45 protein-coding genes and 2 pseudogenes (2 of these 47 only partly in view) are annotated in these 57,671 nt (G+C 31.1%); 26 read left to right on the forward strand and 21 right to left on the reverse strand.

Annotated features, from left to right (window positions below; all coding sequences use genetic code 11):
* The 8 genes from ACZ49Z_RS07660 to ACZ49Z_RS07695 all read left to right on the forward strand — a co-directional run.
* Nucleotides 1-2,548, forward strand: the end of a protein-coding gene (locus tag ACZ49Z_RS07660; RefSeq protein WP_464307591.1) for a T9SS type A sorting domain-containing protein. The gene continues 2,618 nt to the left of window position 1, outside the view; the window shows 2,548 of its 5,166 coding nt (coding positions 2,619-5,166); its start codon lies beyond the left edge, outside the window; the stop codon is at nt 2,546-2,548.
* A 5-nt stretch (nt 2,549-2,553) separates the two neighbouring features.
* On the forward strand, nt 2,554-4,617 hold the full coding sequence (locus tag ACZ49Z_RS07665; RefSeq protein ID WP_464307592.1) for a fibronectin type III domain-containing protein: 2,064 nt from the start codon (nt 2,554-2,556) through the stop codon (nt 4,615-4,617).
* A gap of 11 nt (nt 4,618-4,628) precedes the next feature.
* Nucleotides 4,629-5,966, forward strand: coding sequence for a PKD domain-containing protein (locus ACZ49Z_RS07670; RefSeq protein ID WP_464307593.1), 1,338 nt, complete (start codon nt 4,629-4,631; stop codon nt 5,964-5,966).
* 157 nt (nt 5,967-6,123) lie between these two features.
* Entirely contained in the window at nt 6,124-8,553 is a 2,430-nt protein-coding gene (locus ACZ49Z_RS07675) for a hypothetical protein (protein WP_464307594.1), read from the forward strand.
* The gene (locus tag ACZ49Z_RS07680) at nt 8,550-13,565 is read left to right on the forward strand and encodes a fibronectin type III domain-containing protein (RefSeq protein ID WP_464307595.1); all 5,016 of its coding nucleotides are present in this window, start codon (nt 8,550-8,552) and stop codon (nt 13,563-13,565) included. Before ACZ49Z_RS07675 ends, ACZ49Z_RS07680 begins: the two co-directional genes overlap by 4 nt.
* A 19-nt stretch (nt 13,566-13,584) precedes the next feature.
* Nucleotides 13,585-14,700, forward strand: coding sequence for a hypothetical protein (locus ACZ49Z_RS07685; protein WP_464307596.1), 1,116 nt, complete (start codon nt 13,585-13,587; stop codon nt 14,698-14,700).
* Nucleotides 14,690-15,106, forward strand: a complete 417-nt coding sequence (locus ACZ49Z_RS07690) for a hypothetical protein (protein ID WP_464307597.1) — start codon at nt 14,690-14,692, stop codon at nt 15,104-15,106. Before ACZ49Z_RS07685 ends, ACZ49Z_RS07690 begins: the two co-directional genes overlap by 11 nt.
* A 251-nt stretch (nt 15,107-15,357) precedes the next feature.
* The gene (locus ACZ49Z_RS07695) at nt 15,358-17,028 is read left to right on the forward strand and encodes an IS1182 family transposase (RefSeq protein ID WP_464307178.1); all 1,671 of its coding nucleotides are present in this window, start codon (nt 15,358-15,360) and stop codon (nt 17,026-17,028) included.
* Here the strand turns inward: ACZ49Z_RS07695 and ACZ49Z_RS07700 are convergent.
* Together ACZ49Z_RS07700 and ACZ49Z_RS07705 are read right to left on the reverse strand one after the other, a co-directional pair.
* Nucleotides 17,021-17,323, reverse strand: a complete 303-nt coding sequence (locus ACZ49Z_RS07700; RefSeq protein ID WP_464308055.1) for a transposase — start codon at nt 17,321-17,323, stop codon at nt 17,021-17,023. The genes ACZ49Z_RS07695 and ACZ49Z_RS07700 overlap by 8 nt on opposite strands.
* Nucleotides 17,324-17,513: 190 nt before the next feature.
* Complete coding sequence (locus ACZ49Z_RS07705; protein WP_464304430.1) at nt 17,514-18,875, reverse strand: transposase family protein; 1,362 nt, start codon at nt 18,873-18,875, stop codon at nt 17,514-17,516.
* Nucleotides 18,876-19,235: 360 nt separating this feature from the next.
* Here ACZ49Z_RS07705 and ACZ49Z_RS07710 point away from each other — a divergent pair, with 360 nt between their 5' ends.
* A complete protein-coding gene (locus ACZ49Z_RS07710) occupies nt 19,236-20,597 on the forward strand; it encodes a transposase family protein (protein WP_464304430.1) in 1,362 nt (453 codons plus the stop codon).
* Nucleotides 20,598-20,742: 145 nt separating this feature from the next.
* Here ACZ49Z_RS07710 and ACZ49Z_RS07715 read toward each other — a convergent pair whose 3' ends face one another.
* On the reverse strand, nt 20,743-21,465 hold the full coding sequence (locus tag ACZ49Z_RS07715; RefSeq protein WP_464307598.1) for a transposase: 723 nt from the start codon (nt 21,463-21,465) through the stop codon (nt 20,743-20,745).
* A 218-nt stretch (nt 21,466-21,683) separates the two neighbouring features.
* Here ACZ49Z_RS07715 and ACZ49Z_RS07720 point away from each other — a divergent pair, with 218 nt between their 5' ends.
* The 11 genes and pseudogenes from ACZ49Z_RS07720 to ACZ49Z_RS07770 all read left to right on the forward strand — a co-directional run bounded on the left by ACZ49Z_RS07720 (nt 21,684) and on the right by ACZ49Z_RS07770 (nt 30,959).
* Nucleotides 21,684-22,280 (forward strand): REP-associated tyrosine transposase, encoded by a 597-nt coding sequence (locus ACZ49Z_RS07720; protein WP_464307599.1) that lies wholly within the window; start codon nt 21,684-21,686, stop codon nt 22,278-22,280.
* A gap of 84 nt (nt 22,281-22,364) precedes the next feature.
* On the forward strand, nt 22,365-22,493 hold the full coding sequence (locus ACZ49Z_RS07725; RefSeq protein WP_464307600.1) for a hypothetical protein: 129 nt from the start codon (nt 22,365-22,367) through the stop codon (nt 22,491-22,493).
* A gap of 8 nt (nt 22,494-22,501) precedes the next feature.
* Nucleotides 22,502-23,323, forward strand: a complete 822-nt coding sequence (locus tag ACZ49Z_RS07730) for a hypothetical protein (protein WP_464307601.1) — start codon at nt 22,502-22,504, stop codon at nt 23,321-23,323.
* A gap of 215 nt (nt 23,324-23,538) precedes the next feature.
* Entirely contained in the window at nt 23,539-24,723 is a 1,185-nt protein-coding gene (locus tag ACZ49Z_RS07735) for an IS4 family transposase (RefSeq protein WP_464307358.1), read from the forward strand.
* 124 nt (nt 24,724-24,847) lie between these two features.
* A complete protein-coding gene (locus ACZ49Z_RS07740) occupies nt 24,848-24,997 on the forward strand; it encodes a hypothetical protein (RefSeq protein ID WP_464307602.1) in 150 nt (49 codons plus the stop codon).
* Between the two features lie 420 nt (nt 24,998-25,417).
* Nucleotides 25,418-25,609 carry a hypothetical protein gene (locus tag ACZ49Z_RS07745; protein WP_464307603.1) on the forward strand — a complete coding sequence of 64 codons (192 nt, stop codon included), beginning with the start codon at nt 25,418-25,420 and terminating at the stop codon, nt 25,607-25,609.
* Nucleotide 25,610: 1 nt separating this feature from the next.
* Complete coding sequence (locus tag ACZ49Z_RS07750) at nt 25,611-26,099, forward strand: hypothetical protein (RefSeq protein WP_464307604.1); 489 nt, start codon at nt 25,611-25,613, stop codon at nt 26,097-26,099.
* An 868-nt stretch (nt 26,100-26,967) separates the two neighbouring features.
* A pseudogene (locus ACZ49Z_RS07755) lies at nt 26,968-27,099 on the forward strand (hypothetical protein); the annotation flags it as partial.
* A gap of 166 nt (nt 27,100-27,265) precedes the next feature.
* A complete protein-coding gene (locus ACZ49Z_RS07760; RefSeq protein WP_464307605.1) occupies nt 27,266-29,905 on the forward strand; it encodes a TonB-dependent receptor in 2,640 nt (879 codons plus the stop codon).
* A gap of 97 nt (nt 29,906-30,002) precedes the next feature.
* On the forward strand, nt 30,003-30,428 hold the full coding sequence (locus tag ACZ49Z_RS07765; RefSeq protein WP_464307606.1) for a hypothetical protein: 426 nt from the start codon (nt 30,003-30,005) through the stop codon (nt 30,426-30,428).
* A gap of 42 nt (nt 30,429-30,470) precedes the next feature.
* Nucleotides 30,471-30,959, forward strand: a complete 489-nt coding sequence (locus ACZ49Z_RS07770; RefSeq protein WP_464307607.1) for a septal ring lytic transglycosylase RlpA family protein — start codon at nt 30,471-30,473, stop codon at nt 30,957-30,959.
* A 53-nt stretch (nt 30,960-31,012) separates the two neighbouring features.
* Here the strand turns inward: ACZ49Z_RS07770 and ACZ49Z_RS07775 are convergent, their stop codons facing one another.
* Nucleotides 31,013-31,489 (reverse strand): CYTH domain-containing protein, encoded by a 477-nt coding sequence (locus tag ACZ49Z_RS07775; protein ID WP_464307608.1) that lies wholly within the window; start codon nt 31,487-31,489, stop codon nt 31,013-31,015.
* Nucleotides 31,490-31,561: 72 nt separating this feature from the next.
* Here ACZ49Z_RS07775 and ACZ49Z_RS07780 point away from each other — a divergent pair, with 72 nt between their 5' ends.
* The 4 genes and pseudogenes from ACZ49Z_RS07780 (at nt 31,562) to ACZ49Z_RS07795 (ending at nt 36,361) form a co-directional block, all read left to right on the forward strand.
* Complete coding sequence (locus ACZ49Z_RS07780) at nt 31,562-33,589, forward strand: site-specific recombinase (RefSeq protein WP_464307609.1); 2,028 nt, start codon at nt 31,562-31,564, stop codon at nt 33,587-33,589.
* Nucleotides 33,590-33,623: 34 nt separating this feature from the next.
* Nucleotides 33,624-34,739, forward strand: coding sequence for a DNA polymerase IV (dinB, locus tag ACZ49Z_RS07785; RefSeq protein ID WP_464307610.1), 1,116 nt, complete (start codon nt 33,624-33,626; stop codon nt 34,737-34,739).
* 186 nt (nt 34,740-34,925) lie between these two features.
* Nucleotides 34,926-35,888, forward strand: a pseudogene (locus ACZ49Z_RS07790) (RHS repeat domain-containing protein); the annotation flags it as partial.
* 113 nt (nt 35,889-36,001) lie between these two features.
* Entirely contained in the window at nt 36,002-36,361 is a 360-nt protein-coding gene (locus ACZ49Z_RS07795) for a hypothetical protein (protein WP_464307611.1), read from the forward strand.
* Between the two features lie 91 nt (nt 36,362-36,452).
* Here ACZ49Z_RS07795 and ACZ49Z_RS07800 read toward each other — a convergent pair whose 3' ends face one another.
* Together ACZ49Z_RS07800 and ACZ49Z_RS07805 are read right to left on the reverse strand one after the other, a co-directional pair.
* Nucleotides 36,453-36,773 (reverse strand): helix-turn-helix domain-containing protein, encoded by a 321-nt coding sequence (locus ACZ49Z_RS07800; RefSeq protein ID WP_464307612.1) that lies wholly within the window; start codon nt 36,771-36,773, stop codon nt 36,453-36,455.
* A gap of 455 nt (nt 36,774-37,228) precedes the next feature.
* Nucleotides 37,229-38,227: an IS110 family RNA-guided transposase gene (locus ACZ49Z_RS07805; protein ID WP_464307613.1), complete on the reverse strand. Its 999-nt coding sequence runs from the start codon at nt 38,225-38,227 to the stop codon at nt 37,229-37,231.
* Nucleotides 38,228-38,512: 285 nt separating this feature from the next.
* Between ACZ49Z_RS07805 and ACZ49Z_RS07810 the strand changes: the two genes are divergently transcribed.
* Nucleotides 38,513-38,782 (forward strand): hypothetical protein, encoded by a 270-nt coding sequence (locus ACZ49Z_RS07810; RefSeq protein WP_464307614.1) that lies wholly within the window; start codon nt 38,513-38,515, stop codon nt 38,780-38,782.
* Nucleotides 38,783-39,544: 762 nt separating this feature from the next.
* On the opposite strand, the gene ACZ49Z_RS07815 is transcribed toward ACZ49Z_RS07810, so the two are convergent.
* The 15 genes from ACZ49Z_RS07815 to ACZ49Z_RS07885 form a co-directional block, all read right to left on the reverse strand.
* Entirely contained in the window at nt 39,545-40,600 is a 1,056-nt protein-coding gene (locus tag ACZ49Z_RS07815; RefSeq protein WP_464307615.1) for a tetratricopeptide repeat protein, read from the reverse strand.
* The gene (locus tag ACZ49Z_RS07820; RefSeq protein WP_464307616.1) at nt 40,558-40,806 is read right to left on the reverse strand and encodes a hypothetical protein; all 249 of its coding nucleotides are present in this window, start codon (nt 40,804-40,806) and stop codon (nt 40,558-40,560) included. The genes ACZ49Z_RS07815 and ACZ49Z_RS07820 overlap by 43 nt, the downstream gene beginning before the upstream one ends.
* A gap of 87 nt (nt 40,807-40,893) precedes the next feature.
* Nucleotides 40,894-41,037, reverse strand: coding sequence for a hypothetical protein (locus ACZ49Z_RS07825; protein ID WP_464307617.1), 144 nt, complete (start codon nt 41,035-41,037; stop codon nt 40,894-40,896).
* Nucleotides 41,038-41,131: 94 nt separating this feature from the next.
* Nucleotides 41,132-41,821 carry a hypothetical protein gene (locus tag ACZ49Z_RS07830; protein ID WP_464307618.1) on the reverse strand — a complete coding sequence of 230 codons (690 nt, stop codon included), beginning with the start codon at nt 41,819-41,821 and terminating at the stop codon, nt 41,132-41,134.
* 511 nt (nt 41,822-42,332) lie between these two features.
* On the reverse strand, nt 42,333-46,283 hold the full coding sequence (locus ACZ49Z_RS07835) for a GEVED domain-containing protein (RefSeq protein ID WP_464307619.1): 3,951 nt from the start codon (nt 46,281-46,283) through the stop codon (nt 42,333-42,335).
* A 210-nt stretch (nt 46,284-46,493) separates the two neighbouring features.
* Entirely contained in the window at nt 46,494-47,375 is an 882-nt protein-coding gene (locus tag ACZ49Z_RS07840) for a M28 family peptidase (protein ID WP_464307620.1), read from the reverse strand.
* 85 nt (nt 47,376-47,460) lie between these two features.
* Nucleotides 47,461-49,464: a DUF7151 family protein gene (locus ACZ49Z_RS07845; RefSeq protein WP_464307621.1), complete on the reverse strand. Its 2,004-nt coding sequence runs from the start codon at nt 49,462-49,464 to the stop codon at nt 47,461-47,463.
* Nucleotides 49,465-49,475: 11 nt separating this feature from the next.
* Nucleotides 49,476-49,949, reverse strand: coding sequence for a T9SS type A sorting domain-containing protein (locus ACZ49Z_RS07850; protein WP_464307622.1), 474 nt, complete (start codon nt 49,947-49,949; stop codon nt 49,476-49,478).
* Nucleotides 49,950-50,062: 113 nt separating this feature from the next.
* Nucleotides 50,063-51,103, reverse strand: a complete 1,041-nt coding sequence (locus ACZ49Z_RS07855) for an aldo/keto reductase (protein ID WP_464307623.1) — start codon at nt 51,101-51,103, stop codon at nt 50,063-50,065.
* A gap of 590 nt (nt 51,104-51,693) precedes the next feature.
* Nucleotides 51,694-52,452, reverse strand: a complete 759-nt coding sequence (locus ACZ49Z_RS07860; protein WP_464307624.1) for a Bax inhibitor-1/YccA family protein — start codon at nt 52,450-52,452, stop codon at nt 51,694-51,696.
* A gap of 28 nt (nt 52,453-52,480) precedes the next feature.
* The gene (gene pyk, locus ACZ49Z_RS07865) at nt 52,481-53,911 is read right to left on the reverse strand and encodes a pyruvate kinase (RefSeq protein WP_464307625.1); all 1,431 of its coding nucleotides are present in this window, start codon (nt 53,909-53,911) and stop codon (nt 52,481-52,483) included.
* Nucleotides 53,912-53,916: 5 nt separating this feature from the next.
* Nucleotides 53,917-54,390, reverse strand: coding sequence for an IPExxxVDY family protein (locus tag ACZ49Z_RS07870; protein ID WP_464307626.1), 474 nt, complete (start codon nt 54,388-54,390; stop codon nt 53,917-53,919).
* Nucleotides 54,391-54,505: 115 nt separating this feature from the next.
* A complete protein-coding gene (gene rnc, locus ACZ49Z_RS07875; protein WP_464307627.1) occupies nt 54,506-55,249 on the reverse strand; it encodes a ribonuclease III in 744 nt (247 codons plus the stop codon).
* Between the two features lie 6 nt (nt 55,250-55,255).
* Nucleotides 55,256-56,509 (reverse strand): beta-ketoacyl-ACP synthase II, encoded by a 1,254-nt coding sequence (fabF, locus tag ACZ49Z_RS07880; protein ID WP_464307628.1) that lies wholly within the window; start codon nt 56,507-56,509, stop codon nt 55,256-55,258.
* Nucleotides 56,510-56,805: 296 nt separating this feature from the next.
* Complete coding sequence (locus ACZ49Z_RS07885; protein WP_007137004.1) at nt 56,806-57,042, reverse strand: acyl carrier protein; 237 nt, start codon at nt 57,040-57,042, stop codon at nt 56,806-56,808.
* A 173-nt stretch (nt 57,043-57,215) separates the two neighbouring features.
* On the opposite strand from ACZ49Z_RS07885, the gene purN reads away from it, so the two are divergent.
* A protein-coding gene (gene purN, locus ACZ49Z_RS07890) for a phosphoribosylglycinamide formyltransferase (RefSeq protein ID WP_464307629.1) crosses the window boundary here: on the forward strand, nt 57,216-57,671 show its 5' portion. 108 nt of this gene lie beyond the right edge of the window; 456 of the gene's 564 nt are visible here — the first part of the coding sequence; its start codon is at nt 57,216-57,218; the stop codon falls past the right edge of the window.

The following is a 57,671-nucleotide window of genomic DNA, read 5'->3' on the forward strand; positions in this document are numbered from 1 at the left end:
TCAAATAATAGCCACAACAGAAGATGTTAGCAATTTAGCATCTGGTATATATACCTGTTCAATTACCGATTCAAAAGGATGTACTATTACAATAAATAATATTCAAATAATTGAACCATCACAATTGGCTTTCATTTCAGAAACAGTAGTCCCAGTTTCAACAGCTATAGGAACAGATGGGAGTATTACTATTGTAGTTGCAGGTGGAACATTGCCCTATAGTTACTCTTGGTCTATGAATGCTAGTCCAATAGGATCAAATAATGCAACATTGAGCAATATTGGAGTAGGAACATATACTGTAATAATTACAGATAGTAAAGGTTGTAGCATTACAAATACCTACACAGTTGGAGTTATTCAGCCATTAGAAGCCGCAATAAGTGTACTAACACCTATAAACTGTAATGGAGATCTAGTAGGAAGTTTAAAAGTTAGCCCTACAGGAGGTTTGCCGCCCTATACAATAAACTGGAGTAATGGAGGAAATACACCTATAGTCTCAGGATTAGGAGCTGGAACATATTCCGTTATTATTACAGATTCAAATATCCCTCAAGGGACATTTTCTATAAGTTATAATTTAACAGAACCGACACCTTTAATCATTGATATGGTTAACACTACTAATATAATTTGTTTCGGAACCAATTCTGGAAGTATAAGCATAGATGTTTCAGGTGGAACAACACCATATACTTATGAATGGAGAAATGCAGCCAATACAGTTATTTCTAATAGTCAAAATATAAGTGCATTAGGAGTAGGTAATTATAGTTGTACAATAAGAGATGTAAATAATTGTACAATAACAACAGCAAGTATTCCAATCACAACCAGTCCAGAATTAATTGCAACACTTGTTAGCACAACAAATGTTTTAATTAATGGGCAAGCAACAGGAAATATAGATATAAATGTTACAGGAGGAAATGGTTCCTATACTTATCTTTGGAACAATGGAAATACAAGCCAAGATCTTTCTAATATACCAGCGGGTACTTATAGTGTGATAGTTACAGATGGGCTAGGGTGTCAAAAAACAATCAATAATATTGTTATAACCGAACCAAGTCCATTAGTAGTAACTACAAGTACACTTCAAAATATAAGTTGCTATGGAGGAAATAACGGTCAAATCACAGCAAATGTTTCTGGAGCGGTTCCTCCCTATTTTTATACATGGAACTATCCAAACGGAACAATAAGTAATCAAGCAACAATCTCTAATTTGTCAGAAGGAAATTACACCCTAACGGTTAGTGATCAAAATAATGCAACAGTTACACTGTCAATAGCTCTTGTCGCGCCAAATTCTTTAGCAGGAAGTTTTGTAAGCACACCCGTTTCATGTGGTGGTGCCACTGATGGAACCATAACAATCCAGCCTATAGGAGGTACAGGTAGTTATACCTATTTATGGAATAATGGAGAAACAACACAAACTATCACAAACGTTTCTGTTGGAAACTATGTAGTATTGGTAACCGATTCAAATGGATGTGAAAAATTATTCACAGGTGGGGAAGTGCAAGCATCTGGAGGAATTGTAATTCAAGAAACAATTCAAGATGTAGATTGTGTTGCGCTCAATTCAGGAAGTATTGATTTGCAAGTCACAGGAGGTAGTGGTTCTTTTGCAATTCAATGGGATAATACAACACTAAGTGGGTTTTCAGTTACTGGTTTAAGTGGAGGGCTATATACGGGAACAATTACAGATCTAGTAAGTAATTGTATCATTCCATTTAGTTATACAGTTGCTCAACAAACACCTGTTTTCTTTGATTTAGAGGATACAATAACGCTGTGTCAAAACCAATCAGCTACAATAGACGGAAGTGCTACTGGAGTAAATTTAACCTATTCTTGGACAAGTACAAATGGTTTCACGTCCTCAAGCCCTATTATAACTATAAATCAATCGGGAGATTATACTTTAGTGGTAACATCTTCAAACGGTTGCAGTTATACAGATACAGTGACAATAGATATACTTTCAGAATCAATTGAGTCCGAATATTTGGTTGCTTCACAGACCTATAAAGATCAAGAAATAATACTAATTAATGTAAGTGAAAGTACAAATGAAAATTATGAATGGATTTTTCCTTCACAAGCTGAGATTCTTTCGCAAAATTCACAAACCGCTATCGTTAAATTTTCTGATGTTGGCGTATATGAAATAGGATTGAAAGCAACCAATAGCTCTGGTTGTGTGTTGTATGATTATAATCAATTAATTGTGGAAGAAAATCCTGGATTACCAGCGGATGATTCAAACTCGATACTCATTAAAGAATTTAAAGTTTTTCCAAATCCAATTAATCAAAATGACAGTTTTAATGTGCTAGTAGATTTGGCACATTCCTTACCCATTTCAATAGCTATTTATGAAGTTTCATTAGGGACATTAGTAAACATTACGAACTTCCCTGCGAGTAAAATTCATACCAAACAATATAATTTAAATGTGAGTAGTGGAGTATATTATATTGTATTAAGGACACCAGGAAATGTTCAAACAAAAAAAATAATTATTAATTAATCCGAATGAAATTTTTAAAAATATATACAATCATTTTCCTCTTTTTAGGGGTATATAGTTACTCACAAGTAGATACTATTTATCGTGCTCCAAACGTATATGCTAAAGGAAAAGTGAGCAATAATAAAATTTTATTGAAATGGTCTGTAGATGATCCAGTTTTGTGGAAAAAATCGTTAAAGACAGGATATAGGGTACAGCGCACAACGGTTTTAAGAGATGGCAATCCAATAATGAAAGATGAAACAGTTATACTTCATGAAAAATTATTGCCTTTGCCTTTAGCACAATGGGAAAAAATTGCAGAAAAAGACAGTACTGTGTTAATTGTTGCTCAAGCGATTTATGGAGAAGATTTCGAGGTGGAAAGAAAAGGGACTAACCTTGAAACAATGATGTTGTTAAATGATGAGAATAATCAACGTTTTGCTTTTGCAATAATGGGTACTGAACAATCTTTTCTAGCGGCGAAAACTGCGGGTTGGGGTTTAGAAGATACCACTGCAAAACCCAATGAAAAATATGTTTATACTATAACCTTGCTTGGAGTAGTTGGAGATTTACACGCATCTGTATATATTGGATTACAAGATAAAACAGATACGACACCTCCGTTGAAACCCGAAGCTATTTTTGGAAACAATACAGTGATGATTATTTGGGATTTTGAAGCACAACAAAATTTATATTCTTCTTATCATTTGGAAAGAGCAACAGATGGGAAAAATTTCAAAAGATTAAATAAAGCACCCATTTTTTCTTGGGAAAGTAAAAGTAAACTCATTTCCTATACTGATAATTTAGAAGAAAACGGAAAACTGTATTATTATCGTATTTTAGGTATAGATACCTTTGGAGAGGTAAGTGCACCTTCTGAGGTTATTTCTGGAAAAGGAATTAATATTTTAGAATTTTCTCCTCAAATTACTGCTAAAGGAGTTATTGCAGAAGAGGAAGTTAATATTGAATGGAATTTTTTAGAAGAAGGAGAATCTAAAATTTCTGGTTTTAATGTTTTGCAAGGAGATACTGAAGACGGACAATTTCAAGTGGTAAAACAAAATATATTACCACAATCTAGAAAAGATATTGTAAAGACTAAATTAAAACCGTCAAATTATTTTAAAATTCAAGCAGTTGCAAAAGAAGGAGGATACAGAGATTCTTTTCCAGTATTAGTGCAACCGGTTGACTCAATACCTCCGCTTCCTCCAATTCAATTAGAAGGAAAAATAGATTCATTAGGAGTAGTCTCATTAAAATGGAAACAAAATAGCGAAATTGATCTACAAGGTTATAAAGTATTTAGAGGTTATACTCCAACAGAAGAGTTCTCACAAGTAACAAGAGCAGTTTGGATGAATAACTCTTATAGAGATTCTATTAATGCGAAAGCGTTAAACAAAAAAGTATACTATAAAGTTATTGCAATAGATAATAGATACAATGAATCAGGATTTTCGGAAATAGTAGAAATAAAGAAAATAGATTTAATTCCACCATCTTCACCAGTTATTAAAGATTATTTATTTGAAGAGAAGAGTATAAAAATAACGTTCATTCAAAGTAGTTCCGATGATGTAGTAAAACATAAAATCTACAGAAGATCAGAAAAAGAACAAGACTGGATGGTTATAAAAGAGATAGATTCTAGAAAGATTACCGATTTTACAGATACAGATTTGGAAACCAAAGTAGAGTATTATTATACTATAGTTGCCATTGACGATGCTGGAAATGAAAGTGACCCTTCAGAACCTTTAATCGCATCGCCAATGATGCCTTTAGTAAAACCAGCAATAAGATCATTTGATTTTCATGTAGACAGAAATAATAAAAGGATCGAGCTGTTTTGGTCAACCAAAGAAAAAGAACTCTACGAATATCAGCTCTATAAAAGGAAAAAAGACGGTGAATATATTCTATTCAAAATTATTCAGCCTAAAAAAGATAAAATGAGCTATATAGATACAAATATCAACCCAGGGAATGTTTACGAATATGCCATTAGAGCAGTGTTCAAAGATGGAGCATTCAGTAATTTTAAGGAAATAATTGTAACGTATTAACGAAATTCATAATGTTAAAAAATAAAATAAGACATATTTCTTTCTTCATTCTAATTCTTCTTTGTAGTTGCTTAAAAGAAGAAATGCTAGTTGCAAAGGCAGATTTTGTTATAGAGGAAACAATAACGCCAAACGGTAAAATAGCAAAGTTCATCAACCTATCAACAGGAGGAGAGGCCTTTGAATGGACATTTGAAAATGGTTCGCCAGCAACATCGAACGATTTTAATCCAGGAGAAGTGAGCTTTATGCAATCAGGAACACATACAATACAATTAAAAGTATCAAACAAAGATGGTTCGGTTTCAACAATTGAAAAGCAAATTGTTATAGAAACAAGCCCTACTACCGATTTTAATTATGAAATCTTAATCAATAATTATGCACCAGCAGAAATACAATTAACAAATTTATCGCAAAATATAGCGTCCTATAATTGGTCGTTCACATCAGGTGTGCCTGCAAATAGTACCGATGCACAACCTGACAATGTAATTTTTAGTACGCCAGGTCAACATACAATAACTTTAAACACTGTTGGCACAAACAATGAAGTGGGGCAAAAAACAATAACATTTGATGTATTACCAGAATTGAATGCCGATTTTGATTATACTGTCCTTCCAATAGACAATGATTATAATGCACCCGTTAAAGTTTTTATTCAAAACAATTCGATAAGTGCAACTTCCTACTCATGGGAAGTAATTGGAGCCAATCCTTCAAATACAACAGCAGAAAATCCTAGCTTTGTTTTCAATAGTCAAGGAAACTACCAAATCAAATTAACAGCTACAAATGGCAAACAAACGCAAACAGTTATAAAGAACATTCAAGTTTTAGCATATACGAACCTAAGTATTCAAAATGATGTAAAATTCGGAATCAATACTGCTCAAAACACGCTTGGATGTTATTATTCTACTGTAGAAAAAACAATGTATAAGAGCAATCAAATAGATTCTAATAACGGACCTTTAATAGATATTGTCTTCTTTGGTTTAGGAAGCACTTTTTCTTCAAACGTGTTTGTATCTCCAACCAATACAAATGCTTTTGGTTTAGCAACAATTCCTAATGCTACAGCAACTACCTATACAAATAAACAAGAAAATTGTAGTTGTACAGTGGTCACAGAAAATCAATTTAATACCATGACAAGTGATGCTTTTCTACAAACATTATCAATTACAAATGAAACAACTTCTTTTAATAATGGAGTATTACCTAGAATTATTCCCTTTGCAACAGCCGATGGAAGAAAAGGACTACTCAAAGTGAAATCATTTGTGAATGACGGAGCCAATTCCTATGTGTTGGTCGATATTAAAGTTCAAAAAAGCCTATAATTTTTAAAATTTCCCTGTGAACCCTAATATAATTACTTATATAATTTTGTTTGCCAATTTTTTTAAACAACTCTTTTCAAATAGCAGTTCAAATGCTTTTTGTGAACTCAAAAGATACAAAAAAAGTATCCAAAATCTACTAAAACCCTCTTTGTTAATGCTATTTTTGGCATTAATCAGTCAACCATCCCAATCCCAATCTATCGATTTAGGATCATTTTCAGGGCAAGCTTTTAAAATTGGAGGAGGAATCTCAGCAGGAGCAACCTATTTTAATTCTAATAGAAATGCAAGAGAACCTTTCGTATATAATTTTACAGGAAACGTTAACCTTTCGTTCTATTCCTTTTCAATGCCTATTTCTTATAATTTCACCAACCTAGGAGGGCAATTAGACTATAAGATACCATTCAATTTTAACAGATTAAGCATTAGTCCAAAATACAAATGGATTACGGCACATATTGGAGATGTAAGTATGACATTTTCTCCCTATTCATTAGCGGGGCATCAGTTTAGTGGAGCAGGAGTAGAACTAACACCAGATGGACCACTCAAATTCTCTGCCATGTACGGTCGATTTCTAAAGGCTGTAGAAGATGATGATAATCCAAATACCTTACCAGCTTTTAAAAGGATAGGATATGGTAGCAAAGTTGAATATGTAAAAGATAAATTTAAAGTAGGGGTAATTGGTTTTTATGCTAAAGATATAATCAATTCATTACAAATCATTCCAGATGCTAAAGACATCACCCCAAAAGAAAATTTAGTAGTAAGTATTTCTGCAGAGGCAAAAATAAATGAAGACCTAAAATTATACACAGATATTTCTAACTCTTCTTTAACACAAGATACAAGAGCAGAAGATACCAATGAAAAAAAAGGAATAGCAAGCCTTTTCTTTAACAATAGAACCTCTACTCAAAATTTCAATGCCTACAAGGTAGGATTGGATTATAAAATACAAAAAACAACATTAGGAACTAGTTTTGAAAGAGTAGATCCAAACTATCAAACTTTGGGAGCCTATTTTTTTGCTAACGATTTGCAAAACATAATGGTTAATCTTTCTCGACCTTTTTTTAGCGACAAAGTGATGTTGCAATTAAATGTAGGAGTGCAAGAAGATAATTTAGACAATAAAAAAGTTACCACTACTAATAGATTAGTTGGAACATTAAATGCATCTGCGCGTTTTTCCGAAAAATTAATATCTAATATCACAATAACCAATCAAACAACGACCACAAATGCGAATCCAGATCAGTTTGCGCAGATCAATCAAGTAAACCCAGAGTTGAACAATGTAGATCAGATTAATTATAGACAATTATCAAGAAGTGCTAATATCAATACCAATTACAATTTTGAAGCTACAAAAAAGAATAAAAAAAATATTGTTTTCAATTATTCTTTTAATCAAGTAGCAAACGAACAAGGAGGCATTATTCGTGTAGGACAACTGTCATCTTTTCATAATTTTAGCACCAATTATTCACATGCTTTATTGAAGTCGAAATGGGCATTTTCATCTTCATTAAATTTTACCTATAGTACTATAGGAATTATGGAAACTTCAACCTACGGAACTGTTTTAGGTGTCAATAAGAAATTTTTAAAAGACAAATTAACAACACAGTTCAGTACAGCTATTAATCAAAGCAATAGTGAAACATCTGCTGTTCGAAATCTCAACTTTAGACTCACATCGAGTTACAAATTGTTTGAGCAACACAATTTTAATCTTTCCGCATCACAAGTTTTTAGTAACGCTTCAGGAACAAATCCAAGACCAAGTATCAATGAAGTGACTGTAACTTTTGGTTATAATTATAATTTTGGTGGAGGAAAGAAAAAAGACAAAGAAACAGAAACCGTTCAAAAAGTTGAAAAAAACAGTTTAAAAGTAAAAATAGACGATGCCTATATAGAAAGCGATGCTTTAAAAATAAAAAAAGCTATCGAAAAACAAATTACAACGTTAGATTTTAAAAAATTAGATTCATTAAAGCAAAGTATAAATAATAGAAAAGCAGCAGTTTTTCAACAACTAGAAGCGTTTGATACTATTACCGATAAGAAGACATTGAAAGAAAAAGAAAAAGACTTAAAAAATAGTATAGCAATATTGAATGAACAAATCCAAGAGATAAAACAATTTAATATAGAATATAATAAAATAGCAGAAAATGCAATCAAGCAACTTCTTTTCAACACACGCGACACGAATTTGTTTAATAAGAATTATTTCGTAAAAAAGTACAATTTAAGTAATACAGAAGTAACAAGAAACAGGAAAGAACAACTCGAACAAATAGAACAAGCCATCCTAAAAGAGAATATTCCACTCGATAAAAAAGATGCTTTCGCAATCTCTCATCTCAAATTAGTATTGTTTTTAGAAGAAAATGAATCTGTCGATGAGGTAAAAGAGAAATACCAAAGCAGCATAGACAATGAAAAGCAAAATTGCTATATTCAATGGATAAATAAAGAAAAAGAAAATAAAATTATTGATAATTTAGAATTAAAATTAGCACAAAGCTTTATTCAAAAGTACCAAACAAAATTCCAGATCAAATGATAAATAGTACATACAAAAAAGCAAATCGACTATTCTATACTTTAGTGTTAGTATGTTTAGTGCAATTAGGTTGGGCACAAATTTATCCTGTTCAGGTTAACAGTAATGTAATTCCTCCCTATTTATCATCTGTAGCAAAATACAGCACAACAACCGATCAAAAATATTTAGTCAATATTTTCACAAGCGATTTGAATGTCGTAAACAGGCAAGTCCGATTGAAACTATACATTCAAGGAAACGGCATCCAAGCGCAATCCACACCTGTTGTTGTTGGTGCTGCACCTTTATTCATAAACGGAGGAGAATCGTTACAATTAAATAATTTAGACTTAGCGCCCTATTTTGAATTGCAAAACCTGCAAGGCATCAATCCATTGCAATATAGTGGCGTTCTACCGCAAGGCAATTATAGTTTCTGTATAGAAGTCTATGATTTTATAACCAATCAACCTATTTCTCAAAAATCATGTACGTTTTTCTATTTCATTTATAATGATCCACCCTTCTTAAACCTTCCTTTCAATCATGAAGTTATACATTTTCAAGACCCGCAAAACATCATTTTCACTTGGACACCAAGACACATCAATGCCACAAATATAGAGTATGAGTTCGTTTTAATTGAACTATTAGACAACCAAGCCCCGTCAAACTATGCTTTTATGGTGGGTGCTCCTATTTGGCAGACAATTACGAATAACACTATTCTTCATTATGATTTCACCTTACCGCAATTAACCTTAGGTAAAAAATATGCTTGGCGAGTAAAAGCACTAAGCCAACCGGGTTTTGGAGAAGACGCTGTTTTCAATAACAATGGCTATAGCGAAATATTCGATTTTGTATATGCAGGAAATTGTAATGCACCAGAATTTGTAATAGCACAGTCTGTTTCTGCCAGACAAGCCAAAATTATGTGGCAGAACAATCCAAATCATCTGTCCTATATCGTGCAATATAGAAAACTTGGAACAGAAATTTGGTTCAATGCACCAGTAGCCAATAATGAAGCGCAACTATTCGATTTAGAGCCGAGTACTACCTATGAATTTCAAGTAGGAGGTACTTGCTTAGGCGATGTAACTACTTTTTCTGCCATTAATCAATTTACACAACCAGAAACGAATGTGGCTGTAATTGATTGTGGTATAGCACCCACAATCGATTTAGCGAATGTTACACTCTATTCTGAAGCATTAGCAGAAGACATGGTTTTCATGGCAGCCGATTTTGCAGTACATATTAATGAAATTGAAGGAGTAGGAACCTATACAGGGAAAGGATGGACACGATTGCCCTATTTGAGCAATATTAAAATAGCGGTGGAGTTTGAAAACATCAAACTAAATTCCGAATTGCAATTAGTCGATGGAGAAGTAAGAGCACAGTATGACCCTGAGTGGAGTAATATTTTAGATGTTAACGAAGTAATCGATGTGGTTGAAAACGTTTTAGATAACTTTCAAGAGTCGAATGATACACACAACCATACCGTAAATTATGTAATTGGAGATGTAAGCAATATTGTAGTAGAAGATGGAAAAATAATGGTTACCAATCCAGACACAGGATTGGTGTCTAATATTTTCGATTTCGATCAAGGAGAAACAACGACTATTACAGATAGCGAAGGAAGCGTGTACACTGTAGATCCAAATGGGAATGTATCGTTTCAAGGACAAGGTGTAGGAATTGCAAATGCTTCTAATACAGAAAACCTAAATAGTAAAGGAGAAGTTATAGCACTATCAAACGTAGGAGCAAAAGTGGTTTTTAGTCGCAACGATCAAAGTGTTGCTTTTGACGATTCGAGTGCTAACTATTCGGGTGCTCCAAACAAATTGGCAGCAGAATACAAAACAATTAAAGACGGTTCAGGAAACGATTATCCTTTCTACTACAAAGGAATCATTAACAAAGAAGACGGAAAAGTAAGCTATGATTATGTAACTGCACAAATCACCATTACTGATACTTTAATAAAGGCAAAAAACATTGTTTTTAATGTTAAAGGGATAAAAGTAAATGCAATAGACAGTACTACAGTTGGTAATGTAGTCACTAAAACTTTAAAAGTACCTGCGTTTACAACAGAGGGAGAAAATGAATTGTTAGCCTTAGTAAAAACCGATTCCTTAAAACAAAAAGTAGTGGGTGCCATGATGGTAGTACCTATAAAAGACATCGGTACGGTAAACGTAAACCTAGTACCTGTAAATGGAGCAACCATTACACAAGCAGACATCCAAGAGATAAAGAATATATATGGCGGAGCAGGAGTTACTTTAAATATAACCACACTTCCAGCCCATACCGATGGGATTACAACTCTAGAATGTGGCACCAGTGGTTGGATTGCCAATTACACCAACGAACAAAATGCTTTTATAGATAGGTTTAAAGCAACAACAACAATAAATAATAATGCCTATTATCTTTTTGTCACCAAAAATATTACCCCTTCAAGACCATTATCAGGGTTCATGCCATTGCACCGTCAATTTGGTTTTGTCTTCACAGGGCAAACAGGAACTGGAGAAATCAAACAAACTAACGGTTCAGGTTTAGCAACAGTAATTGCACACGAACTAGGACACGGTGCTTTCGAACTAGAACACCCATGGGAAAAATACGATTACGATAAAAATGCTTATGCAACCAATTGGTTAATGGACTATGCAAACGGTACAAAATTACCCTATAGGCACTGGCAACAAATCAGCCACCCAAAAACGAAGTTGTATTTGTTTCAGAGTGATGAGAGTGGGCAAGGAACTTCTATTTCAGGTATTCCTTATGGTTTTGAAAATAGCAATGGGACATTTACCTTTTTAACAGTTGATGGAAACTACTTGACCCTTCCTTCCAATATTAAAAATATTGATTTTATAACTGGTTTAGCTAATTTTGAAAACCAAATAAAGTATCCAACAGGAGCAATTTTTGGCTTTGAACTAAATAATAAAAAGTATAAAGCAAAAATTGAGCATAATCAGATTAATAATACAATTACAACTAATGATTTTTCTTTTTCTTATTTTGGTTTTGAAACAGACACAGGAGAAAAATTTATTTTAGAGAACACTAATAAAGAATATTTTGGAAGAGTAATTTTAATGATGCCTACATCTACTTCTAGAAGATTGGTAGCATTTAAAATTGAAAATTTATCTTGGGATGAGCAAATATCAGTAAATATTTTATCTAATTATAATAGATATGGAAAATTTTATAATGGAGAAATTTTGAAAAAAGTGGATTATGCTTACAATGCCATATCACCATTCCCTGAAACTTTTCAACTGAATCAAGATAGAATTGCTGATATTTTGGGGCAAAATATTAATTGGAATTCATCATATCTTATTAGTTCTAAAATAGCTGTTTTAAATAGTGCATATCCAGAATTAATGAAAATAATAGTTCCTCAAAATTTATCTTCTGTACCGTCTGATGTCGCTTCAGGTGCTCTAAAAACATTAACGAGTCAAGAATTGATTTTAAAATATTTGGCTTTTTTAAATGGAGTTAAACAAATTAAAGATAATTGTGCTTCAATTATGGATAATCTAACTGAAAATAGTATAGATACACAAATTGAAACATGTGTAACTTTATTATCGGATTTAGAAATCAAAAACATTCCCATAGAAAAGAAATTATTAGCAATTAGTATAATGCTAGAAAACTGGACTGTAACAGATAAACAAGAAACTCAATTAATTAGATTAATTAAGTTTACCAAAGATAATGAAGTTGATGATTTATTAATAGGACTAAATAGTAAATCAAAAATTTCTTCAGTAGATTATAATCTTCTAAGAAGACTTGTTTATAAAACGGACAATGATCATACTTATTTTCATGAAGACAACTATAAACATTTAATTAATGTGTTAGCAGAATTAAATGTTAATAAATCCAATACTTTCAAATCCAAATTAAACAATCTTTCTGTTGATGAATTAATTGAAAGAAATATAAAATATTACTATAAGTCTTTTTGGAACTTAGTCGGAGGAGATTTAACTTTACTTTTGAGTTTTATGAATGGCGAAAGTCTATATTCTTATGATACAAAAGCAGAATGGTATTCAAATAGTGATGATAATTCTGACATATCTATTTATACAAATACTTATTTAGGCAATGATATTATAGACTCTTCAACTCCATTAAGATTGGATGCATTCTCACCAATTTATTTTACTAATAAATCTGGATTAAGTATGTTGAGTGAATATAATACTGACAAGCCTTTGCTTAGTCCAGCTATAGTAGCTTTTTATGCTAGTGATATTGGTAACACAAAACTCGTTGTTGATGGTATTCAAGCTACTGTTGATGTGGCAAGTCTAGCTTCAGGTTATGGCGCATTAGTTAAAGGTCCTAGTCTAGCTAGAAAAGCTTTTATTATAGCTGACATGGTCGGTTCTGGAGTTAGTTTAACTACTAATATTGTAGGTTATGAAAATTTAAGTCCTTCAGCTAAAGCTTTTGTTGACGCTTTGAATATTTTAACTGCGGGTATTGCAATTACTGATTTGGCATCAGCTGTAAACCTTAGGACTATTTTTTCAAGAGCAAAGACATTAAACAAGCCTTTGCCATCAAAAAACCAAGTTAAATTATTTTTACAGAAATTAAAAAATGCTGAAAATGATTTAGGGAGTATTCCTGCGGATAAAATTAAAGAAGCAAAAGTGTGGATTGCTCATTTAGAAGCTGAGGTTAAATTAGGTAATATTGATGATATAGCAAATGATATAGCAGATGCCAAAAGAATATTGAAAAATTTAGAAAGTGTAAGTATAACTACTTTATTAGCAAAACCTAGATTTGCAACATTAAGGACTAAATTACAAAATAGTGGATTAGAAAATGTCTTTAAACAAGATTTTGCAAATGCAAGTGAAAGTCTATTAGAAGATATTATGAATAACGAGCAATTGTTTAATACATGGAAGAATTTTAGAAATAAATATCCAAACAAAGCATTTTGTAACTAAATTTATACAGATGAAGAAGATGAAAAATATAATTTTATTTCTATTGTTGCATTTATCCTTATGGGTACATGGACAAACGTGTTTTGAAGTTTTAAAAAATGACTTTAAAGCTGCAGATGCAACACAAGATTTTAAAAATTTTGTTGGCTCAGATCCAGATGCATTATATATTTATGCAAGTTTATCAACAGCTAGTAAAAGTGTAAGAACAGATTTAAATGTTTTACAATTTTACAAAAAATTAACAAATAGTAATTTAGATGCATTTGGTACACAATTAATTCAAAAACTCGATGATACCAAACTAAAATCTTTTGTAGCTGATTTTAAAAACGCTGATGTCGCTGATTTAAATAAATTAGCGGCTAATAATGGGGGGTTGATTAATAGTTGGAAGAAACTTGACGATTTGGGGAATGCTATCCCAGATGCGATAAGAAAAAATCCAGTTTTACTTAGTAAAATCGAGAACTGGAGTAATGATTTATTCATTAAGCTTGGTAAAGTTAAACAAAGAAATCCTAAATTTTTTGATAATCCTTTAGGCAAGGACATTCAGAAAAATCCTGAGATTTTGGACTTTTTTGCAGAAGGTGCTCCTATAATCAAAAATAAATCTGGTAATTTAAAAGCAGTTGATCTTGACATGTATGCTGTCGATAGAACAAGAACTGTTGAACAAAGAATTTTTGAACCTGGAACAACAAACTATGTAAAGAATGAAACTAGAGATAAGTATGCTAACCTTCATCGAATAGATGACGGAAGTGGTACTGGGGGTGTAAATCTTCAATCTGGTAAAATTCGAGATGCAAAAGGTAATGTCATTGCAACAGACATTGTCAATGGTGAAGGGCTTATGTATGTGATTGATGAATTCGATAATATTCATATTGGTGGTAGAGGAGGAACTATAAGTTATCCTCATCCGACTTTAATTGGAGGTGAGAATCCAAATGTTAAAGTTGCTGGAATGATTCAATTTAAAGATGGAAGGATATTTGAAGTAAATAGAAACTCGGGACACTTTAAGCCAAGTCCTGAAGCGCTTCAAGAAGCCAAAAGGGTTTTTACTGAGAAATTTCCACAAAATTCATTTGATCCTAATTTTAAAGGTTTTATTGATGGACTATAAGGAATTAGAAGATAAATTTGGTTGGATTGCTATTCATCAAATTAAAGATAAATATTTTGAAAAAATTATTCATCCCGAAGATTTAGAAAGGGTCAAAAATCATAACTTTCATGATTCGGTTTTTAAATGTTTGGAGGCACTTGGAGATGATTATCTTCTTGTGAAATCTACAGAAATTTCTTTTAGATTAAAAAAAGGAGAGTTTGAAGTAATGCCTATACAGCCATATTTTAAACCACTTGAAAAAGTAAAGTATATTTCTTCTAAAGGTAAGTTAGAGTTCGGGATAGTTGTAGGTATTAGCTGGCACAATAATGAGAACAGACACATCTATTTTCTTTCAGTAAATGGGGGAAAAAAAAGTAGGCGATACCATGTTGAAGACCTTGAAAGGACTGAAGAATGAACGTTTACTTAGCTCAGCTCGAAAAGCTCTCATTGTCTTCCAAACTTGATCAACCCTCCTCCGCAAAGTCTCCCGACCAAGACTGTAAGGAACTTTCTTTTTCAAGTTTTTAAACTAATTAATTTATTAGGATCTCCACCACAGTGTATTATCATTTGATTAATAGAGGCTGTCCAAAAAGTAATGACAGCCTTTTTTTGTTGTATTTTATCTCTAAAATTAGTATCTTAGAGTTGACACAAAAATACACAATGGCTAAGATAGTTTTTAAAAATCAAACAGGCAATTCTCCAGAGTTATTTCCTATCAATATTTTCGATAGAATACCGCAAAACCATCCAGTTCGCTTAGTGGAACAAGTTGTTAATCAGTTAGATATAAGTGAAATTTTAAAACACTATAAAGGTGGAGGTACTTCTGCTTATCATCCAAGAATGATGGTTAAAGTATTGTTTTATAGTTATTTATCTAATGTATATTCTTGCAGAAAAATTGCAAAAGCACTTCAGGAAAACATTCATTTTATGTATATTTCGGGTAATTCAACTCCCGATTTTAGAACGATAAACGATTTTAGGGGTAAAGTTCTAAAAAATCACATTCAAACTCTTTTTGCAGAAGTGGTAAAAATGTTGGTTGAAATGAAATATGTAAGCCTAGATGTTCAGTATATTGATGGTACAAAGATAGAATCTAAAGCTAATAAATATACTTTTGTATGGAGAGGCTCCGTTGAGAAATATAAAGAAAAACTAGAAATTAAAATTAGTCATATTTTATCGACTATTGAAAACAGTATTCAATCTGATAATCAAGAACTAAATATAGAAGAATTACCAAAGTCGATTGATTCAGAAAGTTTAAAAGAAAAGCTTTCGATTCTTAATAAAAAACTCAAAGAACCTACCAAAAAACAGGCAAGAGAATTGCAAAAACTTCAAGAGGAACATCTTCCAAAGCTTGAAAAATATGAAAAAGACTTGGTTACAATGGGAAACAGGAACTCCTATAGTAAAACAGATCCCGAAGCTACCTTTATGAGAATGAAAGAAGATCATATGAAAAACGGTCAATTAAAACCTGCTTACAATCCGCAAATATCTACTGAAAACCAATTTATTACACATGTTTCTATTCATCAAACAACAAATGACACTACAACCTTAAGTTCTCATCTTGAAGGTTTTGAAAAAGCCTATCAAAAACAGAGCAAAGAAATCGTTGCAGATGCAGGTTATGGAAGTGAAGAAAACTATGAAATGCTGGAAGAAAAACAAGCTGATGCTTATGTGAAATATAACTATTTTCATCAAGAACAAAAAAGAAAGATAAAAAACAATCCTTTTCTTGTTCAAAATTTATTTTACAACAAAGAACACGATTTTTATGTTTGTCCAATGGGTCAAATCATGCAAAAAACAGGAGTAGGAAAACGTGAAACCAGTACTGGATATGAATCACAAATTACATATTATCAAGCCAAAAGATGCCAAGGATGTCCTTTACGAAGTCAATGCCATCAATCAAAAGGTAATAGAATTTTATCAGTCAATCATCGATTAAATGAATTAAAAGAAAAAGCAAGAAAGCTACTAATGAGTGAAAAAGGACTAGAACATCGAAGTAAACGTCCAATAGAGGTAGAAGCGGTTTTTGGTCAACTTAAAAGCAATAATAAATTCAATCGATTCACAATGAAGGGATTAGAAAAAGTAACATTAGAGTTTTTACTAATGGCCCTTGGACACAACTTTAGAAAAATGAATGCATTCAAGGCAGACTTGCTAAAATTTGTTTTCAAAACCAAAATTCACACTTATCTAGCCTATTTTAAAACTAAAATTTGCCTTGTTAAAGTAACTCAAAGTTATTTTGCTATTATTTTTTCTTCAAAACAAAATAGCTTAAAAATAGCTACATAAAAAAAAGCTGTCCTTTTCGGACAGCCCCTTTAGGGATTTTATATCCTTTTAATTTATTAAGTTTTATATATGCTAAAAGTAATATTGACGCTATCAAAATTATATAAATCATCACTTGGATTCCATTCCATTGTCTTGAAAAATAATGCTTGAAATTTAATTCTTGTTTTATAAACCTAAAAAATCTTTCTATATCCCAACGTCTTTTATAAATTTCTATTATCTGCTCTGCATTAAATTCATTTTCAGGCAGATTACTTAAAAAAAGTATTTTTTCTCCATCTGACTTTAATATTCCTTCAACTAATCGGGCAAATTCAGAAGTAACAAGATTTTTTGAAAAATACTTTAAATAAAAACCTCAATTCATATTAATATAATTGAGGTTTTTTATTTTGTAGTAAAAATTATATGTTTTTATGATTTTTAAATTTGATATTTCTCAACAAGACGCACTTTTCCTATAAAGTATTTTTTTGAATACTTTACGCTGCTAGTTGTGTTTGATTTTTGTAAATTCTTCTTCCTATTTCTTTAGCATTAGCTGTATGTATTCCGAAAAAAATCCAAAGCATTTCACTTTTCTTGGTTCTAGCTTTTATCTTTCGTAAATTATAGTGCTCTTTTTCTTTGCCAAAACTACCTTCTAATCGAGTAGCTCTTTCTTTTTTAATTTCTGAGGCTAGCTTCTTTCTATGCTCTTCGTGTTTTCCAGCTTTTCCTTTTCTAACAAAGTCTGTTTGTATGTTATTTGTGGACGAAAAAGTTCTGTTTTTATTTGTGGCATAAATAGCATCAGCTCCAGTAATTCTTACTTTAGTTTTAGTTAGATTTTGTGCGCAAAATATACTGTTTTGAAATCGAGTTCCTTCGTTAAAGGCACGGTATTCTATATGTTCTATAAAATTGATTCCATCAATTTGAATTTTATTTACTTTTGCTCCAAATTCTACTTGTTTTACTTCTTTACCACGCACAATTGGGCGAATATAACTTTTATTTATGCTAACAATTCTATCGGGAACGCTTTTTCCTGTTGCAAAAATTTTTGATTGTTGTTGGTAAATAAGACGGATTATTCTGCGTTGTTTGCTGTATTTTGTGGTTGGCTCAAAGGAATATTGATTTTCAATTTTACTCAATTCTCCATTAAGTTTATATAATAATTTCAGAAGACCACGAGTCATTTTTGTTCGTTGCTTTGCTGTTTTTTTTCTTTTTCTAGAATACTCATTGTAGCGTTTACACCAATCAATATATTTGGTTCTTGGAAGTTTTATTTTTAAAATTCCACATAATGATTTCATTTGATTGTAATTCCACACAATACATTCCCAAAGTAGTTTCTCATTGGTAGGAAAACGCAACTCACTCTCATAACAAGTGGCATCTATCAAGACTTTGTCTAAATCATTCATATAAGGTAGCCAGCTTTTAGCTAATGTTTCTTGAACTTTTCGAACATCTAATTTTTTGGCTAATTCCATTCTTATTTGGCTAACTATTTTAAAATTTGTAAGCGGGGAATCTAGAGGTAATACAATATCACAAAAGTATTGCATGTAAACATTTCCGTTTAACAACTCGATTAGTTTAGCATCAGAACAACCATAATAGTTTTTTAGCATCATCAAGGCAATCTTACCTTTAGTACTAAAAATGCAATCTGGACCTTTTTTGCACGCTTTCAATTTAAAACTTTGAGAAAGTTCTGAAAAAGGTGTAGCTAGATGAATTTTACCTAAATCAGACTTTAGAAATTGCTCATAAAAAACATTAAAATCTTCATTGATAATATTTAAAGGCAATTTGTGCTGAAATTCACTTATTCGTATTATTTTTGACATACATATTTAAAAGAAAACCCCGTTTTTGACTCTTTTTGAGCATTCTCGGGGTTTGTTTCTTCTAAAATACAAATTAAATAACTGATAAGCAAGTATTTATTTAATTGTGAATGTGCCTAATCGGAAAATTGTTTCAGTTTTTTTACCATTGCAATAGAGATGTACTTTGCTGTGTTTTGTGAGACTAATTATTTCATTTTCAAAATTTAAAATAGTTTCTATACTGTCTTTTTCAACTTCATAGGCACATTCACAATTAAATAAATACTTGCTTATCAGTTATTTAATTTGTATTTTAGAAGAAATAAACCCCGAGAATGCTCAAAAAGAGTCAAAAACGGGGTTTTCTTTTAAATATGTATGTCAAAAATAATACGAATAAGTGAATTTCAGCACAAATTGCCTTTAAATATTATCAATGAAGATTTTAATGTTTTTTATGAGCAATTTCTAAAGTCTGATTTAGGTAAAATTCATCTAGCTACACCTTTTTCAGAACTTTCTCAAAGTTTTAAATTGAAAGCGTGCAAAAAAGGTCCAGATTGCATTTTTAGTACTAAAGGTAAGATTGCCTTGATGATGCTAAAAAACTATTATGGTTGTTCTGATGCTAAACTAATCGAGTTGTTAAACGGAAATGTTTACATGCAATACTTTTGTGATATTGTATTACCTCTAGATTCCCCGCTTACAAATTTTAAAATAGTTAGCCAAATAAGAATGGAATTAGCCAAAAAATTAGATGTTCGAAAAGTTCAAGAAACATTAGCTAAAAGCTGGCTACCTTATATGAATGATTTAGACAAAGTCTTGATAGATGCCACTTGTTATGAGAGTGAGTTGCGTTTTCCTACCAATGAGAAACTACTTTGGGAATGTATTGTGTGGAATTACAATCAAATGAAATCATTATGTGGAATTTTAAAAATAAAACTTCCAAGAACCAAATATATTGATTGGTGTAAACGCTACAATGAGTATTCTAGAAAAAGAAAAAAAACAGCAAAGCAACGAACAAAAATGACTCGTGGTCTTCTGAAATTATTATATAAACTTAATGGAGAATTGAGTAAAATTGAAAATCAATATTCCTTTGAGCCAACCACAAAATACAGCAAACAACGCAGAATAATCCGTCTTATTTACCAACAACAATCAAAAATTTTTGCAACAGGAAAAAGCGTTCCCGATAGAATTGTTAGCATAAATAAAAGTTATATTCGCCCAATTGTGCGTGGTAAAGAAGTAAAACAAGTAGAATTTGGAGCAAAAGTAAATAAAATTCAAATTGATGGAATCAATTTTATAGAACATATAGAATACCGTGCCTTTAACGAAGGAACTCGATTTCAAAACAGTATATTTTGCGCACAAAATCTAACTAAAACTAAAGTAAGAATTACTGGAGCTGATGCTATTTATGCCACAAATAAAAACAGAACTTTTTCGTCCACAAATAACATACAAACAGACTTTGTTAGAAAAGGAAAAGCTGGAAAACACGAAGAGCATAGAAAGAAGCTAGCCTCAGAAATTAAAAAAGAAAGAGCTACTCGATTAGAAGGTAGTTTTGGCAAAGAAAAAGAGCACTATAATTTACGAAAGATAAAAGCTAGAACCAAGAAAAGTGAAATGCTTTGGATTTTTTTCGGAATACATACAGCTAATGCTAAAGAAATAGGAAGAAGAATTTACAAAAATCAAACACAACTAGCAGCGTAAAGTATTCAAAAAAATACTTTATAGGAAAAGTGCGTCTTGTTGAGAAATATCAAATTTAAAAATCATAAAAACATATAATTTTTACTACAAAATAAAAAACCTCAATTATATTAATATGAATTGAGGTTTTTATTTAAAGTATTTTTCAAAAAATCTTGTTACTTCTGAATTTGCCTTCATATTTTGATGCTTTATAGATTCTAGTTACAAAATATTTTTGCTGATTTGAGAGTTCGACCATTTTCTTTCTCTCTTTCATTCCTCTGTCAAAAACAGCAATATCTTCCTTATTAGCAATATGATCCTTAAGAATATCACCTAAAGCTAAATCCTCGCTAATCATCTTCTGATCTTTATGAATTTTTACATTAAATGGTAACTCATTAAATCCAACTGTAAACTTTATACTATTTCTACCTTGTTCTCCTTTTTTGTTTTTACACCCATTCTGCATTCCAAAATGTAACAATGAAGCTGATAAACTAGTAATCGTTGAATCATACAAACTTAATCTTAATTTGTCTTTTTCATTGAGTTTGTCTTGAAAAACAGCAACAGTGTGATTGTATAATTTTTTAAAATATTCAACATTTATACTGCCAATTCTATCAGCAATACTGCTATGACTAACAGTTTTATCTTTTGGAATTTGAGCATACTTGCAAAAGAAATGATTTTCATAAAAATTTTCAAAGACCCTTGAACTAGCTCTGTTTTCATTCAAAATGCCAAAAACACAAAGTTTAAACAACTCTTTCCCTTTTAGTTTTTTTGCATTCCAATCAACCATTGTTTCTTGAGCAAAAAAATCAAGCTTATCCTCAGAAATATATCCCAATATTTCATTTACTCCAGTATTGATCTTCATTTTCTATATACGTTATTGATATGTAGAAAAGTAAAAATAACACTTTTTTATTACATATGTAAAAGTTCCTTACAGTCTTGGTCTCCCGACTTTGAGGTCTAAATATTTGGTCTAATTAATTCATTTTAATATAGTTTTCTAACTTAAGTTTAAGATTAAAGTAAATTTATAATAATTGTATATTTTCTTATCTTTAATTTCAAAGCAAACATTAGAATATGAAAGAGAGTTATGTAATAAGAGACCAAGAAAAAGCACATTTTATAACAACTACAGTTGTAGATTGGATAGATGTTTTTACAAGACAAAATTATAGAGATAGTGTTGTAGAATGTTTAAATTTCTGCATAAAAAACAAAGGAATGATAGTTTATGCTTATGTAATAATGAGTAATCACATTCACATGGTAGTGCAATCAAATGAAGGTGAATTATCAGATTTAATTCGTGATTTTAAGAAATTTACAGCAAAAACAATATTAGATAAAATTCAAAAGGAATCCGAGAGCAGAAGAGAATGGATGCTCGAACGATTTCAAAAAGCTACAGAAACACACACAAGAAACAAGAACTATCAGTTTTGGCAATATGGTAATCATCCAGAAGAAGTGTATTCAGAAAAATTCTTATGGTCAAAAATAGATTACATACACATGAATCCTGTACGATCAGGATTAGTTAAAAAAATAGAAGATTATATTTATTCTAGTGCAAGTAATTACATAAACAACGAAGGATTGGTTGAGGTAGAATTAGCAGAAATGCCTAAAGTAGATGCTTCAAAAGAATCTTCATTTATTAAGTATTTAAGTTAATGATTTTTTATAATTTAGCGCAAAGTCGGGAGACTTTGCGCAGATAGAAAGGAGTATGTTGAACAAATTTTAAGCAGCTCAAAAGTGAAAATTAATATTATCACTGAAATGAGCCCTTGTTCATCATGTGCTACAATTATTGTGAAATTTAATAGTTATAAAGCAATAACAGGAGCAGAAGCTTTATATAAAAGTGGTGTAATTTATCCTTAATTTTGAATATGATTGAAAAATATATAAAATTTTACAAATCAGTTAAACAATTTTTATTTGACTGTAATTTATCTTTGGATGACACTATTGAAGGTGAAAATATTGATGCTATATCTCAATTTGAAAAAGAGTATCAAATAAAATTTCCAGTATCAATTTATGCATATTTATTATACTTTGGGAAAAAGATAAACTTAAGAAATGTAGAAACTGAACAATTTTTTACATTAAAAAATGTGAAGCATGCAATGGATACTGCAGAAAATGGAAATTATAAAAGTATTTTGCAACGAAAAGATGGTTTGCAAGATTATTATGGAGATGATGGCGATATTAAATTAATATATAAAATTGTTGACATAGAAAAAATCATTTTTATAAATCAACAAGATTTTAGAGACGGGATTGGTTTTATTGATTGTTCTGATGAAAATCCTCATATTTACTATTTATTTCAAAAGGAATATTACTTAGGTGAAAATAAAACTTTTTCTAATTATATAAGAGAAACTTTATTTCAAATGATTCATAGTCGGTTTTATTCAGATGCTATATCTACTGAAAATTATACAGAATCTATGATTTATATGTTAAATGAAACAAAAAAAATAAATTTAGATAAAATTGATTGGGCAAAAGTTTACGCTAAATGTAAAGTTGAAAATATTTTATCAGATACTTTCTATAGAAATCAAAGGTTAAATTTTTATAAAATTATAGAAGAACGAGAAAAGCAAACAGGTTATATAATGACTGTAGATGAGTTTGAATGGGCATTTATTGATTATTTGAAAGAACAAGGTGTCTTGAATAAGATAATGGAGGAATGATTTAACTCCGCAAAGTCTCCCGACTTTGAGGTCTAGTAAGAACTGCTTTTAATTAATTTGCTATAAAAGAAGAATTTTAATTTATATAGTAGTTAAGTTTACGGTTTTTTATATTTTAGCTCAAAGTCGGGAGACCAAGACTGTAAGGAACTTTTACATATGTAATAAAAAAGTGTTATTTTTACTTTTCTACATATCAATAACGTATATAGAAAATGAAGATCAATACTGGAGTAAATGAAATATTGGGATATATTTCTGAGGATAAGCTTGATTTTTTTGCTCAAGAAACAATGGTTGATTGGAATGCAAAAAAACTAAAAGGGAAAGAGTTGTTTAAACTTTGTGTTTTTGGCATTTTGAATGAAAACAGAGCTAGTTCAAGGGTCTTTGAAAATTTTTATGAAAATCATTTCTTTTGCAAGTATGCTCAAATTCCAAAAGATAAAACTGTTAGTCATAGCAGTATTGCTGATAGAATTGGCAGTATAAATGTTGAATATTTTAAAAAATTATACAATCACACTGTTGCTGTTTTTCAAGACAAACTCAATGAAAAAGACAAATTAAGATTAAGTTTGTATGATTCAACGATTACTAGTTTATCAGCTTCATTGTTACATTTTGGAATGCAGAATGGGTGTAAAAACAAAAAAGGAGAACAAGGTAGAAATAGTATAAAGTTTACAGTTGGATTTAATGAGTTACCATTTAATGTAAAAATTCATAAAGATCAGAAGATGATTAGCGAGGATTTAGCTTTAGGTGATATTCTTAAGGATCATATTGCTAATAAGGAAGATATTGCTGTTTTTGACAGAGGAATGAAAGAGAGAAAGAAAATGGTCGAACTCTCAAATCAGCAAAAATATTTTGTAACTAGAATCTATAAAGCATCAAAATATGAAGTTGAAAAAGACAGTATAGAAACTATTTTAAATTTTGAAAATGAAATAATTAGTCTCACAAAACACAGCAAAGTACATCTCTATTGCAATGGTAAAAAAACTGAAACAATTTTCCGATTAGTTGAAGGAATATTAAAGTCAGATGGAGAAAAAATACTTTTTTTAAGTAATCTGCCTGAAAATGAATTTAATGCAGAGCAGATAATAGAAATTTATAAAAGACGTTGGGATATAGAAAGATTTTTTAGGTTTATAAAACAAGAATTAAATTTCAAGCATTATTTTTCAAGACAATGGAATGGAATCCAAGTGATGATTTATATAATTTTGATAGCGTCAATATTACTTTTAGCATATATAAAACTTAATAAATTAAAAGGATATAAAATCCCTAAAATGTCATTTTGCAATCAAATGCAAAATGACATTATTAATCAAATGATAATACACTGTGGTGGAGATCCTAATAAATTAATTAGTTTAAAAACTTGAAAAAGAAAGTTCCTTACAGTCTTGGTCGGGAGACTTTGCGCAGCGGGATAGGTTTTTTGCGGTGGATCCGTTGGCACGTTCATATGCACATAATTCACCGTATGCGTTTTCGGAAAATAGAATTATGGACGGTATTGAATTAGAGGGTAGAGAATTTTATAGAGTAGAAAAAATAAATCCTCAAACGGGAAAAAAAGATATAACAATTAAACTTCTTTTTAGAGTTGTAAAAGAAGGGGATAACTGGTTGAATTACAAGCATTTAACTAAGTAGTTTGAGTCATATGTTGAAAATTTATCTGGATATGATACAGAGGGTAATCATATTTCAATAAGCGCAGAATATAGTTCAACAGCCACTATTAATGCTAGGTTCGTAGATGTATTACCAAACGAATCAGAAACCACTACTAATAGCACAAAATCAGAACAAAAAACTCTACAGACTGCTTTTGGTTTTACGCCTGAAAGTCAGAAAGGAGATGTAGTAAGTGGTTCTGTCTATATAAAAACAGGCTCTGCATCAACTGCGAGAGAATTTGGGCCAAAAAACAATGCGTATGGTAATGGAGCTCGTAGTATAGCTCATGAGTTATTTGTACATTTAATCTCATTAATAAGTGAGAATGATGGAGAAGGAATTCCTATAGAAAATAATATATCTCAAAAAGGAGTAAAACTTACATTACCAGATTTGCTTAATAATTTATTTAATCCAAATGCATCCTCAAAACAAACTTCAGTTTTGGCAGCAGAACAATTATCACGAATTGATATGAATCTTAAAAAAAGCTTAGAAGCAGATAAATTAAATCCAGATAGAAATAAAGAAAATGATATACCAGTAAATCAAGATGACGTTTTAAAAGAAAAAGACTTAAAATAAAATGAAAAAAACACTAATAATGCTTGCGGTTTTGATATTTCTTATTTCGTGTAAACAACAATATATTATTATTGAGGAGACAGGTAAAGAGACAAATGAAGAAAATGAGCGACACTCAATAAACGGAGATTGGACGATGTTATTTATTAATTTTGATCAGACTATGGTAGGCAAAAACATTATTATACTCAATTATCAAAGACATAATGAAAAAATTGGAAGAGATTATTTTTATCAAAAAGGTATCTTAAAGACTGAAAATTGGTATAAAATAAATAGTGGCAGCCCTATAATGATAATCATAAACGGTCAAAAAATTAAAATTAAGGCTGAAAAAGCTTTTGATTATAGGTATTTATTAATATCAAAAACATCAAGAAATAAGTATCTATTAAAGTACACTAATGAAATCCAAATAGTTAATAATGCAATTGATGAACCTATAGAAGTAATTATAGATAACGGAATAATAAAGATCGAGTCCCCCTAGATAACTATGGTTTCCCCAGCTCCCCCAGATAACTATGGTTTAAGCAAATAATAATTGTTAAAATTTTGAACTATTTTTTATGAATAATTCAATATCTTTATCTTAGAAAAAACAATAGATCTTGCGAAGGGGAAGAAGAATTTGTCTTCTTTCCTTTCAAAAGAAAATATGTTTTTTATGTTTATGCTATTTGTCTACCAACTTTGCAGCTAGGGCTAAAATTTTAAGTTTAAAAAAAAGAACTTTTAGGATGTTTTTTTCGATTTGTTTAACTATGAAATAGAACAAAAGTTAGAATTAGAATATACAATATTTAACGAAGCATTTATATTTTTTGAAAGCCCATTAAAACCTTTTTTTGCTTCGATATTAGATAGCCATTATGATTTGTTAATAAACAAATCATATACTTAAATTACTTTAAGTTTAACATTATTAACCCCAGACCCGATAGCTAGAATTTGTAATCAGTACTCACAATGTAAGTCAAAAATACTTACTGTTATACAAAATTACAAAGCCGTATCAAAGCCGTATCAAAGCCGTATCAAAGCCGTATCAAAGCCGTATCAAAGCCGTATCAAAGTCGTATCAAAGCCGTATCAAAGCCGTATCAAAGCCGTACATAAGTTGAGTATAAGCCAACAAGTTATTTGTATAAATAAAAACCCAACACCACTACAGTACGAATCCAATTGTGTGTGGCTTAATTAAAAAGCCATATTTTGAAAATTAGCAACAATTATAAACATTTACGCAAGGGAGTTAAAGTAAAATATACTGGTCTTCTTTCTTTACTCCGTATATACTTAGTAGTAACCTCGATGACACTCCATACTTGTGGTACCCTAAGATAATAAGGAAAAGATGGAATTTAATTTGTTTTGGAGTAGAATTAGGCAAACAATTAGCTAATTCTATCTTGTCGGAAATAAATAGTTTAAAATTTAACCAACACGATAGTTCTACAGAATTCTTATTAAATAAGTATATTTCTTAAAAAGTGCAAACAATCTATAACTTTTTTAACAAAATATAAAGTATTGTTTGTTATTTGAAGTTAAATTTAGAGAAATGGCAAATGTTAAGAGCATCTTAAAAGTTAACATTAAATTAACATTGAAAAACGCATTTAGTATGAAATTTGCAAAAAAATCACATAACAGATGAAAATTTTTAATAAAGTAACATTTTTTGGGTTCTTTTTTCTAATAACCCTAACCGCTTTTTCTCAATCGAGAATTACAGGAATGGTTATTGATGATAGTTTCAATGAGCCATTACCAGGAGCAAATGTAGTTGTTAAAGGAACAAAAGACGGTTCAACAACTGGTTTTGATGGTAAATTCACAATTTCAACTACTCTTGCATCAGGTGAAGTAGTTGTTTCTTATTTAGGTTTTAAAACCAAAGTAATACCTTTTACCATAACTGGAGGAAGTATAAACTTAGGGAACATATTATTATCTAGTGATGAAAATCAATTAGAAGGAGTAGTTTTAGTGGGTACGGGAATTGTCGATTTAGCTTCTGATAGAAAAACACCTATAGCTGTTTCTACAATTAAAGCAGCTGAAATACAAGCTAAAGTAGGTACTGCTGATATTACACAAGCATTGGTAAACACACCTTCTGTTTATGTTGCAGGTCAATCTGGTGGTTTTGGAGATTCAAGAATTTCTGTTCGTGGTTTCCAACAAGACAATACAGCTTTCCTTTTAAATGGTCAACCAATAAATGGAATGGAAGATGGTAAAATGTACTGGTCTAACTGGTCTGGAATGGCTGATATTGCAAATGTTATCCAAATCCAAAGAGGTTTAGGGTCTTCTAAATTAGCAATTTCTTCAGTAGGAGGTACGGTTAACTTTGTAACAAAGGCTACAGATAAGAAGCAAGGTGGTTTTGCTTCTTTAGGGGTAGCAAATAATGACTATTTAAAGACTTTAGTTGGATATAATACTGGAGTAATGGAAAATGGTTTCGGAGCAAGTATTATGTTGTCTCATTGGCAAGGTGATGGATATAACTTTGGAACAAAAGGACAAGGACAAAATTACTTTATATCATTTGGTTATAAATTAAATGAGAAACATAATTTTAACTTTTTAATTACAGGTGCACCACAATTCCACGATCAAAACTTTTCTAAATCTATAGCTACTTATTTAGCAAAAGGCAGAAAATATAATGATAATTGGGGGACTCTTGATGGTAGTTATAAAACAGAAAGAAGAAACTTTTATCATAAACCGGTAGCTAATTTAAACTGGGATTTTGATATTAGTGATAGAACACAATTGTCAACTGTTCTATATGCGTCTTGGGGAAGAGGTGGAGGAACTGGTAATTATGGGACTAGACAGAGAACCGCTGATGGTCAGGTAGATTTTGATGCTATTTATGCTAATAATCAAGCTGCTAATGGACAAGGGATGTTCGGGAATAGTACTTATTTAATTCGTTCTTCAATGAATAACCATTCATGGTATGGTTTAGTGACAAATTTAAAGCATGATTTAAGTGATAATTTATCTTTAAATTTAGGTTTAGACTTGAGAACATATGAAGGTACTCATTACAGACAAGTAGGTAATTTCCTAGGATTAAGTAACTGGACAGAAACAAGATCTTTAAGAGGACAGAATCATTTATTAACAGCTACGACTGTAACTAATACAGTAACTGAGTCTTTAAGACCAGATGCATGGGTTGCAATGTTCGATTCATTAGGAGAGAACCAAAGAATTGATTATGATTATAGCGAAACTATTTCTTATGGTGGGCTTTTCGGTCAACTTGAATATGCAAATGATAGTTTTTCAGCATTCTTTCAAGGATCTATTTCAAATCAATCTCATCAAAGAGTTGATAGATACGACTATTTGACGGAGTTTAAAACGTCTGATAAAGTAAATAATATTGGATATAATGTTAAAGGGGGAGGTAGCTATAAAATAGGTGATGCTCATTCAATCTATGCAAATGCTGGTTACTATTCACGTCAACCATATCATGATAATATTTATCTAAATTTTACTAATGCTGTTAATCCAAATACTAAAAATGAAAAGATTTTAGGTTTAGAAGCAGGATATGGTTTTCAATCTAGTGTATTTTCTGCAAATTTGAATTTATATGCTACATCTTGGAAAGATCGTGTAGTTCAAAATTCAAGAACAGTTAGAAATAATAATGACATATTACCTAATGGATCATTAATCTTATTTACAGATCAAGGTGTAGAGCAATTTCATACTGGTGCTGAATTAGATTTCGTTTTAAGACCAACGTCTAAGCTAGATATTAAAGGTTTTGCTTCTTATGGTAACTGGTTATATCAGGGAACTTCATTAAGAACTGAAACGGATGAAAGTTTAAATGTATTGAGAATTACGAATACAGATGTAGATGGTGGAAAAGTTGGAGATGCTGCACAAACAACTTGGGGACTTGGTGCAAAATATGAAATCTTTGAGAGATTTTCTATCGATGCAGACTGGAGAAATTACTATAACTTATATGCTAATGTTGGAGCAGTAAAAGAAAATTTAGAATTACCTAGTTATGATTTAGTTGATGCCGGAATTTCATATAAATTATATACAGGTAAAGAAAAGAAAAATTCTGTTAATTTTAGATTAAATATGAATAACGTTTTTGATAGAGTATATCTTTCAGAATTAAATAGTAATCAAAAAGCAGTAGATGGTGACGATACTTTTAAAGGAATAAAGACTACTAATCAAGGTTATTTCGGTTTAGGAAGAACTTGGAATTTTACTTTAAGATATAATTTTAATTAATCAGAATTAAAATATTTATAAAACCGTTTAGCAAAATTTGTTAAACGGTTTTTTTTATTTAGTATCTTTGTCTCACACACATTATAAATTTACAACCATGTATAAAGTATTACAACCAGCACATTCTTTTTTTGCTTACATTGTTTTAGCAGTCCTATTCTTCGCTTCTCTAAATGCAATCATAGGAATAACAGCTAAAAAAAGATTTTCCGATAAAGATTTGAGAATTTCTCTTTTTGCAATGATTTTAGCTCATATGCAATTATTAATTGGATTAATTTTATATTTCATTTCTCCATTAGGTTCAGGTTCCTTGGGACAAATGAAAGATTCGGCTTTAAGATTAACCTCTTTGGAGCATCCGTTAATTAATATCATTGCACTTGCTCTAATTACTATTGGATGGTCTAAACACAAAAAAGAGGAGAGTAATAATGGTAAATTCAAGAAAATTGCTGTTTTTTATACGTTAGGTTTCCTTTTAATTATGTCAAGAATCCCTTGGGCAAATTGGTTTAATTAATTTGGTATGTTATTTGTTATATGAGAAGAAAACCAAAAAAGCATGAAATTATCTACTAAAATTATAAGTGTTTTATTTCTTCTTATTTTTATAAGTAGTTTTACTAATGATCGTTCAAAACGATTAGTTAGTAAAACTATTCTTTTTGATACAATAAGAAAAGATTCTATTGTGCCAGATACTGTTGTTCAAGATACTCTTGTAAAAGACTCGTTAGAAGTAAAATATGAACCTTTCAAAAAAAATGTTCACGCTTCTTATTATCATGACAAATTCAATGGTAGGAGAACCGCTAGTGGACAAAAGTTTAATAACAATCTTTATACAGCTGCGCATAAAAAATTAAAATTCGGAACAAAGTTAAGAGTAACTAACGTTGTAAATGGAGCATCTGTTATTGTTACAGTCAATGATAGAGGACCATTTGTAAAAGGGAGAGAGTTAGATTTGTCTAAGAAAGCATTTATGGAAATTGCCAAGAACAAAAACAGAGGTTTTTTGAATGTGGATGTGGAAATTGTTAAAGAATAAAAACCAACAATAGCCGATTTTTATTCTTCAGACTACAACAAATCTTAATTTGGTTAAAGTGAGCTCCAATACTTATATGGATTTTTGCTTAAATAGGCATTATAGTAGCGTTCGTCACCAGTAACTTCTTTTCCAAGCCATACTGGTTTTTCAAAAACTTCATCTTCGCTTGTAAGTTCAATTTCGGCAATTATTAAACCTTCATTTTCATCATTAAAGACGTCTATCTCAAAAACATGTGAACCAATAATGACTTCATGTCTAATTTTATCAATTTTCCCTTTTTCAGAAAGTTGTAATAACTCTTCGGCATCTTCAATTGAAATTTCTTTTTCCCATTCCAATCTGCTCATCCCAGATGTATTACTTATTCCTTTAATAGTTAGATAGCCACAATCTCCTTTAATTCTAATGCGAACGGTTCTTTCTGGGTGACTTGACAAATAGCCTTGAACGATTCTGTTTGACTTGATTGCCTCTTTTAAAAAAGCATCAGAATTTACTAAAAACTTTCTTTCTATTTCGATCATTTGTGTTCTTAAATTTTATAATTTCGACTAAAATAAGAAATGATTTTTTAAAATAACTAATTCATTCAATTTATGAATGTAAGGCATCAATTTCAAAAAAGTTTAACTGTAAATGAGTTGTTTGAAAATCATTTTAAAAGTAATTTATATGCAGACAATGAGTTACTTTTTCTAATTGATTTAGTGCATGTTTTTAGACCTAAGAGAAAGAACTTAAATACGCCTGTTTCAATACAGCAATTAATTATCTTCCTTGAGGAATATCCTGAGTATGTTTTTTTGCTTAAAAAGTATCTTAAAACGCTTATTAAGAAAAATAAATTCTCTCGACTATTATCAGATTCTGGAATCATAAGTGATAATCAATTTTTTAAAGAAGTTAGAACACGTCTCTTTGATAAATTTTTGCCTTTTCAACCAGAAAAAGATACTTTACAATATGTTTTAAATCAGGTTTTTTATCTTAGTTCCGATCCAATTTGGATTGATGCAATTCCCTATGATGAAATTGTTTTCTTGTTTAATCTATTAGGCTTTGAAGATATTTATAGAACTGTAAAAAACGAAACTGCCTTGTCTGAAATCATTGTTGCAATGCAACTATTAGCCCAGCGAATGAGCGGGAGAGCATTGGAAAATGAAGTGATTAAAATGGTGCCTGAATATTCTAACCTTGACAGTCCATTTTTAGCGTTGGAGAATGAGTTAAACCAATTAGAAACAAATGTAAGGAACTCAAAACACCATTTTGTAGAAAGCAATGATTTGTTTATAAAACAATTTTTTATGTTTCATAAACAATGTAATGGTTATATAGACAAAGCCTTTTTTAATAGCTCTAAATATGGGATTACACTATCTGTCAATCAAAGTTTGTTGCGTATTCGTCAGCAATTAGAGCGATTGAAGGAGTTAATCATTTTGATCATTGTGGATAATGAAAAGGATAAATTGAAAAACAGCATTTCAATATTACAAATGTTAATAAAGTACAATTGCTATAAAAATAACATAAGAAGATTACTAGCAGAGAGTACACAGTTAGTTTCATATGAAATCACACAACATACTGCAAAATCGGGACAAAAGTACATAACAGATGGGTATAAAGAATACTTTAAAATGTTCTATGCAGCTTTGGGTGGTGGGGTAATCGTGGGTTTTCTTTGTGTTTTTAAATTATTGTTTTCAAAACTTCAAGTATCAGCTTTTAGTCATGCTTTTCTATATAGTTTTAATTATGCATTTGGTTTCGTTATAATATTTCTATTAGGGTACACTCTGGCTACAAAGCAACCAGCAATGACCGCAGCAACGATTGCACAAGCCTTAGAAGAAGGAATGAAAAAGCAATTTAACGTAGTTGATAAACACAAAAGCTTCGCTAAATTATTTGCTCGAATTTTCCGAACTCAGTTTATTGCATTCGTAGGTAATGTTTTAATTGTTTTTCCAGTCGCCTTGTTAATAGTCTGGTTTTTTGATTTTTTATCAGGACAAAATATAGCGGCCTCTAAATCAGAGAAATTAATCAGCGATTTAAATCCAATTCATTCATTAGCTCTCTTTCATGCTGCCATTGCAGGAGTTTTTTTATTTTTCTCTGGAATCATTTCAGGAAGTGTTTCAAATAGAAATAAACATTTTCAAGTAGCCTATAGAATTCAAGAAAATCCGTTTTTAAAGCAAACTTTTGGGATTTTAAAAACACAAAAAATTTCAAATTGGGTCGATAAAAACTGGGCAGGAGTAATATCCAACATGTGGTTTGGTATTTTTTTAGGTAGTGTTGGCTCTTTAGGTGTTTTCTTAGGGTTGAATATTGATATTAGACACATTACTTTTGCTAGTGGAAACCTTGCTTTAGCATTATATGGAGCGGGATTTAATATCGATTTTTGTACGGTTGTAATAGCTGTCATTGGAGTGTTTGGTATTGGGTTCATTAATTTTATGGTGAGTTTTACCTTGTCACTGTTGCTTGCATTTCGATCTAGAAATATACCCTTATCTGAACTCAATTTGCTCAACAAATCTATTTGGAGTTATTTTAAGAAAGCGCCACTTAATTTTTTCTTTCCATTAAAAGACAAAAATTAGTTATTCTGTATAAATATCTTATAATTTTGTGATTATGAGTGATGTTGTTCAATATCGAAAAATTATCCATATAGATATGGACGCCTTTTATGCCTCTGTAGAGCAACTTGATAATCCCGAACTAAGAGGGAAGCCATTAGCAGTGGGAGGGAACGAACTAAGAGGAGTTGTAAGTGCTGCTAGTTATGAAGCACGTAAATTTGGAGTGCGTAGTGCAATGAGTGGAGTGCAAGCAAAACGTTATTGTCCAGAATTACTTTTTGTACCACCTCGTTTTGACAGATACAAAGAAATCTCAAGAAAAATAAGAAAAATTTTTTTAGAATATACAGATTTAGTTGAACCATTATCATTAGATGAAGCCTATCTCGATGTAACAGTAAATAAAAAAAACAATCCAAGTGCATCATTAATTGCTCAAGAAATAAGAAGAAAAATCTACGAAGAAGTAGGATTAACAGCCTCAGCAGGAATATCGATTAATAAATTTGTAGCAAAAATAGCTTCAGATTACAACAAACCCAACGGGCAAAAAACAGTAAACCCAGATGAAGTTGAAGCATTTTTAGAAAAATTAGATATTAAAAAATTTTATGGAGTTGGCAAAGTAACAGCAGAAAAAATGTATCAATTAGGTATTTTTACAGGTTTCGATTTAAAGCAAAAATCACTTGAGTTTTTAGAAAAGCATTTTAGTAATAGTGGAAGCTATTATTATTTAATATGTAGAGGCATTCATAATAGTCAGGTGAAACCAAATAGAACCATAAAATCAGTAGGAGCTGAGCGTACATTTTTCGAAAATCTATCTTCCGAGGTGTTTTTGGAGGATAAAATAATTAGTATTGCTAACGAATTAGAAAAGCGATTAAAAAAAAGTAAAATAGCTGGAAAAACAATAACACTTAAATTGAAATATTCCGATTTTTCATTGCAAACCCGAAGCAAAACCTTACCCTATTATATTTCTGATAAAAACTTAATAATTGACATTGCAAAAGAATTATTATATCAAGAGCGATTAAAAAATTCTGTACGATTGTTAGGATTATCATTGAATAATTTAAACAATCGAGAAAAAAAGAAAACTAGCGAACCCATTCAGAAAAGTATTTCAGTACAATTGCAATTTGATTTTAAAGAAAAGTAATTATTTTGTGTAATTTTTTACCTATATTTGAGATAACAAAACGTTCTTAAAAATAGCCTGAAAAAACACCAAAAAAGAGTGCGAAAAATGTCAAAAAGTGCCAAAAAGTGCATTTTTTTGAGGTTTTAGACAGCTGTTAAGTATTGTAAATAGTATCAGTATAGCAATTTTGACTACTATCCTTTTGGTCAGTTACTGCCTGGAAGGCATGGAAACAGCAAAGAATACCGTTACGGGTTTAATGGAATGGAAAAAGATGATGAAATTAAGGGTATTGGGAATAGTTATGACATGTCTGCTAGAATGCTAGATCCTAGGGTTGGAAGATGGTTTTCGGTGGATCCGTTGGCTAGAAAAATGAGTAGCCACTCACCATTTAACTATGCTTTTAATAATCCACTTTATTTTATTGACCCAGATGGATTAGAGCCAATTGAAAATGGTGATCCAAAAAAGAAATTTATTTCAAGTACAGGCTTTAAATCTATTTTGGTTAGTTTTCAGTTTGCAAAAACTTCAGAAGGAGTAAAACAAAGATATGGTCAACAAACAGTTACTTCTCATGTTGATAAAGCAACTAGGTACAAAATAACTAATGATGATGGTAGTGAAGGTACAGTATATAGAAGAGAGCTTTATTCAACCAGTACTGTTATAAATATTAAAGGACTTATAGGTAAAACCTATAAAACAAGTTTTATTGGCGAAACAACTACAGACGCAAATGGAAAGGTTATTTCAAATGACATTTTTACTAATAAGATTGAAGAAATAAGTTTTTATAATGCTCCCGAAGATCATAGAATAATTTCATATGCTGCGGGAAAACATGTTAAGACTAGTGGTATCTCACCGGCCGAAGCGTTTCATGATGCTGTAGAAGGCCCTATATCTAATATTGGAGAGGCAGCTACAATTATTGGTGGGGTGTCTGGATTCGTAGCTTCTAGAACTAATGGCAACCCAATTATAGTTGGTATTTCAACAGCTTCTACTATTATAGGGCTAGCAACTGTTGCTGCGACATGGACAGTTGCAGGTGTTAAGCCTGATGATATTACTTTTGTTCTTAAAGATCAAATGTACAAAAATCATTCACTTAATAAAACAAGTTTAACTAGAACTCCAGAATGGGGAAATACAGAATGAAAATGAAATATATAATTCTTAAAATAGTAATAATTCTATTAATTATTAGTTGCAAACCTAGTGTTATGGAATGTGATATGGAAAAGCTTTATAATGTTAATTATCGAAAAAAAATGAATCTACCAGTATTAGATGGCTTTGTACAAGAAGAAAGTGAAGATTGGAAAGTTATATTGAAAAATAAAAACAATACAAAAAATAGTTATTTATACGAGTCAGTATTCATTTGTAGAAGTCAAGGCGAATTTTTTACATTTATTCTCGATAGTACAAAGTGTCTAAGGGTTGATTATGGTCACTTTAGTAATGATATTTCGGATAATATACATATAGATTCTTTGGGAGTTAATGATAAAAAGATAAGTATTGAAGACTATAAAAAAATAATTAAAAAGTATCCTTCTTTGCAATTACCGCTCCCGCATTCTATGACTAAAAACAAACCCGATCGCGCAGATATGCACAAACGTTAGCGCAGAATTGCATTCTGTGCCCATAAAGAATATAAAAAAAACAAAGCCACTTTACTGTGGCTTTTGTTGTTTTATAGCGTAGCTGTAAAAATTAAGAATATGCTTTTTTAGCATTATAATCACGAATTACGGTATCAATAAGATTAAAGAGCATATCTTGAATAGTAGTATCTAGTTTTTGAATATCCAGTATTCTTTGTATTGCTTTTTTATCAAAAGTAGCGTTAACACCTTCACCCACTAAAAAATCTAGGCTTACTTCAAAAGCATCGGCTATCTTTTTAGCTACGTCAATAGATGGAGAGGCATCACCTCTTTCATATTTACCTACCATTACTTGAGAGATACCAGTTTTGTTAGCTAAATCAGCTTGTGACCACCCCTCTCCGAAGAGTTCTAATAAAACGCACACGCTCTACGATGGTCTCCCGACCTCGTAGCACAATATAAAAACAAGAGGTTGTCCTAAAAGTAAAAAATCGACACATATTTGTCACTTGGACATTAGGAAGAGTATCATAATCAGTGTTATGTGATTTTTCCCTTTGGTCGAGATGACAAGATTACTGACTTTTAGGACTGCTTCTTTGTTGTTTTATAGGTTAGCTATATTGTTTTGCAGATAATCTTTAAAGCGTTTTTTAGAAACAAAAGTTTCAATAAGTTTAAGAAGTATTGTTTTTTCTTCTAAATCAAGTTCATTAATAAGTTGGAGTTGTTCTAATGTGGCTTTATCCCCCGATAACTATGGTTTTACCAAATAAAAAATGTTAAAGTTTTTAGTTATTTTTTGCGAATAATTCAATAACTTTATGTTGGAAAAATACAAATAAGTCTTTTTCAAAAGAAAATTTATTTGTTTCTTTTTTAAGCTACTTTTCTTTCATATAGTTTATTATCTCTTAAACAAGCACAAACTCTATGGATTAGCTTATTTCTAATATTGTTTATTACTAACATTTTGTTTTTTCCTTCAGCTACTTTTCTTTCAAAGTAGTCTTTCAACTCTCCTTTTGCAGTGATAGAAGAAAGTGCACACATATGCAATTGTTTTTTAAGTGTTTTATTAGTCATATAATGGACTTTTGGTTTGGCTCTTACACTCTTTCCAGAGCTGTATTCAAATGGAACTACACCACAATAACAAGCTAATTGCCTTGGGTTCTCATACATTGTGAATTCATTTGTAAAATAAATTAGCAACAAAGCGGTTACTTTTCCAATTCCTATAACTGAGGTTGCTTTTTCAAATAAATTAGAAAGTTTTTCATCATCTTCGATGACTTTATCTAATTCTTTTTCAATGTTTTTCAAATCTTTTTCTATACCTTGAATTGTTGATTTGGAATACTTTTGACTTAATTTAGCCAATTCTGGTTCAAACTCTTTCAACTCATTAGTGTTTTTGATTAGCAATGCTTTTGTCTTTACCAAATGATCTCTAAGAGTAAGCAGTTTACGTATTTTATCAACTATTTTTCTATGAGATTGATAAAACTGTGCTTCCTCATGGTTTTTCATTGCATAATAAGCAATTCTATGAGCATCCACTTTATCATTCTTCCCTCTTTGAACACCTAAACTGCGAATGATTTTTAATGACATCTCAACCCAAACAGTGAATTCTTTTGCAAGTAAATGTTGAGTGATGATTTTACCATACAAACCTGTGTGCTCCATACAAGCTAAGGTGTTTTCTGCATTAGACTGATAGGATTTTAACCAATTAATCAACTCTTTTAAACCTTTGCTATCATTGGTAAACTGATTATGAATAGTGTTATTTCTATCACTATTCAAAATTACTACTGCATCAAAATATTCTTTTGACACATCGATTCCTAGAAAATTACTAAATTTACTCATAGAAAAAGATTTTAATGTTAGCAACCAAACTATTGAATCTTCTATCGAAGCCTTAATAATAGTCCTTTAAGACTGAATAACTATTTGATGCTGATTCAATATAAACTGACAAAGTCCTGATCTGGGGATAAGTCTTAAAACTTTGCGGCGCGAATGGTTTACTTTGTCAGTTTTGGTTGTTATTAAATTTACGAAATTATCAAAGAACAAATCTAAAGGCTGGTCCGAGCGTCTCTAAATAATTGGTAATGCTACCGCGAGCTTCTAGCTCCGAAAATAGTATATATGGTTCCTAATCCAGATTTGATTAGGGACGATAATCTTTTATCAAAAAATTTAATCATGCCAGGGCCGTTTCCTTATCGTTTGCAAGGGGCTAAGATTATTGAATCTCAAATATTGCATATTAGAAGTGACTATCAAAATGGCAAATTGAATAGAGAAAATATTGTTGGTGGCAACACTAAATGGGGCGATTTAGAAACAGATACTCCGTCATATTATTTTAAATATTTACCTTTATTAAAAGCTCAACAATTAATTCAAAAAAGATAAATATATGAAGACTTTCCTGTTTTGTTTTATTATTAACAATAGTTTCATGTAACAAAACTATACAAAGACAAAACGCTACAAATGAATCAAATTTTACTAAAATAGATGATTTTGATCCAATCTGTGGAGATAGTGTTATTTGGCACATTCATTTACAAGGTGGTTTTAAGAGAGATACAGTTCAGTTTGTAATCAATAAGAATACATTTCCTAATAATATTTCTAAATCAAAATTGATTGCATTAAGTGGCAATAATGAATGTATTAATATTTATCTATCTTGCTATAAAAAAGAAGAAAAAACTAATATTTTTTTTAAAATATATGCCTCGTTTCACATTATTTAAAGAGTTACATGAAAATAGTGAGAATCAAAATTAAAAATTATAATTAATAAAAAAAAATATAGACTTTCAATCTTCTTTAAACTATTATCGTTTTTTTGGTTTAAATTATGATTCTTTGAACCATAGTTTAACTGTATTGAAAAATAAATCTTGTTTTGAATGTAGGTAGGCAAATTCCTGAGCTAAGTGAAACCCTATCTCGCAGATATGCACAAACGTTAGCGCAGAATTGCATTCTGTGCCCGCAAAATATATAAAAAATACAAAGCCGCAGTTTTTTTGTTTTTATAGACTTTTTCTGTATAAACCTGTGTGCCAGCTACAAAACACCCACAAGAATCTGGAGTCAGGAGACCTCGCAGAGCGTGTGCGTTTTATTTAGAACTCTTCGGAGAGCATTTGCCAAATTAATTCTTTAATTCATCATTATTCTATATTTTTCTTGTAAAAAAACAACTATTTCATTTGGAACAATTAAACTCGTCTTTATTAAACCTGATTTTTTATCAAATTCAATTTTTAGTACTGATTTTTTTATGTTATTATCCTCTTTACTGATGGTTAAATTATTTTTAAAATTTTCATAATCTGCGTTTTTGATTAATAGTGAAAATTGTTCATAATCTTCTTTAATTAAATATATTCCATATTTGAAAAGATTAATACTTGTAATATCTTCAGTTTTTAAATCTTTGCAATTAAGTGCTAAATCAATGTAATCTAAAGCTTGATTAAATGATTTTTGATTAAATAAAACTATTGCTTTTAAGAAATAGGGTAAATATTTGTCAGGTTTTGACAATAACCGTTTGTCTAAGTATTCAGTTCCTTTTTTAAAATCATTGCAAAAAAATAAAGAAGTATAAAGACCATCTATTACCATGTCTTCATAAGCAGCATTACATTTAATCGCTTTTAAGGAATTACTGATGACTTGTTTATACATTCTATTATTATATTCGTACTCCAATACTTTACTATAATATTCAGAATTGCATTTCTCTATTTCAATAATTTTTTTATAATCATTATAAGCATCTTCTAATTGATTATTGTCTTCAAAAACAATAATCCTATTTTTAATATTCTCAATTGTATATTCCTTTTTAATAATTTTGTCTAAAACAGATATACAAGATTCATACTTTTTTCTATTGTAGTAATATTTAGATAAGCGAATAAGTAACGTTATATCCTGCTTGTTCTCATTTATACCTAGTAATAATATGTTTTCTGCCTCATCAAATCTATCTGAAACAAACAACAAATCGAAGAGAAGATGATATTTTTCAACATCATTCCGAGCTAACTCAAGATATTTTTTTAAATAAAATATAACATTATCATTGTCATTAAGTTGACTATAATAAAAAACAATTTGTAAAATTATTTTTTTAGAATTGCCAAAATCACCTTCTAGCGCTGTTTTTAAAATTTTAAGGCATACTTCTCTTTTGTCAAAACATTCCATACATAATTTCGATGCGCATAAAAAAAGTTTTCTGTTTTAGGATTTATCCTTTCGGAGTAAATCTCTAGTGTTTGTTCAACACCAACACAGTCTGATTTTTGAAGATACAAATCGACTTTTTGAAGATAATAGTTCTCATTTAAACTGTCAATTTGTATAGCAAAATCAATAGACTCTATTGCTTTGTCATATAATTTTTCACTCATAAATTTTTTTGATTGTAAAAAAACTTCTCTGCTTTAAGATAGTCTTGAGCCTTTGTTGGTAAGCAAAAAAGGACAATTACTAATAGATTAATTATTTGTTTCATTATTCTTTTTATTTTCATCAAATTCCTTTTTGTTTTTCCTGATTACTGACGACTTATATTGAGACACTCCTATTTTTAATGCTTTATCTAAAAGAGTAGGCTTTGTCGGTTTAGTAAGTTTTATCATTGCACTATTAGCTGTTTTTTCAAAAATTGACAATTCACAATTACTTTCAGGACTTGGGAGTGTCAACTGGAAAAGGTAATGGTATCTTAAGATCTTATGGTAACGGTGTTTCTGGTTTGTCGAATGAAATCACTGATGAAAAAGGTATTTTAAGACCAAAAAGCCAAATTGGTTTTTTTAATAAAAGAGACTCAGAAACATCAAAAGAATCAAAATTAGTTGATATTAAATTTGGAGTTGAACTAATGAATTTACCTGTATCTGTTATGTAGCTAAAAGGAAGAGGATCAACTAATGTAACTCCAATCTTACGATTAATAAGTCCTATTATAAGCTGGTTATCATTAACATTATAACTTGCACCTAACCCTAAATTCTTAATGCTACCATGATTTGGCACAGATGTTTCGTTTAAAATATTTAAAGGATTTGACATACGTGAATTAAATAAATCAACTCCCGCAAATTTGCCTGAGATTTTAAGATCTAAATTAACAGTATGAGTATAAGATAATGTAGGGTTTGCAGCTGCATTAAATTTAAACCCACCCTTTTGAGTATAAATAGCATTAAACCCAGCACTAAAATTCTCAGTGGTATGTACGTAAAGTGCTTTATATGTAAAATCTTTCATAGAAATATCTTTAAAATTTGTTGGGAAAATTACTTGAATCAAACCAACATTCTTTAGTTCTCCAGTTTCTGCCCCCTCTAATTCAATCATATCTATAACACGATTTCCACTAAATTGATATGGTGAATAAAATGGATATTCTCCTGTCAACGGATCTCTTGCAAAAAACCTACCCACTTACCCACTCGTGGGTCGTGCATTCTAAACGTATAATTTAAAGAATTTCCTGGTCCTTTTAACTCGTCATCTTTTTCTTGTCCTTGGAAGCCGTAACGGTAGTCATTTCCAGTGCTGGTGCGTCCTGGCAAGGTCATTCCAAAAGGATAGTAGTCAAAATTGCTATACTGATACTATTTACAATACTTAACAGCTGTCTAAAACCTCAAAAAAATGCACTTTTCGGCACTTTTCGACATTTTTCGCACTCTTTTTTGGTGTTTTTTTAGGCTATTTTTAAGAACGTTTTGTTATCTCAAATATAGGGATTTTTTTAAGTAGTCTGCTTTTCTTTAGTCCTTTTTTTGTGATTTGAAAGTTGTTTGGGTTTGTGGGGTTTGAAACTTCTTATGAAATATTCGAAAATTTAATTAGCATTTCTTAATAGATAAAAGGTCGCTCAATTTTTCATCGAGCGACCTTTTTTATAAAGTATTAAAAAATATTATTTTTTAATGAACTGTTGTGTTTGAACAATATTATTATTAATCAGTTTTAAGAAAAAGACTCCGCTTTTTAAATCACTTACATCTATGCTTGATCCATTTAGTTTTCCTTTTTTAACTATTTTACCTGAGTAATCAATAATTTCAAAAGGAGCTTCATTTAATTTGATTTTTGAATCATTAATATTCAAATAATTTTCAACTGGATTTGGATAAATTATTAAAAGAGATGCATCACTCAAAGTGTTATCTTCTTTAACTGTTGCAGATGCAGCAATGTTTACCGTATAATCTTCCACTTGACCATATGTGAATGCTTCACATGAAGTTGGAACTCCATTGTATTTCATTGAAACTCTCATTCTTGTTGTTCCTAGATTTGCATTGGCAGGTATAGAAATTGTTCCGCTTACTGGTGTGTTTTTTGATGCACCAATTGTAATTACCTGTTCTCCTGAATCTAAAAAATCACCATCTTGATTAAAATCGATCCAAACCGCATAAGCTTCGTCATAAACAGTTCCTGTCCATAAGGGTGTAATGGTAATCGTTTGTGAAGCCCCTCTAGTAACTGTTGTAACCTGAGTAGTGAAGTTCTCATAACCAGCTGTTCCTGTAGAAGAATTATCTATATTTCCATAAACTACTCTTGCAATTCTTTCATCATTAGTATTGTTTCCTTGTGAAGTACAATAAGATACTGTGTTTGCTAGAGTTGTTATGTTCAATATATTGCTTGCTACCGAAGTGTTTCCTGCTGCATCTTTTGCTCTAACTGTAAAAACATAATTTGTTGCTGGTGACAATCCTGTTACTGCATAAGAGGTAGAAGAAGTGTTTCCTAATATGGCTCCATCTTTATAAACTTCATAACTCGTTACACCAATATTATCTGTTGCACCTGACCACGTTAAATTAGTAGCTGTCTGTGTAGTTCCAGCTGCGGAAACTGTTGGAGCTGTTGGAGCTGTCGTGTCTGAGGTACCTGCTTCAATAACTACTGTATAATCTTCAACTTCTCCATATGAAAATGCTTCACAAGAAGTTGGGACTCCATTATATTTCATTGAGACTCTCATTCTAGTTGCTCCATTTACTGCAGAACTTAAAATAGTAAAGCTTCCTGTTGCAGGTGTAGCCGTACTTGCTGCTTTACTCCATACTAATTCTCCTGCATCTTCAAAACTGCCGTTTTTATTATAATCAATCCAAACAGCATAACCTTCACTATAAACAGTTCCTGTCCAAGTAGGTGTCACAGTTATAGTATAATTTGTTCCTTTACTAACCGTTGTAGAGATGTTAGTAAAATTAGTGTAACCATTATTCCCGTTTGAAGAGTTATTGATTGTGTTAAATTCTACTTTTCCAATATACTCATCTGTAACGCTATTCCCTTTGCTGTTGCAATAAGTAGGGTCTGAAGTTCCGTTTTGTGTAGTGACTGTTGCAGTATTACTCGTAGTGGAAATATTCCCAGCTGCGTCTTTTGCTTTAACTGTAAAACTATATGTTGTCGCCGGTGTTAACCCTGTAACTGCAAATGAAGTTGAAGTAGCTGTTCCAATTTTTGTGCTTCCTTGGAATACATCATAGCCTGTAACCCCAACGTTATCTGTAGAAGCTGTCCACGATAAATTAGTTGAGCTTTGAGTTGTTCCAGAAGCAGCTAAATTTGTTGGTGCAGTTGGTGCTGAAGTGTCTGATGAAGCTGTTAATCCTGTTCTCCAAATTCCTCTTCCATAAGTTGCCGCTGTTAGATTATTATCTACATAATTAATTTCTAAATCTGTGACAGAAACGTTTGGTAAATTAGTGTCGAAAATTGCCCACGAGGACATAGAATCGTCTTTGTAATAAACGCCTAAAGTTGTTCCTAAATAAAGTGTGTTTGTTGGATCTTGAGCTTGATGCACAATTACATTTTTTCCAATCGATGGTAAACCCGAGCTAATACTCGTAAAAGATGAACCTCCATTGGTAGATTGATAAACCTGCCCACTTGTTCCTTGAGTTACTGCATAAACTATTGAGCTATTTGATGAATGAACACGAATATCTTTTACTGTTGTTGGGAAAGTATAAACAGAAGAGAAATTTACCCCTTTGTTAGTACTTTTATATAATGTACTACCATCTGAGACATACATTATATTATCATTCGAAGGATCTACAATTACGTTTTCTACATTACTAGTAAAGCTTGTTGTGCTACCAACCCATGATGTACCATTTAATCTATATACTTTTTTATAACCCGCAAAAACTTCTCCAGTTGAATTAATAACTAAAGGAGTTACCCAATTTCCACTTTCACCGCTTGGTTTATTAATTGTAGAACTAAGGCTACTTCCCGCATTTGTAGAAACATATAAGCTTCCTCCATTTTGAATAAACCCGTAGAATTTATTACTATTTGTTGGATCTACCCCTGTATCCATTCCGTCTGCACCGTAATAATTCTTCCATTGGTTACTGCTGTAAGCATAGCCTCCATTATCTTGCAAGCCTCCAACCATCTTATCAGAAGATTGTTTTGAAACTGCAATCTTATAGAACTGACTAATTTGCAAACCGCTTGTTTTGTCTGTGAAAGAACTCCCATTGTTTGTAGATTCATAAATTCCACCATCACTTCCACAATATAACACATTTCCATAATATCTTAGAAAATGAATGTCTGCATGAGTGTATGTTGCTGCGGTTGGACTACTCCAGTTGTTAACTTTTGTAAACGAAGCTCCTCCATTTGTTGTTTTCCAGATGTTTAAACAGCCCGTAAAAACTAAATCTGCGTTTGTAGGAGAGACTGCTAGTGCAAGATCATACCATGCTTGTGTGCTTTCAAAAATATTTGTAGTTGCTGCAGTTTTTGTAAAAGAACCACCACTATTTGTTGATCTATACAATCCTTGAAAACCATACCCTGTAGTTGCACTTAATAAATATACATAATTTGAATTAGCAGGTGTTACATCGATTATTAAACGACCTGAACTAGAAGGTAATCCTGAAGTAACCTGTGAAAAGGAATCTCCTGAATTTGTTGATTTATAAAAAGCGTTTGTTGTTACCGCATAAATTGTATTTGGATCTCCTGGTTTAATTTTTATATCTTTTATATTTCCAGATAAAACATTTGTCCACGAAGTTCCTCCATTAATTGTTTTATAGACTCCAACACTAGTAGCTACCCAAAGGATATTTGAATTAGAAGGGTGCATATAAATGTCTCCTGCTTTTGTAGAAGTATTAGTAAAAGATAGACCTGTTGTGTTCCAAGTTGTTCCTCCATTAGTAGATTTTAATACACCAATTGAATAAGTGTCTCCTGCATCCTTGTCTCCAGTTGCAATATAAACAACATTAGAATTTGAATGATCTACTACTATCCCTGAAACACCTATTTGTGGCAAATCATCTGAAAGTGGAATCCAAGTTGAACCAGCGTTTTGGCTTTTCCAAATTCCACCAGCAGGTGTTCCCACATAAATAGTATTAGCATTATTAGGGTCAACATAAACAACGTTAACTCTTCCTTGTCCAGAAGACCAAGAACCTGTATTCGTATGATTAAATGGACCGACTGGTTGCCAATTGCTCACTTTAGCTAAAAGACTGTTTTTGTTATTGGTTTGATTTTTTTTGCTTTGCCAAGCAGCATTTATCTCTGAAGGACTAATTAATGTTCCGTTTGGGTGTGTGTTGTTTCTCCAATGATACTCCCATCTCATAAATGGCTTATAACCCGAACCTTTTTGATTTTTGTCATGTGTTGACCAATATTGATTAAATGCTCCCACCATTTCATCAATTGTAACTTCACTTTTGTTTGTTTTGTTCTTCAATGGGTTCATCCATGGTGCATCCTCATTGAATTGCGCATAGCCAATTGAGGACAGTAAACCAAATGCTAGGAGATAGCATAGTTGACTTTTAATTTTCTTCATAATGTAATTTGTTTGTTGTTGAATAATTTGTTAAAAAAATACATTATTTATGTAATTATCACATTTAAAGTGTATAGAACATAAATTCAAACACAAATAGACACTATTTTTAATAATTATGTAAATTTTAGAAAAAATATAACATTTTTCTAAAAAAAACACTTTTTACTCACAAAACGCTGACTATCAAAATAAAAAGTTTTTTATCTTCTAAAATTGAGCGCTATTTATTAAAGTGAAACAAAACTTATGAATTCTATAAATTCCCAATACGTTTATATATTTAGCATCGTCATCTGGTGAATGATAATCTAAATGAATTCCTGTCGTAAAACTAAAACAGGCTTTGTTTTTGTTTAGAAAAGGATTAGTATCTAAAAGTTGCAATTGATCTTCATTTTCGATTTTCAAATTTAAATCATGATCATTCTGTTTTTCTAAAATTAATCTTGCTTCTTCGTTTGAAAAGCATTTCAATAATTTCAAATCATTATCCATTCTTCCAACCATATCAAAATTTAAGACCGCTTTGATTTCTTTAAATTTTTTATTTTTATTAATTAATTTGGAAAAATTTTCAGAGCCAAACAGACCCATTTCATGCCCAGAATAAAAGACAAATAAATAATTAATATCTTTTCTTCCTTTGACTAGTAATTCATCATACAATGCAATAATTAAAGCTACGCCAGAAGCATTATCATCTGCTCCGTTATGAATATCATTTTCTTTAAATTTGGTTGATAAACCGTTTCCGTATCCTATATGATCGTAGTGAGCAGATATTAAGACTGTTTTTTTTGATTTGTTATTTATAAAAACATATCCATTTGTAGCTTTTATCATTGGAAAGCCAAATTTTTTAAATGAAAATTCTTGTTTAAAAAACGGGTTACAACCTATGCTATCCATTTTCCGTTCGATATACTTTAACGAATTAACTTCATCAACAGTTCCAGGCATTCTTCCATGTAAATTATCATCTGCTAAAGTATAAACAACTTCATTTATGAGCTTTTTAATCAAAGTGTCATTCTCAACTTGCCCAATACTTTGAAAAGGGACGAATAAAAAAAGAAAAAACATTTTCATTTATTGTGATTTTATTATCCAAATATAATTAATAAAAAAAGACCCTAAAAAAAGGGTCTTTTTAAACGCGTTAATGTTATTACAATTATTTTTGATCAGTAGGTCTTTTAACAACAGATAAACTTGCTGGCATATTACCAAAGCGAATTGCTGATCCGTCCCACCAAATACCCATTCCTTTTCCATCAAGGTTGGCATCGTTAAATAATACTTGTTGTACATTTCTATCAAAATTAGGATTAGCAACCATTTCAGTAGCTTTATCCATTCTATTATCTAATCTATTTCCAACAGAAATCCAAGAAATTACAACATTGCTTGTTCCATTGTTCATTTCTTTAATTGTAAATCCGTTTTTATCTACAGAAGCAATATAAACTCCATTACAGTTTCCTTTTGGAGTCACCGTTACCTCTGGATTTTCTCCTAATAATGCTCTATAAGAATCATTAAACGCTATGTATGCTTGCCCATTTACTAATTGAGCACTTCCTTTAGCATATATTGTAGATTCTATACTTGTTACTGCATAAACAGGCGTTTTAGTATTATTTGTAGTCTCTACTAATTCTACGTTTTTACCTAAAGTATATACATTTCCAGAATTATAAGTAGCAAACAACTCTCCTGAATTTAATTGCCCTACAACGCTTCCTTTTGATGCAGAACCAATAACACCGAAGAAACCTCCTCCAAAACCAGAGATTTCACTATTAGGCAAAAACCCAGTACCAGTTCCATAAGCATTTGAGCCGTAAGCACCAAATGTAACATTTCCACTGTTTTTATAGCCTAAAGACCCCCAATATGTACCAGAAATTTCAGCTCCTATTGTTCCACCACATCTATTAAAGTCATTATAATTCCAACCACCTGATCCGAAAGAGTATGAATCTCCCCAAAATGAATGTCCTGTTGCACCTGTATTAGAAGCTGCTTGAGAATAAGCCGTACCATCATTTCTTGAATCGCGTGTTCGATAACCCATTAAAGTATGTTGTCCATCTCCATTTGTAGTTATTTGCGTGCGAGCTACATACAATTGGTTACTAGCTTGAATAGTTCCGTTTACACTAAGCCCAGTACCATCATCTTGGATTAAAGAATTTCCTAATACACTTCCTGCAGTAGTCCATTTTACATGATAATTATTAGTTCCAGTCCCAGTAACTCCAGTCATAGGAACGGCTACAGCTGTAAGGTTTCCTGCATTATCCACTTGAACATTTCTTGTTCCTGAACCACCTAAAGCTGTTACTGATGCATTGGCAGTTGTTAATCTATTTGTAGTGTTATTCCAAGTTAAATTAGCACTACCCGCAGCTGCACCAGCATTGTTGAAAATAACTTGAGTATCTGCACCTCCTACTGGCCCTGCTGGCCCAACAGCGCCATCTACACCATCTACACCATTTGTTCCATCAGCACCATCAGCGCCATCAGTTCCATTGCAAACGAAAGACGTAGCATCAATTTCACCAGCTTGTAAAATTCCGTCAGCATTATCATCCAAACCAACTTCCACTTTTATTCCTCCAGAGGCACAATTTAATCCAGCTGCTTCAACTGTTGAAACAACTAATGATTTTAATCCGTCTACACCATCTAATCCATTTGCTCCATCTGCTCCGTTTGCTCCATCTAATCCATCCGTGCCATCTGCTCCAGCAGGACCTTGTGGTCCAGGTGCAGAATTTGCTGCATACAGAGCAAAAGGCACACTCATCATCTGACTTGTTCCAGATATTGTGTAGCTAGTTCCTCCTGTTGGGTCTGTCTCTGTTTTAATATAATAAGGGCCAGCTGACCAGTCTATGGTTGCTATAGAGCCAGTCACAACTGTTCCTGTACCGACAGTTAGTGTTACCAATCCGTTTGCATTAGATGTTGGTGTTTGTGTTTCTTCATAAACAACTGTACCACTAGCACTTGTTTGTAATATACTTATTTTCATTCCAATAGGAGCATTTGCGACTATTGCATCACCAGCGTCTCTAATAACTGCTTGATATGTAAATCCATTTGGCGATTGTGAATAGGTAACCATACCTATTAGTAAAAATGCAAAAAGTAGAATTCTATTTTTCATATAATAATGTTTTAGTTGTTTTTAATAAGTTTAAATGACTTTAATAATTTGTTTGATGTAATTACATTTAGAACATAAGTTGCTTTTGGCAATATATCTATATCTATGTTTGTTTGATTAGATATAATTGCACCAGTTTTAAGCAATTTACCGTTTACATTAAATAACTCATATTTCATTACATCTTGAAAATGAGCAAAATTCAAATCCAGCGTTACTTGAGAAATTGCTGGATTAGGGTACATAGCTAAGTTAATATCAATTGAGTTACTCGGGGTCGATAGTGAGTAAATTTCAATTGCTTGTTGCACTCCTTGAGATAACTCTCCACTTACCCCATTAAGAGTCTCATAAAAGACCTGTCCGTAAGAATAACTTACAGATCCACCAGAGCCTGTTGCGTCTCCGCCAGAAAAAACAAATCCTTCTTGACTAAAAACAGAAGATAAAGAGATTAAAAAGAATAACGTCAAAATTTTTTTCATATACTATATTGTTTTAAGGTTCTTTCAAATTTAATTCTTTAATAATAAAAAAAACAGGTATAATTACCTGTTTTTAAGTTTGTTATTAAATATTTTATATGTATATTTCAGAGTTATGGTGCTGGATTAGGCATTTGCTCTTGTATTTTCTCAATTTCTTCTAATATACTACCAGACAATTCGATAGAAAAAGAATGTATATTTTCCTTTAATTGACTCATCGTTGTCGCTCCAATAATTGTTGAAGAAACAAATTTTTGTTGTTTCACAAAAGCAAGAGCCATTTGAGTCAATGAAAGTCCATTAGATTCTGCTATTTCTTTATACATTTTTGTAGCTTTAGTTGAATTTTCATTTGTGTATCTTTTAAACTGAGGAAACATTGCCATTCGATAATTAGGAGCTATGTTTTCTAGATATTTACCTGTTAAAACACCGAACCCTAATGGAGAATAGGCAAGAAGACCTACATTTTCTCTCATACACATTTCACTTAATCCTACTTCATATAATCTATTCAATAAGGAATATGGATTTTGAATGGTTGCAATCCTTGGGAGATTGTATTTTTCGCTTTCGACCAAAAAGCGCATCACTCCATAGGGATTTTCATTAGAAACACCTATATGTTTAATTTTTCCTTCTTTTATTAGTCCATCAAAAACATGCAATATTTCTAAAATATTGTACTGCCAGTTAGAATCAATTTCTTGTACCCCTCTTTTTTGAAACATATTCATAACTCTTTCTGGCCAATGCATTTGATAAAGGTCTATATAGTCTGTTTGTAAATTTTTAAGACTTAACTCTACCGCTTCAGTAATACTTTTTTTTGAAAAATCTAGTGGTTCTCGAATATATGCCATCCCTCTATTTGGCCCTGCAATTTTGGTAGCAATAACCAATTTCTCTCTTTTTGCATTCCCAATTTTATTAATCCAACTACCAATATGTCTTTCTGTACTTCCAAATATATGTTCGTTGCCTCCTATGGGATACATTTCTGCTGTATCAATAAAATTAATCCCGTTTTCTGTTGCAAAATCAAGTTGTGAATGTGCTTCTGCTTCTGTGTTTTGATTTCCAAAAGTCATTGTTCCAAGACAAATTTCACTTATTTTGATGGTTGTATTAGGTAGTGTTGTATATTTCATATTCAAAATAATTAATAGAATTACAAAAATACATTACTAATTAATAAAAAGCAGAATAACTTTTGCTAAAGAATTGTGAATAATTTTTTGATAATTCGTCAATTCATTCATTTGTAAAACAATACAATATAAAAAACAACAAAAACCACTTGATTGCTTCTAGCAATAAAAGTGGCTTTGTCTTTTTATTGTGCTACGAGGTCAGGAGACCTCGTAGAGCGTGTGCGCTTTATTTAGAACTCTTCGGACAGCTGAAGTAATGTTAAATTTTAAACAAGTTTCTTTCAATGACAAATAATTATTATCAATATATTTAAAAACTTTTAATTTAAAATCCGTTGAATAATTTTGATTTTTCCTTGGCAAAAAACCTGTTTTACCAAATCGACTGTAAAACCCAGCCCATTTACGAATGTTAGCCTTGTTTGGACCTTTCTCTTTTGAAACCCATTTACATGAATAATGAGATTTTAAAACTAATTTTACATATTCTAATCAAAACGTATAATTATACTTGACTTTTCATCCCATAAAAATACCCCCAAATAGTGTCTAACTTTTTGGGGGCAGTGCATTTTTCTTAGAAAAAATTAATCTCTACTTGATAATTTTGAAAGCAAGCGAAGAAATTCAATATATAGCCAAACTAATGTGATCATTAATCCCATTGCACTAAACCATTCCATATACTTTGGCATTTGTTTTCTAGCACCTTCTTCAATTTGATCAAAGTCTAAAAATAAATTCAAAGCTGCAATTATAATTACAAATACACTTATTCCGATACTCATTAAAGAGTTTTCTTGATGCATTGGCTTAAAATCAACAAACAAAGACAAAATAAACGACAAAATGTAATATGTAAATATTGCTAAAGTAGCAGCAACTACTACAGATTTAAATCTTTCTGTGACTTTTACAATTTTATACTTATATAGTGTAAAACAAACAATAAAAGTAACGAAAGTACAACTCACTGCTTGAATAACTATCCCAGGATACATTGCTTCAAACAATGCTGAAACACCGCCAATAAACAAACCTTTAAATAATGCATAACCTGGAGCAACCCAAGAAGAAGTTGTTGGCTTAAACACAGCAACCAATACAAGAATGAAACCAATTATACCACCTCCAATAATTAAAACCATTGGATTATATCCACTTGCTGTTAACCACCAGCTAATACATGCTGAAGTTAATAAAGTAATTAATAAAATAAAACTTTTATTAATTGCACCATCAATAGTCATTATCTCATTAGAGTCAAGAACAGTAGTTTCTGATCTTCTTGAAGTATTATTAAATGTTTTAGACCCTAAAAAAGGATTATTAGATTTTAAATTCATATTATTATATCTTTACAAAAATAAAAAATTATACAATTTCCGAAACACGAAGCGTATTCACCATTCCTTTTTCTACAATCGGCATAGCAGCGAGGTTAATAACCATGTCGTTAGCTTTTACATAGCCTCTTTCTTTACAAATTTGATTCACATCATCAATTGTATCGTCTGTACTCACGAATTTGTCATAATAGTAAGCACGAACTCCCCAAAGTAAATTCAACTGCGTTAAAATTCGTCTATTAGATGTAAAAACCAATATATGTGATTTTGGTCGCCATGCAGAAATTTGGAAAGCGGTATAACCGCTATTAGTCAACGTTGTTATTGCTTTTGCGTTAATATCATCGGCCATAATTGCCGCATGATAACAAATTGATTTTGTTATAAAACGATTTGTTCTAACGTGTGGAGGCGTTAATGGCACTTTAATTAACGGTGAATCTTCTACGCTCTCAATAATACGGGTCATGGTTTCTATTACCTGAACAGGATAATTACCCACAGACGTTTCTCCAGAAAGCATAACGGCATCTGCACCGTCCATTACAGAATTGGCAACGTCATTAACTTCGGCACGAGTAGGTGTTAAACTCGTAATCATTGTTTCCATCATTTGTGTTGCCACTATCACTGGAATTCGAGCTGTTTTGGCCCTATGAATTAATTTTTTCTGAATTAATGGCACTTGCTCTGCTGGAATTTCAACTCCCAGATCTCCACGAGCCACCATCAAGCCATCGCAAAAAGCAACTATTCTATCAATATTTTCAACCGCTTCTGGCTTTTCAATTTTTGCAACAATTGGAATTTTATGATCCGAATGTTTCGCAATCAAATCTTGCAACTCTTCTAAATCTTTATCTGTTCGCACAAAAGATAGTGCAATCCAATCTAATTTATTTTCAATAGCAAAAATAGCGTCTTTTATATCTTTCTTTGTTAAAGCTGGCAACGATACTTTTGTATTTGGCAAATTCACGCCTTTTTTAGATTTCAACGGACCTCCTTGAATAACTAAAGCTTCAACTTCTGTGTTTTTGTCTGTTTTAATAACTTCAAAAATAAGTTTACCATCATCTAAAAGGATTCTTTCTCCAGGATTTACATCTTTCGGGAATTCTTTATAATTCATATAAACTTTCTCAGCAGTTCCCAAAATATCTTCCGCTGTTGTAAAAGTAATTTTATCTCCTTTCGAAACAACTACATCTTCTTTCATTACTCCTACTCTCAATTTTGGACCTTGCAAATCGGCAAGAATTGAAGTAGTATAATTAAACTCTTGATTTAAGTCCCTAATAATTTTAATCCTCTCTGCAACGTCATCATAATCTGCATGTGAAAAGTTTACTCTAAAAACATTTACACCTGCATCAATCATATCCTTTATAGTCTCTTTAGTGCTACAAGCTGGACCTAATGTAGCTACAATTTTAGTTTTTTTATTTGTTGGCATTTTAATTAAAAAATTAAATTATGTTTTGATTTCAATTTGACTTGATCTATTATGTAAGCCATTGAGATTTGTTTGATATTTGTAATAGCATTAAGAATGTCTTCTATTTCTAAAGTCCCTTCTATATTCTCTATTTTCAATATAAAATCTGCTTTTTTAAACTCGGGAATAACATACATTCTAACATCTATTGAATCGAAAATACCTGTGTTTGTTGTCTCAAACGGAATTAATGTTGTTCTGTTTTCGATTAAATTCCAGACAATATCATTTATTTCATCATCAAAAACGAAGTGACTAAACTCACTTTTTCCTTCTTTGTTTTCAATTTCGATATTTAAACTGTTTTTACTCAATCGAATTTTTAACTCATTATTAATTAAATAAGCCAAACGATAATCTTCAATAGCAGCATGAATGGCAATAAGCTCATAATCCGTCGAAATAAAATCATTTATTTGAATTTTATGAATTGCCATATTTTTAATAAATATATCGTAAATATACTATTTATATGATACAAACTTTATAGTTTATAAAGATCTTAACAAATACTTTACAACGAAAACGTTTTAGTTTATAACTTTTTTAAAATTATTTCTTGTCTATTTTTTCTTGTAGTGCAAAATATGCTCTTTTTGCAGCTTTTTCTTCTGCTTTTTTCTTTGAAGTAGCTCTTCCTTTTCCAATTATTTTTTGGTCAATAATTAATTTTACTCCAAAATACTTTTGCTCTTCTATACCTGTATCGTCGAATACTTCAAAAACAAATTGTTTTTTTTCTTTCTGACACCATTCAATAATTAAACTTTTATAGCTTATTACTTTTCCTTCTAATTTTGGAATATCAACATAAGATTCTATTACTTTATTATGAATGAATTTTTCACAATAAACATAACCTTGGTCTAAATATATAGCTCCAATAAAGGCTTCAAAAATATTTCCATGTATGTTTTCACCAAAATGAAGCGGGTTCGCCTTGCTTTCAATAAATTGTATAAGGTTTAAATCTCTTCCCAGTTCATTTAAATGTTCTCTACTCACAATTTTCGAACGCATTTTTGTAAGGTATCCCTCGTCTCCTGTTGGCACTTCATCATAAAGATGAGCTGCAATAACACTACCTAGCATTGCATCTCCTAGAAATTCTAACCTTTCATAATTAAATGGATTTCCCTTATCATCTACCTTATTTGTTGACCGATGTGTAAAGGCTTTTCTATAGTATCTTAAATTTAGAGGTTTGAAACCTAATATTTTAGAAAGTTTATCAAAAAAAATCCCGTCTTCATGAGAACGGGAGTTTCTTAGTATTTTTTTCAAAAATCTACGCATTTCAGCTTATTCTTCTAATTTTTTAAATAACACACATGCATTATGACCTCCAAATCCAAAAGTATTACTCATTGCCACTTTAATTTCTCTTTTTTGAGCTTTATTTAAAGTTAAATTAAGTTCTGGATTAATCTTTTCATCTACAGTTGTATGGTTAATAGTAGGAGGAACAATTCCATTCTTTATTGCCAAAATAGACGCAATAGCTTCAATCCCACCAGCAGCACCTAACAAGTGACCTGTCATAGATTTTGTTGAATTGATATTTATATTTTTTGCGTGACTACCAAACACTGCACTAATTGCCTTCAATTCTGCAACATCCCCTAGCGGTGTAGAAGTACCATGTGTGTTGATATGATCTACTTCCTCTGGTTTCATTCCAGCATCATTTAAACAATTTTGCATTACAGCAATAACACCCAATCCTTCTGGATGAGGAGCTGTTAGATGATAGGCATCTGAAGACATACCACCACCTCCAATTTCGCAGTAAATTTTAGCACCGCGAGCTTTAGCGTGCTCATATTCTTCTAAAACTAATGCTCCTGCACCTTCACCAAGAACAAATCCATCTCTAGTAGCATCAAACGGTCTTGAAGCTGTTTCAGGACTTTCATTTCTTGTTGACAAAGCATGCATTGAATTAAATCCACCCATACCTGCAATGGTAACAGCTGCTTCAGAACCACCAGAAATAATTACATCACACATTCCTAATCTAATATAATTGAATGCATCAATCATTGCATTAGCAGACGAAGCACATGCAGAAACCGTTGTATAATTTGGCCCCATATAACCATTTCTCATAGAAATATGAGCTGGTGCTATATCGGCAATCATTTTGGGTATAAAAAAAGGATTAAACTTAGGAGTCCCATCGCCTTTTGCATAATATAAAACTTCTTCTTGGAAAGTTTCTAAACCACCAATACCTGCTCCCCAAATTACACCAACACGTTGTTTGTTTATATCAGCGGTATCCAGACCTGAATCTTTAATAGCTTCATCACTTGCCACAACTGCGTATTGAGCAAACTTGTCTAAACGTCTAGACTCTTTTCTGTCTATAAAATCTTCAATATTGAAGTTTTTAACCTCACAAGCAAATTTGGTTTTATGTTTCTCAGTATCGTAATAGGTAATAGGAGCTGCTCCACTTTTTCCTTCGATTAAACTATTCCAGTATTCTTCCACATTATTCCCAATCGGGGTTAATGCACCTAGACCAGTTACAACAACACGCTTTAATTGCATATAAAAAAATTTTAATTATATAAAAAAACCCACAGTGCTTTTAATGAAAACTAAAAGAAACAATGGGTATTACATAGTTTTTATTTTATGATTGTAATACAATCAATGTTTTCTACAAAAAGAACAAAATTCGATATAAATATAAACAAATATAATTACATCCTTTATTCTAACATTTTACTTCTTTAAAATATTATAAAATATCACAAGAGAAAATCAAGTAAAAGATTCTAAAAACAAGAATTAAAAAAATAATAAAAACACCCATAAGAAAAGCTTACGGGTGTTTTAAAATATTATTTCTTAGCTTCTTCGATGTAAGAAATAGCTTGACCTACAGTAGCAATGTTTTCAGCTTGATCGTCTGGAATTTGAATATCAAATTCTTTTTCAAACTCCATAATTAACTCAACAGTGTCTAATGAATCAGCTCCTAAATCGTTTGTGAAGCTAGCTTCAGTTACAACTTCATTTTCGTCAACACCTAATTTGTCTACGATAATCGCTTTTACTCTTGATGCAATGTCTGACATAATCTTTAATTTTTAATTTAATTTGTTGGCAAAAATAAAAAACTTTATTTTAAAACAACATTTTTGTTACTAAATAAGACTACGAAATTAAAAAAAATAATTAACAAAGACTGCTTTTTTCTATTTTTTACCAATTATTATTCTTTTTTTTGTGTAATAAAAATTACAGGGTAATGAAAAAAATAGTACTATTCGCTTCTGGCAATGGTTCGAATGCCGAAAAGATAATATTACATTTCAAAAAATCTAGTCTCGCAAACGTAGTCGCAGTGTTTACAAACAATCCTCATGCCAAAGTTATTCAGCGAGCACAAAATAATGACGTTGAGTCGTTTACATTTACAAAATCAGAACTAATTGAAGGAGAAGTTCTTAATAAATTGAACACTATTCAGCCCGATTTAATTGTATTGGCTGGTTTTTTGTTGAAATTCCCTGAGTCTATAATTGATAGCTATCCTAATAAAGTAATTAACATTCATCCTGCATTACTTCCTAAATATGGAGGCAAAGGAATGTATGGAATGCATGTGCACAATGCTGTTTTAGACAATAACGAAAAAGAAACAGGAATAACCATTCATTATGTTAATGAGAATTATGATGAAGGTGCTTATATTTTTCAAAAA

The organism is Flavobacterium sp. KY-23415 (assembly GCF_055384985.1).

Coding starts and splice junctions, on each gene's coding strand:
- ACZ49Z_RS07860 (WP_464307624.1), bottom strand. CDS start 52,452: ATGAATTTAAAATCTAATAATCCTTTTTTAGGGTCTAAAACATTTAAT.
- ACZ49Z_RS07805 (WP_464307613.1), bottom strand. CDS start 38,227: ATGAGTAAATTTAGTAATTTTCTAGGAATCGATGTGTCAAAAGAATAT.
- ACZ49Z_RS07695 (WP_464307178.1), top strand. CDS start 15,358: ATGGCTAAGATAGTTTTTAAAAATCAAACAGGCAATTCTCCAGAGTTA.
- ACZ49Z_RS07705 (WP_464304430.1), bottom strand. CDS start 18,875: ATGTCAAAAATAATACGAATAAGTGAATTTCAGCACAAATTGCCTTTA.
- ACZ49Z_RS07850 (WP_464307622.1), bottom strand. CDS start 49,949: ATGAAAAAAATTTTGACGTTATTCTTTTTAATCTCTTTATCTTCTGTT.
- ACZ49Z_RS07715 (WP_464307598.1), bottom strand. CDS start 21,465: ATGAAGATCAATACTGGAGTAAATGAAATATTGGGATATATTTCTGAG.
- ACZ49Z_RS07820 (WP_464307616.1), bottom strand. CDS start 40,806: ATGAGTGAAAAATTATATGACAAAGCAATAGAGTCTATTGATTTTGCT.
- ACZ49Z_RS07750 (WP_464307604.1), top strand. CDS start 25,611: ATGAAAAAAACACTAATAATGCTTGCGGTTTTGATATTTCTTATTTCG.
- ACZ49Z_RS07765 (WP_464307606.1), top strand. CDS start 30,003: ATGTATAAAGTATTACAACCAGCACATTCTTTTTTTGCTTACATTGTT.
- ACZ49Z_RS07720 (WP_464307599.1), top strand. CDS start 21,684: ATGAAAGAGAGTTATGTAATAAGAGACCAAGAAAAAGCACATTTTATA.
- ACZ49Z_RS07665 (WP_464307592.1), top strand. CDS start 2,554: ATGAAATTTTTAAAAATATATACAATCATTTTCCTCTTTTTAGGGGTA.
- ACZ49Z_RS07670 (WP_464307593.1), top strand. CDS start 4,629: ATGTTAAAAAATAAAATAAGACATATTTCTTTCTTCATTCTAATTCTT.
- ACZ49Z_RS07810 (WP_464307614.1), top strand. CDS start 38,513: ATGGTTCCTAATCCAGATTTGATTAGGGACGATAATCTTTTATCAAAA.
- ACZ49Z_RS07760 (WP_464307605.1), top strand. CDS start 27,266: ATGAAAATTTTTAATAAAGTAACATTTTTTGGGTTCTTTTTTCTAATA.
- ACZ49Z_RS07815 (WP_464307615.1), bottom strand. CDS start 40,600: ATGGAATGTTTTGACAAAAGAGAAGTATGCCTTAAAATTTTAAAAACA.
- ACZ49Z_RS07740 (WP_464307602.1), top strand. CDS start 24,848: ATGGACGGTATTGAATTAGAGGGTAGAGAATTTTATAGAGTAGAAAAA.
- ACZ49Z_RS07685 (WP_464307596.1), top strand. CDS start 13,585: ATGAAAAATATAATTTTATTTCTATTGTTGCATTTATCCTTATGGGTA.
- ACZ49Z_RS07780 (WP_464307609.1), top strand. CDS start 31,562: ATGAATGTAAGGCATCAATTTCAAAAAAGTTTAACTGTAAATGAGTTG.
- ACZ49Z_RS07795 (WP_464307611.1), top strand. CDS start 36,002: ATGAATCTACCAGTATTAGATGGCTTTGTACAAGAAGAAAGTGAAGAT.
- ACZ49Z_RS07770 (WP_464307607.1), top strand. CDS start 30,471: ATGAAATTATCTACTAAAATTATAAGTGTTTTATTTCTTCTTATTTTT.
- ACZ49Z_RS07855 (WP_464307623.1), bottom strand. CDS start 51,103: ATGAAATATACAACACTACCTAATACAACCATCAAAATAAGTGAAATT.
- ACZ49Z_RS07845 (WP_464307621.1), bottom strand. CDS start 49,464: ATGAAAAATAGAATTCTACTTTTTGCATTTTTACTAATAGGTATGGTT.
- rnc (WP_464307627.1), bottom strand. CDS start 55,249: ATGCGTAGATTTTTGAAAAAAATACTAAGAAACTCCCGTTCTCATGAA.
- ACZ49Z_RS07840 (WP_464307620.1), bottom strand. CDS start 47,375: ATGAAAATGTTTTTTCTTTTTTTATTCGTCCCTTTTCAAAGTATTGGG.
- ACZ49Z_RS07710 (WP_464304430.1), top strand. CDS start 19,236: ATGTCAAAAATAATACGAATAAGTGAATTTCAGCACAAATTGCCTTTA.
- ACZ49Z_RS07775 (WP_464307608.1), bottom strand. CDS start 31,489: ATGATCGAAATAGAAAGAAAGTTTTTAGTAAATTCTGATGCTTTTTTA.
- ACZ49Z_RS07835 (WP_464307619.1), bottom strand. CDS start 46,283: ATGAAGAAAATTAAAAGTCAACTATGCTATCTCCTAGCATTTGGTTTA.
- pyk (WP_464307625.1), bottom strand. CDS start 53,911: ATGCCAACAAATAAAAAAACTAAAATTGTAGCTACATTAGGTCCAGCT.
- ACZ49Z_RS07825 (WP_464307617.1), bottom strand. CDS start 41,037: ATGATAAAACTTACTAAACCGACAAAGCCTACTCTTTTAGATAAAGCA.
- ACZ49Z_RS07680 (WP_464307595.1), top strand. CDS start 8,550: ATGATAAATAGTACATACAAAAAAGCAAATCGACTATTCTATACTTTA.
- fabF (WP_464307628.1), bottom strand. CDS start 56,509: ATGCAATTAAAGCGTGTTGTTGTAACTGGTCTAGGTGCATTAACCCCG.
- dinB (WP_464307610.1), top strand. CDS start 33,624: ATGAGTGATGTTGTTCAATATCGAAAAATTATCCATATAGATATGGAC.
- ACZ49Z_RS07885 (WP_007137004.1), bottom strand. CDS start 57,042: ATGTCAGACATTGCATCAAGAGTAAAAGCGATTATCGTAGACAAATTA.
- ACZ49Z_RS07675 (WP_464307594.1), top strand. CDS start 6,124: ATGCTATTTTTGGCATTAATCAGTCAACCATCCCAATCCCAATCTATC.
- ACZ49Z_RS07730 (WP_464307601.1), top strand. CDS start 22,502: ATGATTGAAAAATATATAAAATTTTACAAATCAGTTAAACAATTTTTA.
- ACZ49Z_RS07690 (WP_464307597.1), top strand. CDS start 14,690: ATGGACTATAAGGAATTAGAAGATAAATTTGGTTGGATTGCTATTCAT.
- ACZ49Z_RS07735 (WP_464307358.1), top strand. CDS start 23,539: ATGAAGATCAATACTGGAGTAAATGAAATATTGGGATATATTTCTGAG.
- ACZ49Z_RS07870 (WP_464307626.1), bottom strand. CDS start 54,390: ATGGCAATTCATAAAATTCAAATAAATGATTTTATTTCGACGGATTAT.